This is a genomic window from Streptomyces sp. NPDC020192 (genome assembly GCF_044388685.1).
GTDB lineage: Bacteria > Actinomycetota > Actinomycetes > Streptomycetales > Streptomycetaceae > Streptomyces.
This window is the reverse complement of record NZ_JBIRXG010000036.1, coordinates 1-57,671: the sequence shown is the minus strand read 5'-3', so window position 1 is coordinate 57,671 and position 57,671 is coordinate 1. Positions and strand designations below refer to the sequence as shown.

Annotated in this window: 45 protein-coding genes (1 of these 45 running past the window's edge); 28 read left to right on the top strand and 17 right to left on the bottom strand. The window is 70.0% G+C overall.

Going from position 1 to position 57,671, the window contains the following annotated elements; all coding sequences use genetic code 11:
- The 3 genes from ACH47Z_RS40580 to ACH47Z_RS40570 all read right to left on the bottom strand — a co-directional run.
- Window positions 1-842, bottom strand: partial view of an aminoglycoside phosphotransferase family protein gene (locus ACH47Z_RS40580; RefSeq protein ID WP_399083503.1) — the 5' portion only. It extends 58 nt beyond the left edge of the window; 842 of the gene's 900 nt are visible here — the first part of the coding sequence; it begins with the start codon at window positions 840-842; its stop codon lies off the left edge, out of view.
- Window positions 843-916: 74 nt separating this feature from the next.
- On the bottom strand, window positions 917-1,432 hold the full coding sequence (locus tag ACH47Z_RS40575) for a ferritin-like domain-containing protein (protein ID WP_399083500.1): 516 nt from the start codon (window positions 1,430-1,432) through the stop codon (window positions 917-919).
- Window positions 1,429-1,938, bottom strand: a complete 510-nt coding sequence (locus ACH47Z_RS40570; protein ID WP_399083497.1) for a hypothetical protein — start codon at window positions 1,936-1,938, stop codon at window positions 1,429-1,431. The genes ACH47Z_RS40575 and ACH47Z_RS40570 overlap by 4 nt, the downstream gene beginning before the upstream one ends.
- Before the next feature lie 233 nt (window positions 1,939-2,171).
- Between ACH47Z_RS40570 and rimP the strand changes: the two genes are divergently transcribed.
- The 9 genes from rimP to ACH47Z_RS40525 all read left to right on the top strand — a co-directional run bounded on the left by rimP (window position 2,172) and on the right by ACH47Z_RS40525 (window position 14,296).
- Window positions 2,172-2,690 (top strand): ribosome maturation factor RimP, encoded by a 519-nt coding sequence (rimP, locus tag ACH47Z_RS40565; RefSeq protein WP_399083494.1) that lies wholly within the window; start codon window positions 2,172-2,174, stop codon window positions 2,688-2,690.
- A gap of 2 nt (window positions 2,691-2,692) precedes the next feature.
- Window positions 2,693-3,679, top strand: a complete 987-nt coding sequence (nusA, locus tag ACH47Z_RS40560) for a transcription termination factor NusA (protein ID WP_399083491.1) — start codon at window positions 2,693-2,695, stop codon at window positions 3,677-3,679.
- A 101-nt stretch (window positions 3,680-3,780) separates the two neighbouring features.
- Window positions 3,781-4,077 (top strand): YlxR family protein, encoded by a 297-nt coding sequence (locus tag ACH47Z_RS40555; protein WP_399083488.1) that lies wholly within the window; start codon window positions 3,781-3,783, stop codon window positions 4,075-4,077.
- A gap of 147 nt (window positions 4,078-4,224) precedes the next feature.
- A complete protein-coding gene (gene infB / locus ACH47Z_RS40550) occupies window positions 4,225-7,293 on the top strand; it encodes a translation initiation factor IF-2 (RefSeq protein WP_399083485.1) in 3,069 nt (1,022 codons plus the stop codon).
- Window positions 7,294-7,487: 194 nt separating this feature from the next.
- Window positions 7,488-7,781 (top strand): DUF503 domain-containing protein, encoded by a 294-nt coding sequence (locus ACH47Z_RS40545; protein WP_399083482.1) that lies wholly within the window; start codon window positions 7,488-7,490, stop codon window positions 7,779-7,781.
- Window positions 7,782-7,845: 64 nt separating this feature from the next.
- A complete protein-coding gene (gene rbfA, locus ACH47Z_RS40540; protein ID WP_399083479.1) occupies window positions 7,846-8,298 on the top strand; it encodes a 30S ribosome-binding factor RbfA in 453 nt (150 codons plus the stop codon).
- On the top strand, window positions 8,295-9,200 hold the full coding sequence (gene truB, locus ACH47Z_RS40535; RefSeq protein WP_399083476.1) for a tRNA pseudouridine(55) synthase TruB: 906 nt from the start codon (window positions 8,295-8,297) through the stop codon (window positions 9,198-9,200). The genes rbfA and truB overlap by 4 nt, the downstream gene beginning before the upstream one ends.
- A 255-nt stretch (window positions 9,201-9,455) precedes the next feature.
- Window positions 9,456-13,205, top strand: coding sequence for a trypsin-like peptidase domain-containing protein (locus tag ACH47Z_RS40530; protein ID WP_399083473.1), 3,750 nt, complete (start codon window positions 9,456-9,458; stop codon window positions 13,203-13,205).
- 140 nt (window positions 13,206-13,345) lie between these two features.
- Window positions 13,346-14,296 (top strand): bifunctional riboflavin kinase/FAD synthetase, encoded by a 951-nt coding sequence (locus ACH47Z_RS40525; protein WP_399083470.1) that lies wholly within the window; start codon window positions 13,346-13,348, stop codon window positions 14,294-14,296.
- Window positions 14,297-14,365: 69 nt separating this feature from the next.
- On the opposite strand, the gene ACH47Z_RS40520 is transcribed toward ACH47Z_RS40525, so the two are convergent.
- The 3 genes from ACH47Z_RS40520 to eccE form a co-directional block, all read right to left on the bottom strand.
- Complete coding sequence (locus ACH47Z_RS40520) at window positions 14,366-17,374, bottom strand: SCO5717 family growth-regulating ATPase (RefSeq protein ID WP_399083467.1); 3,009 nt, start codon at window positions 17,372-17,374, stop codon at window positions 14,366-14,368.
- 356 nt (window positions 17,375-17,730) lie between these two features.
- Window positions 17,731-18,489: a hypothetical protein gene (locus tag ACH47Z_RS40515; RefSeq protein WP_399083464.1), complete on the bottom strand. Its 759-nt coding sequence runs from the start codon at window positions 18,487-18,489 to the stop codon at window positions 17,731-17,733.
- On the bottom strand, window positions 18,489-19,859 hold the full coding sequence (gene eccE, locus ACH47Z_RS40510; protein WP_399083461.1) for a type VII secretion protein EccE: 1,371 nt from the start codon (window positions 19,857-19,859) through the stop codon (window positions 18,489-18,491). Before eccE ends, ACH47Z_RS40515 begins: the two co-directional genes overlap by 1 nt.
- A 205-nt stretch (window positions 19,860-20,064) precedes the next feature.
- On the opposite strand from eccE, the gene eccB reads away from it, so the two are divergent.
- Window positions 20,065-21,588, top strand: coding sequence for a type VII secretion protein EccB (gene eccB / locus ACH47Z_RS40505; RefSeq protein WP_399083458.1), 1,524 nt, complete (start codon window positions 20,065-20,067; stop codon window positions 21,586-21,588).
- A gap of 28 nt (window positions 21,589-21,616) precedes the next feature.
- Complete coding sequence (gene mycP / locus ACH47Z_RS40500) at window positions 21,617-22,894, top strand: type VII secretion-associated serine protease mycosin (RefSeq protein ID WP_399083455.1); 1,278 nt, start codon at window positions 21,617-21,619, stop codon at window positions 22,892-22,894.
- A 159-nt stretch (window positions 22,895-23,053) separates the two neighbouring features.
- On the opposite strand, the gene ACH47Z_RS40495 is transcribed toward mycP, so the two are convergent.
- From ACH47Z_RS40495 to ACH47Z_RS40480, 4 genes are all read right to left on the bottom strand, one after another.
- Window positions 23,054-23,623: a hypothetical protein gene (locus ACH47Z_RS40495; protein ID WP_399083452.1), complete on the bottom strand. Its 570-nt coding sequence runs from the start codon at window positions 23,621-23,623 to the stop codon at window positions 23,054-23,056.
- Between the two features lie 14 nt (window positions 23,624-23,637).
- Window positions 23,638-24,621 (bottom strand): hypothetical protein, encoded by a 984-nt coding sequence (locus tag ACH47Z_RS40490; RefSeq protein ID WP_399083449.1) that lies wholly within the window; start codon window positions 24,619-24,621, stop codon window positions 23,638-23,640.
- On the bottom strand, window positions 24,524-25,558 hold the full coding sequence (locus ACH47Z_RS40485) for a hypothetical protein (protein WP_399083446.1): 1,035 nt from the start codon (window positions 25,556-25,558) through the stop codon (window positions 24,524-24,526). The genes ACH47Z_RS40490 and ACH47Z_RS40485 overlap by 98 nt, the downstream gene beginning before the upstream one ends.
- Before the next feature lie 182 nt (window positions 25,559-25,740).
- A complete protein-coding gene (locus ACH47Z_RS40480; RefSeq protein WP_399083443.1) occupies window positions 25,741-26,241 on the bottom strand; it encodes a hypothetical protein in 501 nt (166 codons plus the stop codon).
- A gap of 756 nt (window positions 26,242-26,997) precedes the next feature.
- On the opposite strand from ACH47Z_RS40480, the gene ACH47Z_RS40475 reads away from it, so the two are divergent.
- From ACH47Z_RS40475 to ACH47Z_RS40440, 8 genes are all read left to right on the top strand, one after another.
- Entirely contained in the window at window positions 26,998-27,408 is a 411-nt protein-coding gene (locus tag ACH47Z_RS40475; RefSeq protein ID WP_399083440.1) for a hypothetical protein, read from the top strand.
- 2 nt (window positions 27,409-27,410) lie between these two features.
- Window positions 27,411-29,210, top strand: a complete 1,800-nt coding sequence (locus ACH47Z_RS40470) for a hypothetical protein (RefSeq protein ID WP_399083438.1) — start codon at window positions 27,411-27,413, stop codon at window positions 29,208-29,210.
- Between the two features lie 99 nt (window positions 29,211-29,309).
- Complete coding sequence (locus tag ACH47Z_RS40465; RefSeq protein WP_399083509.1) at window positions 29,310-30,527, top strand: S8 family serine peptidase; 1,218 nt, start codon at window positions 29,310-29,312, stop codon at window positions 30,525-30,527.
- Window positions 30,528-30,678: 151 nt separating this feature from the next.
- Window positions 30,679-31,026 carry a WXG100 family type VII secretion target gene (locus tag ACH47Z_RS40460; RefSeq protein WP_399083435.1) on the top strand — a complete coding sequence of 116 codons (348 nt, stop codon included), beginning with the start codon at window positions 30,679-30,681 and terminating at the stop codon, window positions 31,024-31,026.
- A 77-nt stretch (window positions 31,027-31,103) separates the two neighbouring features.
- On the top strand, window positions 31,104-31,403 hold the full coding sequence (locus ACH47Z_RS40455) for a WXG100 family type VII secretion target (RefSeq protein WP_399083432.1): 300 nt from the start codon (window positions 31,104-31,106) through the stop codon (window positions 31,401-31,403).
- 102 nt (window positions 31,404-31,505) lie between these two features.
- A complete protein-coding gene (locus ACH47Z_RS40450) occupies window positions 31,506-32,492 on the top strand; it encodes a serine/threonine protein kinase (protein WP_399083429.1) in 987 nt (328 codons plus the stop codon).
- A 13-nt stretch (window positions 32,493-32,505) separates the two neighbouring features.
- Window positions 32,506-34,701 (top strand): protein kinase, encoded by a 2,196-nt coding sequence (locus ACH47Z_RS40445; RefSeq protein ID WP_399083426.1) that lies wholly within the window; start codon window positions 32,506-32,508, stop codon window positions 34,699-34,701.
- 36 nt (window positions 34,702-34,737) lie between these two features.
- Window positions 34,738-36,846, top strand: a complete 2,109-nt coding sequence (locus ACH47Z_RS40440) for a PQQ-binding-like beta-propeller repeat protein (RefSeq protein ID WP_399083423.1) — start codon at window positions 34,738-34,740, stop codon at window positions 36,844-36,846.
- Window positions 36,847-36,852: 6 nt separating this feature from the next.
- Here ACH47Z_RS40440 and ACH47Z_RS40435 read toward each other — a convergent pair whose 3' ends face one another.
- The 4 genes from ACH47Z_RS40435 to eccCa form a co-directional block, all read right to left on the bottom strand.
- Window positions 36,853-37,401 carry a hypothetical protein gene (locus ACH47Z_RS40435; RefSeq protein WP_399083420.1) on the bottom strand — a complete coding sequence of 183 codons (549 nt, stop codon included), beginning with the start codon at window positions 37,399-37,401 and terminating at the stop codon, window positions 36,853-36,855.
- Between the two features lie 16 nt (window positions 37,402-37,417).
- Window positions 37,418-39,697 (bottom strand): hypothetical protein, encoded by a 2,280-nt coding sequence (locus ACH47Z_RS40430; RefSeq protein WP_399083417.1) that lies wholly within the window; start codon window positions 39,695-39,697, stop codon window positions 37,418-37,420.
- Window positions 39,698-39,725: 28 nt separating this feature from the next.
- Window positions 39,726-40,247 (bottom strand): hypothetical protein, encoded by a 522-nt coding sequence (locus tag ACH47Z_RS40425; protein WP_399083414.1) that lies wholly within the window; start codon window positions 40,245-40,247, stop codon window positions 39,726-39,728.
- 263 nt (window positions 40,248-40,510) lie between these two features.
- Complete coding sequence (gene eccCa, locus ACH47Z_RS40420) at window positions 40,511-44,476, bottom strand: type VII secretion protein EccCa (protein WP_399083411.1); 3,966 nt, start codon at window positions 44,474-44,476, stop codon at window positions 40,511-40,513.
- A 335-nt stretch (window positions 44,477-44,811) separates the two neighbouring features.
- Here eccCa and eccD point away from each other — a divergent pair, with 335 nt between their 5' ends.
- Window positions 44,812-46,320 carry a type VII secretion integral membrane protein EccD gene (eccD, locus tag ACH47Z_RS40415; protein WP_399083506.1) on the top strand — a complete coding sequence of 503 codons (1,509 nt, stop codon included), beginning with the start codon at window positions 44,812-44,814 and terminating at the stop codon, window positions 46,318-46,320.
- A gap of 59 nt (window positions 46,321-46,379) precedes the next feature.
- Here the strand turns inward: eccD and ACH47Z_RS40410 are convergent, their stop codons facing one another.
- Window positions 46,380-46,673 (bottom strand): DUF397 domain-containing protein, encoded by a 294-nt coding sequence (locus ACH47Z_RS40410; RefSeq protein WP_399083408.1) that lies wholly within the window; start codon window positions 46,671-46,673, stop codon window positions 46,380-46,382.
- Window positions 46,674-46,939: 266 nt separating this feature from the next.
- Here ACH47Z_RS40410 and rpsO point away from each other — a divergent pair, with 266 nt between their 5' ends.
- The 5 genes from rpsO (at window position 46,940) to ACH47Z_RS40385 (ending at window position 52,400) form a co-directional block, all read left to right on the top strand.
- On the top strand, window positions 46,940-47,227 hold the full coding sequence (rpsO, locus tag ACH47Z_RS40405; RefSeq protein WP_399083405.1) for a 30S ribosomal protein S15: 288 nt from the start codon (window positions 46,940-46,942) through the stop codon (window positions 47,225-47,227).
- A gap of 332 nt (window positions 47,228-47,559) precedes the next feature.
- Entirely contained in the window at window positions 47,560-49,779 is a 2,220-nt protein-coding gene (locus tag ACH47Z_RS40400) for a polyribonucleotide nucleotidyltransferase (protein ID WP_399083402.1), read from the top strand.
- Window positions 49,776-51,155, top strand: a complete 1,380-nt coding sequence (locus ACH47Z_RS40395) for a M16 family metallopeptidase (protein ID WP_399083399.1) — start codon at window positions 49,776-49,778, stop codon at window positions 51,153-51,155. Before ACH47Z_RS40400 ends, ACH47Z_RS40395 begins: the two co-directional genes overlap by 4 nt.
- 26 nt (window positions 51,156-51,181) lie before the next feature.
- Window positions 51,182-51,934 (top strand): 4-hydroxy-tetrahydrodipicolinate reductase, encoded by a 753-nt coding sequence (gene dapB, locus ACH47Z_RS40390; protein ID WP_399083396.1) that lies wholly within the window; start codon window positions 51,182-51,184, stop codon window positions 51,932-51,934.
- A 13-nt stretch (window positions 51,935-51,947) separates the two neighbouring features.
- Window positions 51,948-52,400, top strand: a complete 453-nt coding sequence (locus ACH47Z_RS40385) for a hypothetical protein (RefSeq protein ID WP_399083393.1) — start codon at window positions 51,948-51,950, stop codon at window positions 52,398-52,400.
- Between the two features lie 127 nt (window positions 52,401-52,527).
- On the opposite strand, the gene ACH47Z_RS40380 is transcribed toward ACH47Z_RS40385, so the two are convergent.
- Together ACH47Z_RS40380 and ACH47Z_RS40375 are read right to left on the bottom strand one after the other, a co-directional pair.
- A complete protein-coding gene (locus ACH47Z_RS40380; RefSeq protein WP_399083390.1) occupies window positions 52,528-53,088 on the bottom strand; it encodes a hypothetical protein in 561 nt (186 codons plus the stop codon).
- 90 nt (window positions 53,089-53,178) lie between these two features.
- On the bottom strand, window positions 53,179-53,415 hold the full coding sequence (locus ACH47Z_RS40375; RefSeq protein ID WP_399083387.1) for a hypothetical protein: 237 nt from the start codon (window positions 53,413-53,415) through the stop codon (window positions 53,179-53,181).
- A 178-nt stretch (window positions 53,416-53,593) separates the two neighbouring features.
- Here ACH47Z_RS40375 and thyX point away from each other — a divergent pair, with 178 nt between their 5' ends.
- From thyX to ACH47Z_RS40360, 3 genes are all read left to right on the top strand, one after another.
- Window positions 53,594-54,337: an FAD-dependent thymidylate synthase gene (gene thyX / locus ACH47Z_RS40370; RefSeq protein WP_399083384.1), complete on the top strand. Its 744-nt coding sequence runs from the start codon at window positions 53,594-53,596 to the stop codon at window positions 54,335-54,337.
- A gap of 240 nt (window positions 54,338-54,577) precedes the next feature.
- Window positions 54,578-55,477 (top strand): 4-hydroxy-tetrahydrodipicolinate synthase, encoded by a 900-nt coding sequence (gene dapA, locus ACH47Z_RS40365; RefSeq protein WP_399083381.1) that lies wholly within the window; start codon window positions 54,578-54,580, stop codon window positions 55,475-55,477.
- Between the two features lie 186 nt (window positions 55,478-55,663).
- On the top strand, window positions 55,664-57,349 hold the full coding sequence (locus tag ACH47Z_RS40360; protein WP_399083378.1) for a ribonuclease J: 1,686 nt from the start codon (window positions 55,664-55,666) through the stop codon (window positions 57,347-57,349).
- Window positions 57,350-57,671 lie beyond the last annotated feature (322 nt).

Below are 57,671 nucleotides of genomic sequence, written 5' to 3'. Positions count from 1 at the left end.
CGTGCACGCACCCCGGACTCCACCGCCCGGAACAGGGTCCACCCCCGCAACCGGTCCTGATCAACTTCCAGCGACTCCGCGAGCCGCTTGATCCGCCGCCGCACGGTCGCCGCGCCGGACGCCGTCGCGATCAGGTCCTCCACCCGGTCCCGCACCAGACGCGCCAGATCGAAGGCACACTCGCCGACCACCGGATCAGGCCCCACCGCGAGCCACGGCATCCGCTCCCCGGACAGCACCTTGCTCTGCCGGAACGTCCCGTGCAGCAGCCTGTGCTCGGGCGGCGCCGCCACCAGCTCCTCGCGGGCCGTGAGCGCCGCGTCGACCAGGGGCGCCACCTCGGGGTCGGCGTCCGCGCCCGCCCGCATGGCCACCGCCTGCCGCCCGGTGCGCTCGGCGACCGTCTCGAAGACGTGGTCCGCCGGCGGCTCGACCCACAGCCGGCGCAGCGTCCCCGCCGCCTCCAGCAGTGCCTTCGCCTCCGGCAGCGACCGCACCGACACATCCGGGTGCAGCCGCTCCAGCAGCAGCACGCCCTCCTCGCCACCGGCTTCCAGCAGCTGTACGGCGCCCAGGCCGCCCCAGTGCGCCAGCGCCGCCCGCTCGCTCTCCGGGCGGGCCCGGGGCGGGGCCAGCTTCAGCACGGCCGGGGTGCCGTCCGCCCGCCGCACCAGCACCACCAGGCTGCTGCGGCCACCCGGCAGCTGCACCCGCTCCACGGTCAACTCCCGCGCGGCGACGGCCCGTTCGGCGGTCGCGGGCAGTTCGGCCAGCCAGGCGTCGCCGTCCGGCGCCGTCTCACCGAGCGCCCGGATCAGGCGGGGCGGCGGTTCGAAAGCCATGCGCGAGCGTTTCCTTCCAGTTCCGGGTTCAGTCCGGGTCGTTCCTTACGGGCTAGGGGTGCCGGGTCAGCGGGTCACGGTGTCGCCGAGGCGGAGGCCGATGACGTCGTACCGGCCGTCGTACCGGCCGCGCCCGTCCCCTCGGCGGCCCGCTCGGCGAGCCCAGGGAAGGCTACGCTCTCCCCGCTCCAGCGCACCGCGCGCACCGCGGCCTCCCGAAGCGCCCCGGCGGCCGAGCCGCGCCGCGCGCCCGCCGCCGCCCGCACCAGGTCCGCGTACACCCCGGCCAGCCGCTCCTCCAACCGGGCGGCCAGCCGCACTGCGGCCGCCGAGTCCGGCACCGGGAAGGGCAGCGCGTAGGCGGCGTCCGCGGCGACCGGCTGGCCGCCCAGGTCGCGCACCTCGCGGGTCAGCGCGTCCCGCCTGGCCCGGTGGGCGTCCCAGGCCGCCCGCGCCTCGCTCCGGCGGGCCCCGGCGATCCGGCCGCCGACGACGCCGTACCCGTACACCGCCGCGTGCTCGGCCGCCAGCGCCGCCTGCAACGCGGTCAGCTCCGCCTTCTTGGCCTCGTTCTTCGCCTCGTCACTCACTTGGCCCCCTCCGTCAGCAGGTACGCGTGCGTGGCCCCCGCCGCCGCCACCGACGCCAGCAGCCGCGCAAGCTCGCCCGGCACGTCCAGCAGGGCCCTGGCCCGCTGGTCGGCGAGGGTGCGCTCGGCGGTGGCGAGACCGGCGAGGGCGTCCTTCTCGGTGGCCGGGACGGTCGGGACAGGCGCCGGGGAGGCGGAGGACTTCACGGGCGTGGGCGTCGTACCGTCCGCGAACGCCCGGACATGCGCCGCCACCTGGGCCCGCAACGGCCGCAGCCGCTCCGCGAGCCCCGGATGTGCGGCGAGCACGGCGTCGTACCGCGCCAGCAGCCCCCGGCTGTCCTGCGCCGCACGCGCGCGTGCCCGTGCCGTGACCGAGGAGGTGCCGCCGTCACCGGAGTCCGGAGCGGCCGTACAGCCCGCCAGCAGGGCGGCACCGGCGGCAGAGGCGAGCAGGGTTCTTCTGCGCGGCCCCGAGGGGGTGCGCGGCGGCGGGGGGTACGGCACTGCAGACGTCCTCGGGGGGCTCGTACGAACACACGGGCGGCAAGGGGATCCGCCGTGATCACGGTACCCGCGCACTCGTCCCGTGCCACTCACCGGCGCCGGTCGGCCCTTCGTCCACAGGGATCGTCCCGACTTGTCCACAGGCGGACGGCAACACCCCCGGCGACCGGATACCCTTTGACCAGACACGCGACCCATCCCACAACAGCACACGCGGCCGAGGAGTCACCCGGATGAGCACCACCCAGAGCGAGAGGCTGCGAGAGCTGCTGGAACCGCTCGTCACGTCCCAGGGGCTGGATCTCGAAGAGATCGCTGTGGACTCCGTCGGACGCAAGCGGGTGCTGCGTGTGGTTGTCGACTCCGACACCGGAGCGGATCTGGACGCCATCGCCGATGTGAGCCGTGCGCTCTCGGCGAAGCTGGACGAGACCAACGCGATGGGCGACGCGGCGTACGACCTGGAGGTCGGCACCCCCGGCGCGGAGCGCCTCCTCACCGAGCACCGGCACTTCGTGCGCGCCGTCGACCGGCTGGTGAAGTTCCAGCTGGCGGAGGGTGGCGAGCTGGTCGCGCGGATCCTGGACGTGGACGACGAGGGCCTGGACCTGGAGGTCCCCGGGGTCAAGGGCCGCAAGGCCACCACCCGTCGGCTCGCCTTCCCGGAGATCGCCAGGGCGCGCGTGCAGGTCGAGTTCAGCCGCAAGGACAAGACGGACGAGAAAGACATGAAGGAAGAGGAGGAGGCGTAGCCGTGGACATCGACATGAGCGCCCTGCGGGGCTTGGTCAGGGAGAAGGAGATCTCCTTCGACCTGCTGGTCGAGGCGATCGAGTCGGCCCTCCTCATCGCCTACCACCGCACCGAGGGAAGCCGCCGCCACGCGCGCGTCGTGCTCGACAGGAACAGCGGGCACGTGACCGTGTGGGCGAAGGAGGACCCCGAGGACCTGGAGGACGGGCAGGAGCCGCGCGAGTTCGACGACACCCCGTCGGACTTCGGGCGCATCGCCGCCAGCACCGCCAAGCAGGTGATCCTGCAGCGGCTGCGCGACGCGGAGGACGACGCGACCCTCGGCGAGTACGCGGGCCGCGAGGGCGACATCGTCACCGGCGTGGTCCAGCAGGGCCGCGACCCGAAGAACGTGCTGGTCGACATCGGCAAGCTGGAGGCCATCCTGCCGGTGCAGGAGCAGGTTCCGGGGGAGTCGTATCCGCACGGCATGCGGCTGCGGTCGTACGTCGTCCGCGTGGCGAAGGGCGTGCGCGGCCCGTCCGTGACCCTGTCCCGTACGCATCCCAACCTGGTGAAGAAGCTCTTCGCCCTGGAGGTGCCGGAGATCGCCGACGGGTCGGTCGAGATCGCGGCGATCGCCCGCGAGGCCGGTCACCGCACCAAGATCGCCGTACGGTCCACCCGTTCGGGTCTGAACGCCAAGGGCGCCTGCATCGGCCCGATGGGCGGCCGGGTGCGCAACGTGATGGGTGAGCTGAACGGCGAGAAGATCGACATCGTCGACTGGTCGGACGACCCGGCGGAGATGGTGGCGAACGCCCTGTCACCCGCTCGGGTGAGCAAGGTTGAGGTCGTCGACTTCGCCGCCCGCTCCGCCCGGGTGATCGTGCCCGACTACCAGCTGTCGCTGGCGATCGGCAAGGAGGGGCAGAACGCCCGCCTCGCCGCCCGCCTCACCGGCTGGCGCATCGACATCCGCCCGGACACCGAGCAGGCCGGGGAATAGATCTCGGCCGGTAGTCGTTCAGATCACGTCAGTTACAGTGCGGCAACTGTTCGAATCCTCACCCGAAAGGGTGAGGTCGCCGCGGGGAGGTAGACTTAGCTGTGTCTGGCCGGACGCACGCCCGACCATGCCCTGAACGCACCTGTGTGGGGTGCCGGGAGCGGGCGGCCAGGACGGAGCTGCTGCGCATCGTGGCGATCAAGGACGAATGTGTCCCCGATCCTCGCGGTACGCTGCCCGGCCGGGGTGCCTATGTACACCCCGTCCTGGTCTGTCTCGACCAGGCGGTACGTCGCCGGGCGTTCCCGCGGGCACTGCGCGCCCCGGGGCCGCTCGACACAAAGGCGTTGCGCCAGTACGTCGAGCAGACAACAGTTGCCGAGCAGGCAACACCGTAAGACGTGTCGTACGGAACCCCCCGTACGGACTGGTACCTCGCGAGTCGAAAGCAGGTCGAGATTGCGATGAGCACTCGATGAGTACGCGATGAGTACGCCCATGAACTAGCGACGGTCCGGCTTCAACCCGGACCTCAAAGGAGCGAAGTGGCTAAGGTCCGGGTCTACGAACTCGCCAAGGAGTTCGGTGTGGAGAGCAAGGTCGTCATGGCCAAGCTCCAGGAACTCGGTGAATTCGTCCGTTCGGCGTCTTCGACGATCGAAGCGCCGGTTGTACGCAAGCTGACCGACGCCTTCCAGGGTGGCTCCGGCAAGTCCGCCGGCAAGCCCGCCCCGCGCAAGGCTGCCCCCAAGCCCGCCGCGCCCTCCCCGGTGCAGGCGGCACGTCCGGCTGCCCCGAGGCCGGCAGCCCCCAAGCCTCCGACGGCGCCCGCTGCCCAGCAGCCGGCTGCTCCGTCGGCCCCCATGGCGCCCGCGCCGGCCCCCGGCCCGCGTCCGGTGCCGGGTCCCAAGCCCGCGCCGCGTCCGGCCCCGGCCGCCCCGGAGTTCACCGCTCCGCCGGCCGCCCCGGCCGCCCAGACCCCGCAGGCTCCGGCCGCGCAGGGTCCGCGTCCCGGCGCCCGTCCGGGTGCCCCGAAGCCCGGTGGCTCCCGTCCGGGTGGTCCCGGTCAGGGTCAGGCCCGTCCGGGGCAGGGTGCCCCGCGTCCCGGTGGCCAGGCCCCGCGTCCGGGTGCCCGTCCGGCCGGTCCGCGTCCGGGTAACAACCCCTTCACCTCCGGTGGCTCCACCGGCATGGCCCGCCCGCAGGCCCCGCGCCCGCAGGGCGGCCCGCGCCCGGGTGGTCCGGGTGCCCCCGGCGCCGGCCCCCGTCCGCAGGCGCCCGGTCAGCAGGGTGGCGGTCCGCGTCCGCAGGCTCCGGGCGGTTCCCGTCCGTCGCCCGCCGGCATGCCCCGCCCGCAGGGCGGCCCGCGTCCCGGCCCGGCCGGTCCGCGTCCGAACCCCGGCATGATGCCGCAGCGTCCCGCTGCCGGCCCGCGTCCCGGCGGCGGTGGTCCCGGTGGCCGCGGTCCTGGTGGTGGCGGTCGTCCCGGTGGCGGCGGCGGTCGTCCGGGTGGCGGCGGCTTCGCCCGTCCCGGTGGCGGCGGTGGCGGCTTCGCCGGTCGTCCCGCTGGTCCCGGTGGCGCCGGCGGTGGCGGTGGCTTCGCCGGTCGTCCGGGTGGTCCCGGCGGTGGCGGCGGTGGCCGTCCCGGCTTCGGCGGCCGTCCCGGCGGTCCCGGTGGCCGCGGTGGCACGCAGGGTGCCTTCGGCCGTCCCGGCGGTCCCGCGCGTCGCGGTCGCAAGTCGAAGCGGCAGCGTCGCCAGGAGTACGAGGCCATGCAGGCCCCGAGCGTCGGCGGCGTGATGCTGCCGCGCGGCAACGGCGAGACCATCCGTCTCTCCCGCGGCGCGTCGCTCACCGACTTCGCGGAGAAGATCAACGCCAACCCGGCGTCGCTCGTCGCGGTCATGATGAACCTCGGCGAGATGGTCACCGCGACCCAGTCCGTCTCCGACGACACCCTGCAGCTCCTCGCCGGCGAGATGAACTACACGGTTCAGATCGTCAGCCCCGAGGAGGAGGACCGCGAGCTGCTCGAGTCCTTCGACATCGAGTTCGGCGAGGACGAGGGCGACGAGGAGGACCTGGTGGTCCGTCCGCCGGTCGTCACCGTCATGGGTCACGTCGACCACGGTAAGACCCGACTGCTCGACGCCATCCGCAAGACGAACGTCATCGCGGGCGAGGCCGGCGGCATCACCCAGCACATCGGTGCCTACCAGGTCTCGACCGAGGTCAACGACGAAGAGCGCAGGATCACCTTCATCGACACCCCGGGTCACGAGGCGTTCACCGCCATGCGTGCCCGTGGTGCGAAGTCGACCGACATCGCGATCCTGGTCGTCGCGGCCAACGACGGCGTCATGCCGCAGACGGTCGAGGCGCTCAACCACGCCAAGGCGGCCGACGTCCCGATCGTCGTCGCGGTCAACAAGATCGACGTCGAGGGTGCCGACCCGACCAAGGTGCGCGGTCAGCTGACCGAGTACGGCCTGGTGGCCGAGGAGTACGGCGGCGACACGATGTTCGTCGACATCTCCGCCAAGCAGGGTCTGCACATCGACTCGCTGCTGGAGGCCGTGGTCCTCACCGCGGACGCCTCGCTCGACCTGCGGGCCAACCCGGCCCAGGACGCGCAGGGCATCTCGATCGAGTCCCGTCTCGACCGCGGCCGCGGTGCCGTGGCGACGGTCCTCGTCCAGCGAGGCACCCTGCGGGTCGGCGACACGATGGTCGTGGGCGACGCCTACGGCCGCGTGCGCGCCATGCTCGACGACAACGGCAACAACGTCGCCGAGGCGGGCCCGTCGACGCCGGTCCAGGTCCTGGGCCTGACCAACGTCCCGGGTGCGGGCGACAACTTCCTGGTGGTCGACGAGGACCGTACGGCCCGTCAGATCGCCGAGAAGCGTGCTGCCCGTGAGCGCAACGCGGCCTTCGCCAAGCGCACGCGCCGTGTGTCGCTCGAGGACCTGGACAAGGTGCTCAAGGCCGGCGAGGTCCAGCAGCTGAACCTGATCATCAAGGGTGACGCTTCTGGTTCCGTCGAGGCGCTCGAGTCGTCCCTGCTCCAGCTGGACGTCGGCGAAGAGGTCGACATCCGCGTCCTGCACCGCGGCGTCGGTGCGGTCACGGAGTCCGACATCGACCTGGCGATGGGCTCCGACGCCATCGTGATCGGCTTCAACGTCCGCGCGGCCGGCCGCGCGGCGCAGATGGCCGAGCGCGAGGGCGTGGACGTCCGGTACTACTCGGTCATCTACCAGGCGATCGAGGAGATCGAGGCGGCCCTCAAGGGCATGCTCAAGCCGGAGTACGAGGAGGTCGAGCTCGGTACGGCGGAGATCCGCGAGGTCTTCAAGTCGTCCAAGCTGGGCAACATCGCCGGTGTCCTCATCCGCTCGGGCGAGGTCAAGCGCAACACCAAGGCGCGCCTCATCCGCGACGGCAAGGTGGTCGCGGAGAACCTCAACATCGAGGGCCTGCGTCGCTTCAAGGACGACGTCACCGAGATTCGCGAAGGTTACGAGGGCGGTATCAACCTCGGTAACTACAACGACATCAAGATCGACGACGTCATCGCGACGTACGAGATGCGGGAGAAGCCGCGGGCGTAACGGCCGACGGTTTCCGAAGCTGGCCGGCGGGATCTCGGTCCCGCCGGCCAGCTTGCCGTTCCCACGGGCCGCGCGGCCCACGGCACCGAAACCCTGTCGAGCCACCGGCAGGTACGCGGTACCGTTCTTGATGTCCCCGGCCGCACGGCCAAGGGGCCATCGATCCCGTACCGGCGGGTGAACCGGCTACACACATGTACGTGGGGACTCTGTCCTTCGACCTCCTCCTCGGCGACGTCCATTCGCTGAAGGAGAAGCGCTCCGTCGTCCGCCCGATCGTCGCCGAACTCCAGCGGAAGTACGCGGTCAGCGCGGCCGAGGTGGACCACATGAACCTCCATCGCAGGGCCTGTATCGGCCTGGCGATGGTCTCCGGCGACGCGGGGCACCTGAGCGACGTACTCGACCGGTGCGAACGGCTGGTCGCCGGCCGCCCGGAGGTGGAGCTGCTGTCGGTCCGACGCCGCTTCCACGGCGAGGACGACTGAAGACGACCGACGCCGACCAGAACACAGCAACACAAGCAGAAGAACAAGAACGGGAGACGGAGCAGTGGCCGACAACGCGCGGGCGAAAAGGCTGGCGGACCTCATCCGAGAGGTGGTGGCCCAGAAGCTGCAGCGCGGGATCAAGGACCCGCGGCTCGGCACGCACGTCACCATCACGGACACCCGGGTCACGGGTGACCTGCGGGAGGCGACCGTCTTCTACACGGTCTACGGGGACGACGAGGAGCGGAAGTCCGCCGCCGCGGGCCTGGAGAGCGCCAAGGGCATCCTGCGCTCCGAGGTCGGCCGTGCGGCGGGCGTGAAGTTCACGCCGACCCTCACCTTCGTCGCGGACGCCCTGCCGGACACCGCCCGGACCATCGAGGACCTCCTCGACCGGGCCCGGCAGTCCGACGCGGCCGTGCGGGAGGCGTCCGCGGGCGCCGCGTACGCCGGCGAGGCGGACCCGTACAAGAAGCCGGGTTCCGACGAGGAGACGGACGACAGCGCCGAATGACCAGCAAGCCCACCCCGCCCGACGGCCTCGTCATCGTCGACAAGCCGTCGGGCTTCACTTCGCACGACGTGGTCGCCAAGATGCGCGGGATCGCCCGGACCCGCCGCGTCGGCCACGCCGGCACCCTCGACCCGATGGCGACCGGTGTCCTGGTCCTCGGCATCGAGCGCGCCACCAAGCTGCTCGGGCACCTCGCGCTGACCGAGAAGGAGTACCTGGGCACCGTCCGCCTGGGCCAGAACACGGTCACCGACGACGCCGAGGGCGAGATCACCTCGTCCACCGACGCCTCCAAGGTCACCCGGGACGCCATCGACGCCGGCATCGCCAAGCTGACCGGCGACATCATGCAGGTGCCGTCCAAGGTCAGCGCCATCAAGATCGACGGCGTACGGTCGTACAAGCGGGCCCGCGAGGGCGAGGACTTCGAGATCCCCGCCCGCCCGGTGACGGTCTCCTCCTTCACGGTGTACGACGTCCGGGACGCGGTCGCCGAGGACGGCACCCAGGTCCTCGACCTGGTCGTCTCGGTCGTCTGCTCCTCCGGCACCTACATCCGCGCCCTCGCCCGTGACCTGGGCGCCGGCCTCGGTGTCGGCGGCCACCTCACCGCGCTGCGCCGTACGCGCGTCGGGCCGTACAAGATCGATTCGGCGAAGACGCTGGACCAGCTCCAGCAGGAGCTGACGGTGATGCCGATCGCGGAGGCCGCAACGGCCGCGTTCCCGCGCTGGCAGGTGGACGCCCGGCGCGCCCGGCTGCTGCTGAACGGCGTCCGGCTGGAGATGCCCGACGCGTACGCGGGCGCCGGTCCCGTGGCCGTCTTCGACGGCGAGGGCCGCTTCCTGGCGCTCGTCGAGGAGCAGAAGGGCAAGGCCAAGAGCCTGGCCGTCTTCGGCTGAGACGGATGCGCGCGTGTCGCCCGTGGAGCGGCGGCCGGCCACGGGGTGGGCCCCTGCCGCCGCTCCACGGTCCCCCCTCGGTTCCCCCATCCCTAGGGTTATCCAGCGGCACCCGCCTATTCACCCGTCCGGGCAGGCGCTCGGAGTGAACCGGGGGAGCGGACGGGGGCGCGTTCGCCACGCGATCTGTCCCGCCGATCACCGCGCGCCTACCGTCGTACCCAGGGCACGGGGTAAGGGCGGGGAGGTACGGCCATGGCGGGACGGGGCCCGCACACCGGAGCGGGACGGGACCCGCGCACCGGAAGCGGTCGCCGGGAGCCGGCGGACGGTACGCGGGAACGGGACACGGCGGACGGCACCGGCCGCCCCGCCACCCCGCCCCCCACTCCCGCGCTCGTCCAGATCCGCGACCTGGCCGGCCGCCCCCGGGGCCTCGGTTTCCTCGCCGATCACGACGGCACCCTGCTCACCAGCCACGAGGCCGTCGACGGTCTGCCCCGGCTCGTACTGCACGCCGCGGACGACGCCGCGGGCGAGCGCGTGTGCGTGGTCGACGCCTCGGCCGTCACCCCGCTGCCCGCCCGTGACCTGGCCCTGGTCCGCACCGACGGGCTGGGCCTGGCCCCGCTGCCGCTGACCGTGCGGGAGCGGATCGACGCCGGGACGTACGTACGGCTCCCCGCGGGCTGCTGGCGTCAGGCGCGGGTACTGGGCGCCACCGAGGTGACGTACACCGCCACCGACCGCTTCCACCTCCTCCAGGACGCGCTGGAACTGGCCATCGGCACCGCCGGCCGGGACGCGCTGCGGCTCGGCGGCGGGGCGGCGGGCGGCCCGGTGCTGGACGCGGTGACCGGCGCGGTCCTCGGCGTCGTCGGCACGGCCCTGCACTCCGCGCACAGCGACGCGGGCTTCGCGGTCCCGCTGCGGCCCGCCGACGGCCCCCTCGGCGAGCTGCTCGCCCGCAACGCGGCGACCGTGCCCGCGTACGGCGCCGACCTCAACCCGGCCGGCATCCTGGAGCTGACGGCCACCTCGGTCGGCCAGGACGGCCCGCACACCGGCCTCGCGGGAGCCCGGGAGCCGGTCGAACGCGCGTGCGTGGCAAGGGAGTTGGCGGCCTTCACGGAAGGCGACCGGACGGTGCTGGCACTCGTCGGCGCCCCGGGCAGCGGCCGTACGACGGAACTCGCGGCCCTCGCCGCCCGCCGCACCCGGGGTGACCGGCCCGCCCCCACGCTGTGGCTGCGCGGCGCGGATCTGGCGGACACCGACGACTCGGTGGCCGACGCCGCCCGCCGCACCCTGGAGCGGGCCGCCCGGATCATCGCCGCCGCACACGGTGCCCACCCCACCGACCTCGGCGACCACACCCCCGAGCACCTGGCCCGCCTCGCCGCGACATCCGGCCGCCCCCTGCTCCTCCTCCTCGACGGCCCCGAGGAAATGCCCCCCGTCCTCGCCCACCGCCTGCCCGACTGGACCCGGGGCACCGCCGACTGGCTCCGCGAGACCGATGCCCGGCTGGTGGTGGCCTGCCGCGAGGAGTACTGGGAACGGGCAGGGGCGGGATTCCCGGCGGACCTGCTGTATGCGCCGACCGGGGGCGCGGGTCAGGCGGCCGGTCCCGCGGCTCAGACCGGTCCCGCGCCCTGGGCAGCCGCCCCTGCCGCCGGCCCCGGACCCCGGGCCGCCACCGCAGCTACGACCGGAATCGCAGCCGAATCCGCTTTCGCCGTACGGCCCGCCTCCACCGCCGCCACCGCGCCCACTCCCGCTGTCGCAGCAGCCGTCGCCGCATCCGCCCCCGCCCCGCTCCTCCCGCCCTGCGTCCGCCTCACCCCCCTCACCCCCGACGAGGCCCGCCGAGCCCGTGCCCGCTACGACATCCCCGACGGTGCCCTCATCGACCGCGACGCGGGCCACCCGCTCACCCTCCGGCTGCTGTCCGAGGTCCGTGCGGCGGTGCCGGACGCGGTGGTTGCCGGGCCTGTCGACCGGCATGAGGTGTTCGCCGCCCACCTCGACCTGATGTGCCTGCGCATCGCGGTGCGCCTCGCCGCCGAGAGCGGCGGACCGCGGGGCACCGCCGTACGGCGGCTCGCCGCGCGCGTGGCCGGTCAGGTGCACGAGGCCGCGCGGCGCAGCCTCGGGCCGGGGCAGGGCGAGCTGGACCGGGAGTCGTTCGAGGCGGTGTTCCCCTGGGGGCCCGCCCCGGCCCGGCTCGGCGGCGGTACCGGGTGGGCGTCCGCCGTCCTCACCGAGGGCCTGCTCGTCCCGGCCGGCATCGGCTACCGCTTCGCGCACGAGGAGCTGGCCGACTGGATCCAGGGCATGCACCTCGACCTGGACGAGGCCCTGCACGCCCTCGTCCACCGCCCCCGCGCCCCCCGGCAGCCGGCCCCCGTGCCCGTCCCGCACCATCGCGTCGGCCCCGTCGTGCAGGCCCTGCTGCTCCTCGCCCGCCAGCACGGATCACGCCAACTCGCCGCGCGGCTGCGGGACTTGACCGACGCCCTGGACCGGGACCCTGGCTCCTGGTGGGCCGCCCGGCTGCTCGCCCGTACTCTCCACCAGGTCCCGGACGCGACGCCATACACCGAGGTGCTGCGCCTGCTCGCCGACCGGATCGTGGCCTGGCGGCGGGCGCAGCGGCCCGTACCGGCCGAGTTCGCACCCGCCTTCTGGACCGAGCTGCCGCTCCCGGACGCCGAGCGGCTCGATCTGCTGCGCCGCCTGGTGCTGGCCGACCGGACGCCTCCTGAGCCCGGTGGACGGTACCTCGACGCCGTCGCCCGGCTGCTCGCCGCCGCACCCGGCGTCGTACAGCCGGAGCTGATCCGCTGGTTCGACGACGAACGGCCGTTGCCCGCGACCCCGCACGCCACCGTCGCGACCGCCGCGCAGGCGCTGCTGCACACCCACCGGCACGGCGCGCTGGACCACCTCACCGACCTCCTGGCGGCCGCCGCCCACCGGCGCGCCGGCGAGCTGCTCGCCACGCTCGCCGAGGACGAGCCGTCGGCCGTGTGCCGGGCCGTCGACCGCTGGGCGCACGACGAGCGTCCCGCGCGCCGGGCGGCGGCCGTGGCGCTCGCGCTGCGCGCGGCCCCGCACGCGCGCGTGGAGGCCGACCGCGAGCTGCTGCGCCACAGCGCGCTCGCCCTGCTCGCCCGCCCCGCCGACCGCACCCTGCACGGCGGCGCCCTCGCCCTGCTGGTCCACGACCCGCACACCCGGGACCGGCACCTGCCCGAGGCCCTGCGGCACTTCGCCGACGGAGACCCGCACATCCCGCCCGGCGCCCTGGCCCCCGCCCTCGCCACCCACCCGGACCCGGTCCTGGAGGCGTTCGCCGGCCGCCTGCGCGCCCCGGACGCGGGGGACGCCCTGCGCACCCTCTTCGAGGCGACCACCCCGGCCCTGGCCCGCCGGGTCGCCGACCTCACCAACGAGGCGGTACGGCAGCGCCCGGAGACCGTGGGACACCTCGCCGGCACGCTGGCCGCCCACGTCGACCGCCGGCTCGAGGCGGGCCCCACCGCCCGCCCCGTCCTGCTGCCCCTCGTCACCGGCCTGCTCGACGACGGCCACGGCCCCGAACCGCTCCGCGCCGCCCTCGCCGCCGTACTCGCCGCCGCGGGCACCCCAGCCTCCCGCCCGCTGCGCCGCGAGCTGCTGGAGGTCCTTCTGGCGCGGGAACAGGACCCGTCCGTCCTGGACGCCGTCCTGCACGCGGCGGCCGCGCCCGGCGAACGCGGGGAACGCGGAGAGGAGGAGATCCGCGGGCTCGTCCACCGCACCGGCCTGCTCCTGGTCCGCACCCCCGAGGGCGCCACCCGCTTCGACCGCGGCCTGGTCGACCTGGGCCGGCACGTGCCCGGCTTCGCCACGCTGATGGCCCGCTGGCTCACCGACACCCCGGACGACTGGGCCGCCGTGGTGGGCCCCAGCACCCGCCGCACGCTGGAGAGCCTGGCGGGCGTCCGCGTGCCGGCGTGACAGGCAGCGGAGGGTTGTCGCGGACGTGCGCCCGGTCACAGCCCCGACACCGATGCGGGCCAGGGGCACCCGGCATGGCACCCTTAGACCTGCGCAAGTCTTGAGAGTCAATACGGACACGGGTTCGAGGAGCGGTCACAGTGCAGCGCTGGCGTGGCTTGGAGGACATCCCCCAGGACTGGGGGCGCAGCGTCGTCACCATCGGTTCCTACGACGGCGTCCACCGCGGCCACCAGCTGATCATCAAGCATGCCGTGGACCGCGCCCGCGAGCTGGGTGTGCCGGCCGTCGTGGTCACCTTCGACCCGCACCCCAGCGAGGTCGTCCGCCCCGGCAGCCACCCGCCGCTGCTGGCCCCGCACCACCGCCGCGCCGAGCTGATGGCGGAGCTGGGCGTGGACGCGGTGCTCATCCTCCCCTTCACCACCGAGTTCTCGAAGCTGTCGCCCGCCGACTTCGTCGTGAAGGTCCTGGTGGACAAGCTGCACGCCAAGGCGGTCGTGGAAGGCCCCAACTTCCGCTTCGGCCACAAGGCGGCCGGCAACGTCGAGTTCCTCGCCGAGCAGGGCAAGACGTACGACTTCGAGGTCGAGGTCGTCGACCTGTACGTCACCGGTGACGCGGGCGGCGGCAAGCCGTTCTCCTCGACGCTGACCCGCTGCCTGGTCGCCGAGGGCGACGTCGAGGGCGCCCGCGAGATCCTGGGCCGCCCGCACCGCGTCGAGGGCGTGGTCGTACGCGGCGCCCAGCGGGGGAGGGAGCTGGGCTTCCCCACCGCCAACGTGGAGACCCTGCCCCACACCGCCATCCCGGCCGACGGCGTCTACGCCGGCTATCTGCACGCGCAGGGCGAGATCATGCCGGCCGCGATCTCGGTCGGCACGAACCCGCAGTTCGACGGCACCGAGCGCACGGTGGAGGCGTACGCCATCGACCGCGTCGGCCTCGACCTGTACGGCCTGCACGTCGCCGTCGACTTCCTCGCCTACGTGCGCGGCCAGGCGAAGTTCGACTCGCTGGACGCCCTGCTGGAGCAGATGGCCGTGGATGTGAAGCGGTGCCGCGAGATCGTGGCGGCGGAGCAGGAGTAGTACTCCCGTCTGTGGTCATGTGACACGAAAGGGCGGCCGGTGCTCATCGCACCGGCCGCCCTTCGCGTGCTACTGCTGCTGCGGGGGCTGGGGATAGCCGTACGGCTGGCCGGGCTGCTGCGCCGGAGCCTGCGGCGGCCCGGTGTACAGCTCCTGGCCGGGGGCCTGCGGATACGGCTGTCCTTGCTGGGGCGGGTACGGCTGCTGGCCCGGGCCCTGCGGCGGATACGGCTGACCGGGCTGTCCCTGCTGGGGCGGATACGGCTGCTGCCCCGGGGCCTGAGCCGGATACGGCTGCCCCGGCATCGGCTGGCCCGGCATCGGCGGGGCGGCCACCGGCGGCGGGTTGCCGTCGCTGGTCCACAGCCCGTGCGACTGCTGGTGGCGTACGAAGTCCTCGGCGACCAGCGCGGCGAGGTTGAAGTACGCCTCGCGCGTCCGCGGCCGCATCATGTCGAGGTCGACCTCCGCGCCGGCGGCCAGATGCTCGTCGAACGGCACGACCACGACAGCGCGGGTGCGCGTCTCGAAGTGCGCCACGATGTCCTCGACCTTGATCATCTTGCCGGTCTCGCGGACTCCGGAGATCACGGTCAGGGACCGGGAGACCAGGTCGGCGTACCCGTGCGCGGACAGCCAGTCCAGCGTCGTACTGGCGCTGCTCGCACCGTCCACGGACGGCGTCGAGATGATGATCAGCTGGTCGGCGAGGTCGAGCACACCGCGCATGGCGCTGTAGAGCAGACCGGTGCCGGAGTCGGTCAGGATGACCGGGTACTGGCGGCCGAGCACGTCGATCGCGCGCCGGTAGTCCTCGTCGTTGAACGTGGTGGACACGGCAGGGTCGACGTCGTTGGCGATGATCTCGAGCCCGGACGGCGCCTGGGACGTGAACCGCCGGATGTCCATGTACGAGTTGAGATAGGGGATCGCCTGGACGAGATCCCGGATGGTCGCTCCGGTCTCACGCCGCACGCGCCGCCCGAGCGTACCGGCGTCCGGGTTGGCGTCGATCGCGAGGATCTTGTCCTGCCGCTCGGTGGCGAGGGTGGAGCCGAGCGCGGTGGTCGTCGTGGTCTTGCCGACGCCGCCCTTGAGGCTGATGACCGCGATCCGGTAGCAGGACAGCACCGGCGTGCGGATCAGCTCCAGCTTGCGCTGCCGCTCCGCCTCCTCCTTCTTGCCGCCGATCTTGAAGCGACTTGATGCCGCGGTGGGCCGCCCGCTCTTCGCCTTCTGCTTCTTGTTGTTGAGCAGCCGGTCCGCGGACAACTCCACGGCGGCGGTGTAACCGAGCGGCGCCGCACCGGGGTTGGTCGGCTGCCGCTGGTCGTGCTGGATCGGCTGCGGCCACGCGGCCCCGGACCGCGGATCGACCGGCGCGTGCGGGGCCTGCGGGGCCTGCGGGGCCTGCGGGGCCCGGCCTTGCGGTTGCGGGAAGCCGTAACCGCCGGGCTGAGCCTGGGAGTTGGCGTCAGGCTGGGGGAAGCCGTAACCGCTGGGCGGGGTCGGCTGGGGCGCGGGCGGCGGCGGGAAAGCGTAACCGCCGGGCTGCGCCTGGGAGTCGGCGCCAGGCTGGGGTGCGGGCGGCGGGAAGCCGTAACCGCCGGGCTGTGCCGGGGGGTTGGCGTTCGGCTGGGGGAAGCCGCTGGGCGCGGCGGTCCCCGTCGGCTGGGGCTGGGGCTGCGGTCCCGGCCCTGCCGTGGGCGCGGCCGGCTGCCCGGGCTGCGGTGCGCCGGGCTGGTTCCAGGCGGCGGGCGCGGGCTGCGGGGCCTGCGGCTGGAACGGCGGCTGCTGCGGCGCGGGCTGCCCCGGCATGGGACCAGGCGGCTGCTGCGGCGCGGGCTGCCCGGGCCACTGCGCCGCCGGGGCGGGAGCAGCGGGCTGGTAGGAGGGCGGCAGCGGCGGCACCCCACTCTGCGGCATGGGCGGCGGCGCCCAGCCGGGCTGCGCGTCCTGCGGGGCCGGGGGAGCGGGGGGTACGGCGTCCTGCGGGGCCGGAGCAGCGGCCGGTACGGCGTCCTGCGGGGCGTTGGCCTGCGCGGGGGCGCCGGGCTGGGCCGTGGCGTCCTGCGCGGCGGGGCTGGGCTGAGTCGTGGCGTCCTGCGGTGCGGTGTTCGGCTGAGGCGCGGTGGCGTCCTGCGCGACCGTACCGTCCTGTGCACCGGCGCCCTGCGTCACGGCGTCCGTGGACTCCGGGGCACCGGAGTCGGACCCATCGGCAGAGCCCTGCGCACCGGCGGCCGTCTCCGCGGCCTCGGCCTCAGCATCTGGGGCAGCACCCTCGGCCTGGACGCCGGCGTCGCTCTCGCCCTGACCAGAATCGCCACCAACGCCGGACCCCTCAGAGCCGGCGCCCTCCGCGACGGCATCGTCCCCGGCCTCCTCGGCCCCCGAGGAGGCCTCGGCGCTCTCCGCACCCTCGGCGGAGCCCTCCGCATCCGAAGCCGAAGCGGAAGCCCCCTCAGCCTCCGCCGGACCCTCGGCACCCGCACCGCTGCCCTCGGCGGAACCCCCACCGACGGACTCGGCCTCCTCCTTGACGACCGCCGCACGCTCGGCGATCTCGGCCATCTCACGCTTGAGGGCCACGGCGGAGAAGCGCATGGTCGCCCCGCTCTCCAGATCCCCGTTGCTGGTCTCCGGCTCGGGCACAACGGCCGGCGCCGGTGCCGGAGCCTCCGGCTGGACCGCCGGAGCGGCCGACGGCTGCTGCGGCTCGAACCCCTGCGGCAACTGCGGCATCGGCACCGGACTCCCCACCGGCGGCGCGGGCTGCACGGCCGGCGGCGCGAAGGGCCCACCCTGCACCGGCGCGGGCGGAGGCGGCGGCGGAGCGTACGGAGTCCCCTGCGGCGGCGCATACGGGGTGCCGGCGGGCTGGGCGGTGGGGAGCGGAGGCGGCATCGGTGCAGAGGCAGTCGTGCCGGACGGGCTCGACGAGTTCTGCGTGTACCAGGCGGGCGGCGCGTAGTCGATGGTGAACTCGCCCGTCATCTCGATGGCGGACTCCGCGTCGGTCTGGTCGTCGTCGGGTGTGTCCCAGCCCCCGCGGATCCCGTCCCGATCGCTGTTCACAGTTCCTCCTGGTGTGGTCGAACACCCTCATGCCGTGCTGGGGGCGACCGTCCCTGTCGTACGATTCGCCGGGCTTCCCCCTCGGGCCACGGGCCCCTTTGTCGTGGGCGCGCACCCCCGCGCGCGGGTTTTCGCGACGTGCCCGGACCCAGCCTAATCACCAAAGCGAGGAGGCTGGCAGGCCCGGCCACCCCTTCGTGCCCGTCCGACGCGTCACACCGGGCCCGAGACTGTCACGACGCAAGCGCACGTACACCAAAACGTGACGCACAAGCACCGCGGGAAATGGTCGATAGCAGGTGAATACGGGCGACAGGCCGCCAGTTCCCTTGAAATCGGGTGAAGTTGGGTGTGTATCAGTCCATCCGCCGGGCCACGCCCAGCAGCCCGGTCTCGGCGTCGGTCGCCCGGGTCACCACGTACTGCCGGTCCCGCTCCGTGCACCAGAGCGTCACACCGTCGGGCAGCGTGGGCAGCGTGTCGAGATCCGGACGCGGGAGCCCCATCACCCGCCCTATCTCCGCCGCCTCGTCCGGCGACACCCGCTGCACGCCCACCAGCCGCGCCTGACGCATCAACCGGGGTGCCACCGGGCTCAGATACGGCAGCAGCGTGAGCACGGACTGCCACGGCGCCGACACCACACGCCCGCGCGGAGGCCGCATGCCGCAGTCCCGCACCACCAGCACGGGCGTCCCGGCCGAGGCGCCCTGTGGGGGGACGCGGCCGACGTCGTACACCGTCAGGCCGTTCTGCCCGCCACCCATGGCGTGCACCATCGGCATCCAGGCCTGCGCCCGCCCCGTCTCCACGGCCACCCGGGCACCCGTCGCCGCCGCGCGCAGCGCCATGACCTGCGCGGTCCACAGGCCGCCGATGAGCACGATGTCGTACGGCGTCGGACGGTTCACCCCGAGGACGGCGGGCTGGCCCTCGGCGTTGACGCCAACCACCACACCGTCATCGCCGATGGGCAGGGAGAGCGCATCGGCCTGCTCCACGGGCAGTGTGTGCCGCGGGTGGCGGGGGCCGAGGAGACCGAAGCCCGTGCGCAGCCGCTCGCCGAGGCCCGATGCCGAGGAGGTCCTGCCCGAGGGCGATGTCGTCATGGTCATCAGCGCGCACCTCCGAGCGGCAGGGTGGCCAGAACGCCGGGGAGTTGTTCACGGTCCAGGCGGGCGATCCCGGTGCGGGTCTGCCGCGCCGCCAGCTCGAGATCGCGCCGCGCGTTGGTGAGTTCCTGGTTGCTGCGGCCGGCGATCCGCAGATGGCCGGTGATGGACACGTCCTGCTGCGACCCCTTGGCCAGCGTCAGGCTGAAGGTCGTCGCCAGGGCCGGCACCTCTGTCAGCTTCGCCACCAGCTGCGCCAGCGAGCTGCCGGATCCGCCCAGTTGGGGCCAACGACGCACCCAGTAGGTCGTGTGCCGGCGGTTGTCGCAGCGCCAACTGCGGCTGGACTCCTCGGTGCGGCGTTGCGGCGACTCGCCCCGCCCGGCCTGGGCGGCCTGCGCCGTCACCATCGGGTTGGCGCACGCCGACGTAGCGATGGCTGCCGTCAGCTCTTCCTCGGTGAGCACGCTCGCCCGGAACCCGGCGCCCGTCAGGCGGCTGGCCAGATGCTCCGCGGAGCGGGTCAGGCACTTCTGCGACCCCAGCAGCCCGCCGCCGCGCGCGGCCACCGCCTCAGGGCACAGCTCGGGGTCGAGCTTGAGCGCGATCCAGGTGATGCGCACCGCAGGAGAGCCGGTCTCGGCCTGCAGGGGTGCGTAGTTGCTGACCACGACCGACTGCTGAGGCAGGTGCAGCGCGGGAGCGGGCTGGGTGTGCACCACGATCTGTGCCGACTCCAGCAGGATGCCGTCCACTTCGAGGACGTCCCGGACGAGGGCGACCGGCAGCGGCCGTCGGCTGCGCTCGGCGCGCAGCGCGCCCGCATCGGACTCCACCTGGAGCACGGCGGTCAGGAAGCCGCCGTCGCCCACCATGCCGATCGGCCGCTGGTCGCGGTCGTCACCGCGGCTGTAACTGTAGGTGCGCAAGCTCGGGTCGCACTCCACGGCGGGCGCGAGACCCGAGTCGGTGCCCGACGGGACCGGTGTGCTCGCCGCACGCCGCTTGCGGGCACGCAGGGCCAGTAGGGTGCTGAGCCACTCAGGCAGCGAGCGCCCCCGGCGTCGTACGACGGCGAGCACCACGAGCAGCGCGGCGAACGGGCCGGCGGCGACCAGCGCGATCGGGCCCACAAGCCACCCGCAGACCACGAGCGCGGCCGCGACCTCCAACAGCACCAGCCGCTGCAGCGCGAACGAACCGCCGCGCCCTGAGCGGGACTCCAGATGAGGTGCGATGGCGCCCTGGTAGGGCATGCGCGCCTGCTGGGCAGGCGGCCGGGAGGAGGACGAGCCACGGCTGCCCGACCGGCGCGCACCGCTCGAGCGTGACGCCGATTGCGATCGCGACCGGGTCCGCGTTGCGGAAGCCATCAATCCAAAACCCCCGAACTCTCCCGGAAAGCCTTGCGCTCCGGTCCCTGCAAGCCCTGCGCACCCTACCCGTGCCACAAGCACGTCCGCGCAACAGGCATAGTAGGGGGCGGCTCTGACAGTCGAGGCACCAGAGGCAACTGAGGCGGGGGACGGATCTTCACAGGTCCCCCACGGATCCGCAACGGGGAGAGAGCGGACACAGATGGCATCACGGCGGGACGAACTCAACGCCTACACCTTCGCGAAGCGCCGCACGCTCGCGTCATTCCTGCAGCCCTCCCCTTCCGGATCCGAGGAGGGCGCCCCCAAGCCGCTGAGCGCACTGGTGCCCGGCCTCGTCGTCGGCGCCGTGGTCCTCGCGGTGTTCGGCGCCATCGGCATGTTCAGCCCGACGGCGCCCAAGGGCTGGGACACACCGGGAGAACACGTCATCGTCGCGAGCAAGTCGACCACCAGGTACGTGGTGTTGAAGACAGGCAAGCAGACGCAGCTGCACCCGGTCCTCAACATGGCCTCGGCCAAGCTCCTGCTGGACCCCAGCAAGGACAGCGTCATCACCGTCGACGAGGAGATCCTGGACAGCGGAAAGCCCCCGCACGGCGCCACCATCGGCATCCCCTACGCTCCCGACCGTCTGCCCTCCCCGGACGAGGCATCGTCCGCCAAGCGCTGGGCGGTCTGTGAGCGCCCCGGCGACGGCGGCCGGGCCATCCAGAAGGCGGCCTTCGTCTTCGGGAAGAAGGAATGGTCCAAGACGGAGGGATCCTCCAAGCTCACCGGCGGTGACCTGATGTACGTCGTCGCCCCGGACGGCAAGACCCAGTACGTGGTCGACGCCCAGGGCACGTCGTACGAGATCGCCGACCCGGGCAACAAGGAACTGCTCAAGGCCCTCGACACCCAGGGCCGCGCCCCGCAGCGCGTCTCCCAGGATTGGCTCGACACCCTCCACAAGGGCGACCCGGTCTCGATCCCGACGATCCAGGGCACGCCGGGGACGAAGGCCGGCGCCGCCAGCCTGCTGGGGCAGTACGACAAGGTCGGCGAGGTCATCAAGGCGTACGACGGCCAGACGATGCAGTACTACGTCGTGCTGAGCGGGAAGGTGGCCCGCATCTCCGAGTTCACGGCCACCCTTCTTCTCAACAGCGGCGCCCTCGTCAGCGTGGGCCAGGCCGGTGAGGCACAGCAGGTCAGCCCCGGCGCGGTCGTCGACAGCACGACGTTCGAGGGGAACAAGAACTGGCCGACGTACAAGCCGAGGACGGTGAACGACGGTTCCCGCACCACCAGTGGCCGCAACACCGTCTGCAACGTCCTGCGCTCCGTCGGCGACCAGGGCAGCACCACCCTGTCGACCTGGGCGGGCGCCGACTTTCCCGCCCAGCTGCCCACCGGGTCCTCCAGCGCGTACGTCACCCCGGGCTCCGGCCAGCTCTACCGCCAGTTCCAGGGCACGGAGACCTCGGCCGGCGGCGTCTTCCTGGTCACCGACACAGGTCTGCGCTACGCCCTGCAGTCCAACAGCGACAGCGCCACCGACGATCAGGGCATCGGCACCTCCACCCAGCAGAAGAAGGAGGAGCTGAGCGAGGCGAAGATCGCCCAGACCCGTCTCGGCTACGAGAAGGTGACCCCCACACCCATCCCGATGGTGTGGTCGACGTTCCTGCCAACGGGCCCGCGCCTGTCCGAGGCGGCGGCACGTCAGCCGCAGGGTTCGTAGCGGCGGGGCGGCGGAGGAGAACGGACTCATGCTGAAGGCAAGGACGTCGGGGACCGGGACGCAGGGGACCGTGGGCCGAATGGCGGCCATGGCCGCCGCGGTCGCCCTCACGGCGACGACCACCGTGGTCGTCCTGCCCGCTTCCCCGGCCCGGGCGGACGACGGTCAGTGCACGTTCCCGTCGAAGAAGTACGCCGGCCGGCCGTGGGCGCTGCAACGCGTCAACCTCGACGAGCTGTGGGCGCTGTCGACGGGCAAGAACGTCCAGGTGGCCGTGATCGACACCGGAGTAGACGTGAAGAACCCGCAGCTCACCAAGGCTGTCGATGCGTCGAAGGGCAAGAACCTGCTGCCCGACAAGAACTCCAAGGGCGAGAAGATCGACCGCGGCAACAACTCGGGCACCACGGACACGGTCGGGCACGGCACCCGCGTGGCGGGCATCATCGCGGCCCGCCCGCTGAAGGGAACGGGTTTCGTCGGCCTGGCCCCGGACGCAAAGATCATCCCGATCAAGCAGAACGACGCCGAAGGCGACGGCACAGCGGACACGCTGGCTGAGGCGATTCTCGACGCGGTGCACGCCGGCGCGGACGTCATCAACATCTCCCAGGACACGGCCAACGCACTCGATCCCAAGGACTCGAAGCTGCAGAACGCCGTCGACTACGCCCTGGGCCAGAAAGTCGTGGTGGTGGCCTCGGCCGGCAACGACGGCCTGGGCGGCAACGTCAAGGTGACGTACCCGGCGTCGTACAAGGGCGTCCTGGCGGTGGCCGCATCCGACCGCAACAACGAACGCGCTCCCTTTTCACAGTCGGGAGATTTCGTGGGGGTCGCAGCTCCGGGAGTCGACATGATCTCCACAGTCCCGGGCGGCGGTCACTGCTCGGACAACGGCACGAGCTTCTCGGCGCCATATGTGGCGGGCGTGGCAGCCCTGTTGAAGTCGAAATTCCCCAACTGGACGGCCCAGCAGGTAGTCGCCCAGATCGAACAGAGCGCGGAACGCTCGATTCCCGGCCATGACCGACTGGTCGGATGGGGTGTGGTGGACCCGGTCAAGGCGTTGGCGGACGTGGATCCGGAGCACCCCGTCGAGTCCCCCGCGCCTGAGGACGGCGTGGCCAGGGGCGAGGCTCCGTCCGTCGCACCGCTGCACTTCGGCGAGACGGCGGCGGAACGCGACTCCCGCATGGCGACCTATGTGGCCGTGGGCAGCCTGGTCCTGGTGGCGGGGTTGAGCGGCACGGCGGTGGCGGTCCGGGACGCGCGGCGCAGGCGGGGGCGGCTGGAGGCGGGGTGATGAACGCTGGTACGCGCCTGGTGTGCGCGCATCAACTCCCTGGGAAGTTGATGGGCTGTCACCACGCGGGGCTCGCGCCGACCTCGTCCGGAGGCAGAAGTCTCCGCTCTGCACGAGCAGAAAGGGACCGTCAGCAACCTGACGGCCCCTAATGCAAGATCAAGGCTGGGATTTGAAGGGCAACCCCTGCTTGCAGGTGTCTGTCTTTTCGACGGCGTTTGTGTATGCGGTGATGAGCTGCTTCATCGCGTCGGTATCCTGATGGTTGGACGAGTGCATCTGGAATGCGGTGAACAAGTGATTGCCTAGGAGCTTCTCGCTCTTACAGCTACGCGTTTCTCCGAATGCTTCCCAGCCGGAATAGAGGAACCTGCCGTCCTCGGCTTGGTGACCGAGTTTGGAGTTGGCCTGTCCGCCCACGAAGTAGGCCGTGTTGGGGCCTGACAGCCACTCCTGCGAAGCCTGCACTGCGAGGCGGGAGTCAACGCGGACCTCGCAACGCGCTGCGAAGCCATCGGGTAGGTCCTGCCTGACTGAGATCTTTCGTCCAGGCGGCATGAACGGGGCCAACGTGTCGCTGTCGACTGGAATCCCGCACAGGGAGTACGGGATCGCGTACTGACGCTTTTCCTTGTGGTCGCTGCACCCGGAGAGGGTCCCCAGAAGGGCGGCAGTCACGGATACAATGACAATAGAACGCCTTCCCGCGTAGGCCCGGAGGGTGTTCAAAGATTCTCCTCTGTTCATTCCGGAACGTCCGCGGTGCTGCCCGGCGACTGGCCGTGAATAATGGCCTGGGCGTTGTAATAGCCTTGATGTCCCGCATTTGATGCGTAGCTCACAAGGTCTGGGCTCAAGTGGTAGCGTTTCACTGCCTCATCCATTGCCCGTCTCGTGTACTCGGTGTTGCGACCCAAGCCGTCCTGCCAGACCTTACCTTGGTCGTCCTGAGCGCCATTCGCCGCGCTGCCCTGGACGTCCTGGAACAGCCACTGCATCGCCGCCCCCGTCGCGGTGCCGGCGGCGCCGCCCACAATGCCACCGGCCACGGGGGAACCGATGAACGAGGTGCCCACGCCAACCGCCGTACCGACGCCGCCGGAGATCAGGTTCTGGTACTGGGCGACGGCGTGGTCGAAGGAGTCGTCCTTGCCCTTCGCCACGCTTCCGATGGCCTCCATGCGGCCCTGGCTGAGGATGCCGGAGACCTCGCCGCTCCTCTCCGCGACGGTTTGCACGAGGAGATTGTGATCGTTGGTGAAGCGGTGGTCGGCGGGCAGGTTGGGATCCAGGTGGTACTGCAGCAGGTTCGACATGTAGGCCTTCTGGCCCACTTCGACGGCGGCGTAGCCCTCGGGATTCTGGCCCACGGCGAACAGGAATTTGTTCACGCTGGGGCTGTCGAGATGGGCCGCAGAGCCATCGATGGGGTACAACAGGTCTGTGTGCGGCAAATCGCTGTTGGCACGGTTGATGTCCGGCAGGTATTCCGAGGCGATCTGGCCCATGCTGTCGGACATGTAGCCGCGGTCGGTGAGGAGTTCCTGCTTGTCCGCCGTGGCGGAGACGATCTCCTCGAACAGGTGTGACTGGGCGGCCGTGTGCGCCGGGGTGTCGATCGTCGGCATCTCACCCGCCGGGTGGCCCGTGGTCGCCGCCTCCAGGGCCTGGGCCAGGTAGTTCTGGCCGGCGATGCTGTGGACATCGTGGGTGTCGTGGATGTCCATCGGCCACTGGCGCTGCTTGAAGAGGTAGTCGAAGTTGGAGACGGCCTTCTTGTGGTCCCCGTCCTGCGGGATGAAATCCTCGTTGAAGAAGTTCGTGGCGGCTGTCGGGTTGTTCGCCAGGCCCTCCAGATATCCGTTGAGGGGATCCCAGCCGCCGTCGCTGCCCTCGTAGTTGAGCTGGGGGGCAGATGTTCGCCTGCCAGGCCACGTTCTTGCCGTCGTCCGTGTAGAAACGCTCGGTCTTCATCAGCGCGCAACCGTAGTCGTTCATGAAGGTGTCGTCGAAGTCGCCGTTGCGCATCAGGTTGCTCATCACCTGGAAGCCGAGGACGTCGCCGTGGGTCCCGACCGCCCTGTTGCCGGTAGCGATCACCTGCTGCTTCCACGCCGTCATGCCCGCGCTGTCCGACTGGCTCGCGGTGGCCAGGGTCAGGCCCAGGTTCTTCTGCAGCTCGGCGTACTTGTATCCGCGGTCGTAGGCCAGATGCCCGCCCTCGCGGTCGTCGTTGAGGCCCAGCCAGAACTTCTCCGTGCCCTGGGCGCCCAGCAGCTCGGCGAACTCCTCGGAGAACAGAGGGTCGTTGTGGTACTGCTTCAGGCCGGCGTTGATCTTGTCGAAGTCCGCAGGGGTGAGCTTCGCGGGGTCCTTCCGTGCCAGCTTTGCCAGCTCGTCGGCCTCCTGTACGGCCTTTTCCGCCTGGTCGCGGTCCTTGTAGACGGCGCCGGAGAAGCCGTACTTGCTCTCGTCGACGAGTGCCATGAGGACGTCGGTCGCGGTACTGTCGCTCTTCGCGGCGTTGTCGAGGATCTTCTGCACCTGGTCGCGCAGGTGGTCCTCGCCCGCGACGGTGTGGTCGGGCACCTTGGTTCCCTGCCCTGCGCGGTCAGGATGGACGGCCATGGTGACGATGAAGCCGCCGTCGCCTGACGGGATCACGGTGAGGTTCTTCTTGCGGCCGTCCTCGACGGCTTGGTGCAGCTGCTCCTTGCAACCCGTCCTTCGCCTGCTTCTGCAGGTCCGTCAGATTGCGGACGAGTAGCCCCCAGTCGTCGACCGCGTCGTCAAGCTGCTTGAAGTTGGCCTGATAGAGGTCTTCGAACTTCACTCGGTGGCCTCGCTCATTGCTTCTTCTTCGGGGGGGAGTAGACCGGGTTCTTCTTGCCCGGTTCTCCCACGCGGTCGTCGAATCCGGCGTCCAGGGCGTCGATACTGCTCATCGCACGTGCGATGTAGCCGTCGTCACCGGTGTGGATCTTCTGGGTGGTGTGCATGTGGTTGGAGATCTGTGCGCACGCGTCCAGCAGCGACGTCAGCTGGTCGTCCCAGCGCTGGGCCACGTGCTTCAGCCCCTTGCCCAGCGTGAACCCCTGCTTCGTGAGGTCTCCGGCGGCCGACTCGCTCGTCGATTGCGCGACCCGGGCCTTGTTCCACAACTGGTCGTAGAGCGAGTGAGCTTCTTTGCCGATCTGTGCGAGATCGCTGTTGCTGACCTTGAGGTCTCCGTAGGAGCTGCTGCTGCCGCCCCCGTCAACAGGGTCGGCGAGGTGGTTGAGCTGCATGTGTGCGGTCCCGCGAGCCTTCGCGTCGGCTTTGAGCTGATCCCACTCTTCCCATGACATCAGTACCGCTTCTCCCCGTTCCCATGGCTCGCGCCGCTAGTGAGTTCGTCGTCGAGGTTGCCAATGGTAGGTCTGTGACACAACTGTCGGGGGCCGGGTGAGGCTACGGCCACCACCCGCTGATGGGCTTCGTCAACCACGCCCGGGCGGAACCCCGAGCGTACTCAGATTGCGAGCACGCCCGTGCACGGCTCCCACACCGCAGTAGTGGTCGATTCGTCCGCGCACGGAGACTGAGAATGCGAGGGTGAACACGCCCGCGACCTAAGCGAACAACAGCACCAGCACCAGCATCCCGGCCCATTGCTCCATGCCCCCAGATTATGGCGACATGGGTGACGTGGTGAACGGAGCCTTCCGCTTGGTCGCGGACTTCTGGAGCCGTGGCCGTCGGGTCGGCCATCAGACGGTCGTCGGCGTACCGCCCAAGCTGTTGCGTGTGGAAGTTCTGCAAAGATCCAGGCGATGTCGTGAGGCCAGGGGCGGGGTGATCGCGTCAGGTCTGGTCTGCATCTCAAGGGCGCACGACCGGTGGCCCGCGCATTCAGCCGGTCACACGCTCGCAAAACAGGCAAACTGCGGCGTCTGATTCGGTCCCGTAACCGAGTCAACACATATGCCGGTTGGACCCGTTGGGCAGGTTGACTACAGTGGTCAGGCGCGGTGAGGCGCGACCTACTTTGCGATCGTGCGGCGAGTGGATGGCCGGTCTTGATCCGGTCGTGGTCGTTGGTGTACGGGGAAACGGGGAGGAACATGAGCGGGGGCTCGTCGGGAGCGGATCTGGAGGCCAGTCGTGACGCGCTGAAGAGGTTCGTCGGCAAGGTTGACGCTGTCCTCTCGACCCTTGAGAAGTCGGCAGGTAATCCGGCGCGGGTCGGGGAGCAGACGATCCGCCAGACGTCACTGAGTAGCGGGCCCGGAGGCTTCGCGGAGGCCGAGGACCTGTACTCGGCGTTCAACACCGTCCATGAGCGGCTTACGACCCTCTCCAAGACCCTGCATCTGCAGATCGAGGCAACCAACATTGCCGTTATGGGGGCGAAGGGGACGTTCGAAGGCCTCGAAGAAGAGCAGCGGCGTCGGTTCTACGAGATTCAGACGGAGATCGCGGATCTCAAGTCGTCGAGCAAGCGCGCTGGCGACGGTGAGACGGGTGGGTACTGACGATGGCCGACAAGCACCAGGCGGATCTGGACCGGGTCTCTACCCAGAACAACTTCACGGACATCGCCCGGGCTCTCGGAGATCATCCGTACGAGGGCGGTGGCCTTGTAGGGCTCGTGGACAACAGCATCCGCGCTCTGGCCAAGGCCTCCGGGTACTCACCGGCCATGGTCAGACGCACGGAATTCGACGGCTACGACCTCAACAGGATGATCGACCTGGTCGAGCAGACGGACCCGGAGGACCTGGAGTCCTCCGGCCGGGCTCTTTGGGACGCCCGCGATGCCATCAAGGCGGCGGCTGACGACCTCAAAGGCGAGTTCGATACGGTCCCGTGGGTCGGCAAGGCGGGCGATAGCTTCCGGACGTGGGGCAATGACCTCGTCACGAGCACCTACCAGCTGAGTAGCTTCGCCGGTGGTGCGGGCGACCAGATCACCGCCGCCGCCGAGGGGCTGGCGTCCGTCCGGAAGGCCATGCCCCCTCGCGATACGCGAGCGAATCCGACGCCCGCCAAGGACTTCCCCGCCCACGAGAAGGTCGCCGGCAACAAGGACTACGCCGCTGCCGTCCAGGTGGAGAAACACCGCCAAGAGGCGATCAACCAGATGAATCGGTTGGCGTCGTACTACGCGGTGTCGAATGAATCACTGCAGGACTTGCACAAGAACGCGCCTGAGTTCAAGGGGCTCCCCGATGTCGGGGTGCCCAAGCCCACCTCGTATGTCGACCCTGCTCCGCAAAGGTCCGCTTCACACAGCCCCCAAGGGACGACGGGCTCGACAGCCGTCGGAGGACACCACGCGACCGTGGCGCCGGTGCATCACGCGAGTATGCCCGACCCAAGCCACGCGCCAGCACCTGCAAACGACGCCACGGACCGAGTCAGACACCCGGACGTGCCTGTCGGTACGCACATCGACACCACCGGCACGCTGCCTCCGCCCACGACCACCGCACCTGGGCCCAGTCACACTCCGCCGGTCACGGGCACGCCTCCGACAAGTGGCAGCCAGCCTAATGTGTTCGACGGCGGTGGCCTCAGGTTCCCCATGCCCAACGCCACCTCCGGCCGGAGCTTGAGCGGCACCGGCGGGTTCCGCAACCCTCCGACCGCTCAGGGGCGCGCGGGCACGTCCGAGTTGACCAATCCGAGCTCCGGGCGCTCCGCAGGGCGAGGGCCTGTGGAACAGATGGGTCGCACCACGTCGACTGGTCAGTCTGCCGTCAAGGGCACCGGTTCAGAACCAAGGTCGTCCTCGCCGATGGGTCGAGGAGTAACGGGTGGTACGCCGCGCCTCACAGGCACGGCGGCAGAGCGTACGGCCAGTGGGCCGACCACCGGCGCCGGCCGGTCCAACGGAGTTGTCGGGGGACGTCCGTCCACGATGAATCCGTCGTCGAAGAACGGGTCGAGGATTCCTCGCGGCACGGTCATCGGTGGTGAGGAAGAGGCCAACTCCCGTCCCCCGACCGGCCGACTCGGCCAGCGTGGTGTTTTCGGAGCGCCCGAGTCTGAGGCCACGGCGCGGCCCGGCTCTGGTGCGACCGGCTCTCGTGCTCGTGCGGGAACGTCCGAGGCCGTCACCGGGAGGCCGGCCGCACGCACCTCCGCGGCGGGAGCCGAGCGCAACGGCATGACCCATGGTGGTGCCGGTCTCGCGCGCGGTGCCGGGCACAACGGAAAGCCCGGCGACGAACGGAAGACGGACGGGACGCAGCGGCCCGACTACCTGGTCGAAGATGAAGAGACGCACCTGCCGAACAGCCCGCGGCGCGATGTGCCGCCGGTCATCAACTGAACGCCAGCGAGGACATTCAACGCCATGAAGTCAGGGACCAGCCGACGAGCCGAGCAGGCTGAACTCCGCAGGGCGCACTACGGAAGACGAGCGCGCGCGGTGGGTGCGGTCGTAGGCGCCCTGGCCGTGGTAACCGTGGGCTTGGCCCCCGGCGCTGCTGCTTCCGACGAACAGTCGAAGGAGTGGTACTTGGGCCCCATGCAAGCCGAACAGATGTGGAAGGTGAGCACGGGCAAGGGCGTCAAGGTTGCGGTCATCGACACAGGGGTGAACGCGAATACGCCTTCGTTGAAGGGACAAGTCCTGACTGACGATGTCCCCAAGGCGGTTGCCTATCATGCGACCGTTGATTACGCCGGCCATGGCACGAGTATGGCTGAGTTGATCGCGGGTACGGGGGCAGGCGGTGGATTGAAGGGGCTGGCACCCGGGGCGAAGATCGTTCCCTATCGCGTGCAGCTTGAAGGGCTCAAAGATTCGACGGAGAAAGAGAAGACTCCGGAGGCCTGGCAAGCCCTCAGGGCGGCTGCTGACAGCGATGCGAAGATCATCAACATGTCGTTCGGCGGTATGACGAGCGACCAGGATGAGGCTGCGGTCAAATATGCGGCCTCCAAAGGCAAGTTGTTGATTGCGTCAGTCGGTAACAATGCGGGTCAAGGGAAGAGTGGCTACATCGATTTTCCTGCCGCTTATCCCTATGTGATCGGAGTGGCGGCGTCCGATAAGTCTGCGACTGTGTCAAAATTTTCCTCACACGGAAATTACGTCGACCTCGCAGCGCCGGGGGAGGGATTTCCCGGTTGGTGTGACGCTTCCTTCCGTTCGTACTGCGACAACCGTAATGGAACGAGTCCTGCCGCCGCGCTCACCTCGGCTGCCGCTGCCCTGATCTGGTCCGCCCATCCGGATTGGACTGTGAATCAGATTGTGCGCTCCCTGATCGACACTGCTGGGCGTAAGTGGCCGAAGGGCGACCCGAGTAAATACGCTGGCTATGGGATGATCCGTCCTCGTGTCGTTCTGGAGGATCCCCACTACAACCCCGGGGCGCCGAACGTCGACCCACTCGCCAAGGACAATGGCGGGGACCTCCTCGCCAAATCCGCAACCTCACCCTCCCCTTCTCCTTCTGCATCAGCCACGTCACAAGCCCAGGAAAAGGGTTCCACCGGCGCGACCTCGGCGGCAGGATCGAGCGCGGAGTCGAGTGGTGGCAACAGCAGCACCACCTGGATCGTGCTGGGTGCCGTCGGCGCAGTCGTCGTGATCGGCGGCGGTGCCCTGGCCGTCGCGCGCTCACGACGCGCCAGGTGACGCCCTTCGTCGTCAACAGCTGGAGCTGCCCTGCCCGGTTCGGACAGGGCCGGCACCTCTCGCTCACCCGCTGAGAGCAATAAGCACCAAGCACTAGCGGTGAGCCGAAACCACCAGATTAACAACGGACACACGAAAGGCAGAGCTGGTCATGGCCGGTAAGCAGAAGCTCGAAGATGCAGCAGTAATCGACCTGCAGAAGCGGATGGTCGAGAAGTACGAGAACATCCAGAAGCGCGTGCACACCCTCCAGGGCGTCATCGACGGTCTCGAAGGTCAGTGGCACGGTATCGGCCGTGCCGCGTTCGACAAGAAGCAGTTCGAGATCAACGAGTCGCTGCGGAACATCGGCAACATCCTCGGCGACGTCATCGAGGCGATGACCACGACGCGCAACATCAAGGACAGCAAGGAAGACGAGGTCCGCGCGGCCGTCAACAAGATCGACCTCCAGGACGGCGCTCCCACCGTTCCGACCTCTTCCCTCAGCTCCTACTGAGTCGAGCGGGACACAGGACATCCGCCGGGCAGCCGGCGCACTCATCACGTACACACCAGCGAGACGAGGTAACAGGCATGGCCAACAACGCTGAGGGGCTGTCAGTCACTTATGACGGGCTCGACCACGCGGCGACCAACATCGGTAACCAGGCGAGCCAGCTCGAGTCGGACCTGCGGGATCTGCGCAGCCTGGTGGTGAGCAGCCAGCAGTACTGGGAGGGTCAGGCCCAGGGCACCTTCCACGAGAAGCTGCACCGCTGGGACAAGGAAGCGAACGACATCCACCAGGCGCTGCAGGGCATCGGGCACGTCGTCGCGCAGTCCGGCGGTACGTACATGGAAGGCGACAAGAAGGCGGCCAGCTACTTCCAGTAGGACGAGGCTCGCAGAAGCAACTCCAGGGTGGGCGCGCGCGGGAGGCGCCCACCTTGCTGTTGTGCCGAGCCACGAAGCCGAGGCAGAGGACTGAGGGTGAACATGCGCGTGCCAGGCACCGGGACGGGGACCCGGGGTACCCGGCAGATAGGCCCGTACACGGTCGTTACCCGGCTCGACGCCGGTATCCCGGCGGGCACGCCGGTCTCGGAGCACCGCTTCATCGCCCGCAGCGCCGACGGCGACCGGACGGTACTGCTCAGCAGGCCCTTGGCAGACGTCGACCCGCAGCGCTTCATGGCCGAGGCCGAGACTTCTCGCTATCTTCTCGGGAGCTGGGTCCTTCCTGCCGTCGAACTCGCCGCCCCCGGTGAGCAGGCCTGGCATGCCTGTCCCTACCTGCCCGCGCTGCCGCTGCCTGTCGCCTTCGCCGTGCACGGCGGCCCGCTGCCCGAACCGACGGTCAGGGCACTCGCCATCGCACTGGCCGAGAACCTCGCCGTCATGCACGGGCAGAACCTGACCCACGCCGGGCTTTGCCCGTCCGCCGTACTGATCGCCGCCGACGGTCCCCGACTCACCTGCTTCGGGGCGGTACGGGCCGCAGCGCCGGACGGCGTCGCACAGCAGGAGGCGCCAGGGCTCGATCCCGGCAGCCTGCCGCCCGAGCAGGCCGCCGGTGGGCGGCCGCGCCCGCTGGGTGACGTATACGCGCTCGGTGCGACGCTGGCCTACGCCGCCACGGGGTACACGATGCCGGAGCGGGAGGAACTGCCGCCCGCGCTGCGCTCGCTGATCATCCGTTGCCTGTCCCGCGATCCGGCTCATCGGCCACAACTCTCGGAGGTCATTGACGAGTTGGCGGGAGGATCCCAGTCGGATGCCCCCGCGGGCTTCGCCGCACCCACGCGTGCGGACGCGCTGCTCCGCCCCGGCTGGCTGCCGGCCCGGCTCGTCGCCGCCATCGTCCACCAGTCGGCGTCCGTGCTGGCCGCTGAGGTGCACCTTCCACAGCAGGCGCCGGCGCATCCGGCCTGGCCGCCGGGCAGTGCACCGAACCCGACGCCCGTGCCCCACCCCAGCCACTGACGACAAGAACCCGATGCCGACTCCCCTCACCCACGATGACCCCGTCGCTCTCGGCCCCTACCGGCTCATCGCCCGGCTCGGCAGCGGAGGCATGGGCACCGTCTACGTGGCGCGTTCCGCCGGCGGACGTACCGTCGCCCTGAAGACCATGCACGCCGCCATCGCCACCGATCCGGCGGCCCGCACCCGTTTCCGGTTGGAGGTCGACGCGGCACGGGTCATCGGCGAGCAGTTCGGGGCGCGGGTGATGGACGCGGATCCGCTCGCGAAGACGCCGTGGCTGGCCACGGAGTATGTGCTCGGACCCCCGCTCGACGAGGCCGTCGAGGTCGGGGGACCGCTGCCCGAACAGTCCGTACGGGCCCTGGGCGCAGCCCTGTGCTCGGCGCTCGGTCAGCTGCACCGGTCGGACGTCGTGCACCGCGACCTCAAGCCGTCCAACATCCTTCTCACCGCCTACGGGCCGAAGGTCATCGACTTCGGCATCGCGCGCGCGATCGGCGACGACCGGCTGACCCGCGCAGGTGCCGCCGTCGGTACACCGGCCTTCATGTCGCCGGAGCAGGCGACCGGGCAGGAGCACGACGCGGCCGGTGATGTGTTCGCGCTCGCCGGAGTGCTGGTGTACGCCGCCACCGGACATGGCCCCTTCGGAAACGGGCAGGCGGCTGATCTGCTGTACCGGGTGCGGTACGCGGAGGCGGACCTCGGCGGTGTACCGGCCGCGCTCGTACCGGTGCTGGCCCACTGTCTGGCCAAGGAACCGGCGGAACGGCCTACTGCGGCGCAGCTGGCGTCCCAACTCCATGATGGGAAAGGCGAGTTCGCTGAGCATCTGCCCCCCGAGCTGCTCGCGGACATCGGGCGTCGGGCAGCCGACGTCTGGCGCGTGGTGCCGCAGCGCCTGCCCGCACCGGCGGTCGGGCCGGAGGGCGCTGCCGGCACTGCCACGGCCGGCGCTCCCCCGTCACGGCGCAGGTTCCTGGCCGTCGGCGGAGTACTGGCCGTCGGCGCGGCGGTGGGCGGGGGTGCGTGGTGGTGGCAGGAGCGCGCCGCAGCGCGGGGCGGCAGCGGTACGGCCGCGCAGGACAGCGCTCGCAAGACGCGGAACATCGAGCCGCTGTGGACGTACGCCTTCAGCCTCTCGGCCACTGATGAATTCGGCCTGGTCGTCCCCCAGGCGATCGGCGGGGTGATCGTCGTTCCCACGGGATATGTGACCGAAGGCCTCAGTCCGGCGAGCGGGGCCCGTAAGTGGGAGGCCTACCCGGGTGCGCGCGGCTGGGAGACGCTCGTGGCGGGTGGCCGGCTCTACTGGCTGCCGTTGAGGGAAGAAACCGACAGCGAGATCGGGTCCGCCGTCACCCTCCAGACCGCCGATCCGAGGAGCGGAAAGCCCGTCAAGACCCTGGCCCGGTTCACGGCCACCAATGACGAGCTCGAGACGCATCAGCTCCTCTGCGTCACAGACCGCGCCGCATACGTCGCCGTAGGCAACGGAAAGTACCGTGAAGTCGGCTACTTCTCGCCCGCGCAGACCTTCACACTTCGCGCCGTCGACATCGGCACCGGCAAGCCGCTGTGGTCGAAGCCACTGCCCACACGGCCCGACGAAAGCAAGAGGTTGCACTTCCTCGCCGCGAAGGCCATCGGCAACCTCCTGGTGACCCTCCAGGAGGTGAAGGAGCTGACCGTCCACGTCGTCGTACGGGACGCCTCGACCGGATCCGTCGTGTGGGAGCGGCCGTACGACGTCGACGACCCGGACATCCTGCGGGGCGGGATCGCCGCGGACAGCGATCATCTGTATCTCGGTGGGAGCCGGCTCTGGGCGCTGCGGCTGAGCGACGGGTCCGTGGCCTGGAAGACCTCGACAGAACGCGCATACGGTCCACCGGTGCTCAAGGCGGGTGTGCTGTACGCCGTGGGTGCCGGCGCCGGTCTGACGGCGGTGGACGCGCGCAGCGGAAAGGTGCTCTGGACCGAGCAGGGCGGGGAGGTGGCCGAGGCGTCCACCTCCTGGCCGCCCGTGCTCGGCACCCGCTGTGCGTACTACAAGAACGGGACCCTGCTGCGGGCGATCAGCCTGTCGAACCACAGGACTTCGCTGACGTACCAGACGAGTGGCAAGCAGTTCTACGCGGACGAGGACTCGAAGCTGGTCCTCAGCGTGGACAGCCAATACCTGACTGCCTATCCCCTCCAGTGACGTGAACCCGATCTCCCTCGGGCAGAAGGACCCACCATGAAACCCCTCGGTACCGGCGACCCACTCCGCCTCGGTCCGTATCGCGTGCTCGGCGTTCTCGGCGAAGGCGGCATGGGCAAGGTCTACGTCGGCCAGGACGGCACCGGCAGCCTGGCCGCCGTCAAGGTGCTCAGACCCGAGCTCACCCACGACACCAACCTCGCCCGGCGGTTCGTGCGCGAGGCGCAGGCCGCCCAGGCGGTGTGGAGCAACGGCATCGCGAACGTGCTCGGCGCGTGGACCGAGGGGGGACGGCCGTGGATCGCCACCGAGTTCCTCGCGGGGCTCACCCTGGACCAGGCTGTCGACACTTACGGTCCTCTCGACGAGCTGGCTCTGCGTGCCCTTGCCACCGCGCTTGCCCGGACCCTCGCCGACATCCATGCCGCCGGCTTCATCCACCGCGACTTGAAGCCGCCCAACATCGTGCTCACCTCGGCCGGGCCGCGCATCATCGACTTCGGTATCGCCCGGCCCGAGCACGGGTTGACCCTGACCACGACCGGGCAGGTGCCCGTCACTCCGGGGTACGGCGCCCCCGAGCAGGTTCTCGGACAGCGGGTGGCCCCTTCGGCGGACGTGTTCTCGCTCGGCGCGGTGCTGGTCTACGCGGCCACCGGCAGACGGGCGTACGAGGGCTCGCATGTCGCGGCCGTGCAGTACGCGGTGGTGCATGAGGAACCCCAATTCGCTGGCATCGATCCGAAGACGCAGGCTCTGATCGCGCCCTGCCTCGCCAAGGACGCCACTGCGCGTCCCGCCCCGCTCCAGATCGTCCAGGCCATGGCGGCGCCCAAGGGGGCCGACCGGGTGTGGCGGCGCGGACCGGTCGCCGACGCCATCAGGGAGCGGGAGGCCGCGGCCCGTCGGCTGACCGTGCCGGTCAGGATCGAGACGGCTCCGCCCGTCACTCGCAGGCGTCTGCTCACCGGGTTCGCCGCCGGAGGCGTGGTCCTGGCGGGCGGGGGTGGCACGGCGGCATGGTGGTTCGGACGGCGGGGCGGATCGAAGAGGAGCGGCCCCTTCGACATTCCTCCGGCAGTGCCTGTCCCCATGCAGAGGCTGGACACCAAGGGCGTAAAGGCCCCGTTCAGTGACGACGTCCAGCCGACGGATCTCTGGGAAGCGCACGGGGAGGCGGACGCCTACTCCCGGACTCTGCTGCCGGTCGGGGACGTCATTGTCTTCGGAGCCGCGGCCGGCGGCATCGCGGGATTCGACGTCACCAACGGCAAGCGCCGCTGGAGCGCGCCTCACCTCAGCGCGAACAACGGGTATCTGTCGCTTTCCGACCGGCTGGTCATCGGAGCCGACGACAAGGGTGTCCTGCGGACTTTTGTGCCCTCCACCGGCGAACCCAAGTGGACGTGCCCGGCAGCGGAGGCGGCGAGACTGCTCGCGGCCGACGACGACGCGGTGTATTTCGTGACGAGCGACCACCGGCTTCGCAGTGTGAACCGCTCCGATGCCAAAGTCCGCTGGACTGTGGCCGTTCCCGCCGACTTCCGAGGGAAGCTGCTCAGCCCGGCCGCCGTCGGCCAGGGCAGGCTGGTCATGTCGACCACGGACGGGACCGTGCTCGTGGTGCACACCAGCAATGGCAGCACGGCATGGACCCGTATGGACCAGGACCAGGACATCGCGGTCCGCCCGGCCGTCCACGACGACATGGTCTACATCAACGGCAAGTCCCTGGACGCCCGCCGACTCAGCGACGGGAAGAGGATATGGAACACCAAGCTCGACGACTGGTCGACCGACGGGTACAAGTGGGGCATTCCCGCGGTGTACGCGGATGCGGTCTATGCGAACGCGGGTGACACCACCAATTGCCTGGACAAGCACGACGGTAAGGTGCGGTGGTATGCGTTGCAGAACGCGAGTTACGGGAGCCTTCTGGTAGGACAGGGCCACGCTGTCTGGACGTTTGGCAACGCCAGCACGGGGGCCGGGCCCCAGCTGTCGATCAACGCCGTGCGGGCCTCGGACGGAAAGACCCCATGGAGCTACATGGTCCCCGATCCCGAATACGCCCTCTTGGCCGCCGCCGGAAATCGCGTCTTCGTCATGCACGACAGCTCGGTCATCGCTCTTTCGACGTTCTGAGCGCCGTCAGGCGCTGGATTCGGTGCACTGCTTTGACGCGGACACCGCACTGGTGAACTCGGTGATGGCCTTCTCCATGGCTGCCGTGCCGACGGTGCCGTGTTCCTTTCGGATCATGGTGAAGATCTCGTGGCCGTCCTTCTGCAGCTTGCCGCACGAGGCGTGTCCGACTGCCGTCGAGTCGGAAATGATGTAGTTCGACGTCTCCTTCTTGGCTTTGCCGGACGGCAGGCCGTAGGTGCCGTAGGCGACCTTCCCAAGGGTGGTTCCCGACTCCCATTGTTCGATGATGCCGGTGACGGCAACCTGTCCGTCGACCACCAGTCGGCAACGGGTGAGGCCGGAGGGGCCGCTCTTCACGGACGAGATCTTCTTCCCCGCCGGAAGAAGCGGTTCAAGAACCGAGGAAGGCACGGCCGTTCCGCACAGCGACGACGGAACGGCGTACTCCCGCTTGTCCTCCGGAGTTTCCGAAGAACAGCTCGCCAGGGTCAGACCAACGGCAAAGACAGCGGCGATGCGGACCATGGGGGATCGGGGGCGGATGTGCGACATCGGATTCGATTCCTCGCTAGGAGATTTCCGTCTGGAGGTCGTCGGCCATGCGTCGGCCATCCGTGGAGGCGTCGTTGAAGCCGTCCTGGGTGCCGTAACGCGCCCACTCGCCCACCTGGCCCGCATACGGGGAGTGGTGGGCTTTGGCGGCCTCGGTGGCGGCCTTCTGCGCCAGGGCGATATTGCGCTCGCGGCTGTCCTCCCAGAGCTGAGCGGAGGTGAGGCCCTTGTCCTCCAGGTTGCTGCCCTCGACGCCGTTGAACAGTTCACCGAGTACGACACCGCTGACGGTGCCGGCGATGCCACCGGCAGCGGCACCAGCGACGGGGCTCGCGATAAAACTCGTCCCCACTCCGATACCCGTGCCGATGACGCCGTTCGCCACGTTCTGCCACTGGGAGACGGCGTGGTTGTAGTCTTCGTCCGCTTCCTTTGCGGGACCCAGCACGGCCTCCTGGCGGCCGATGGCCAGGCAGCCTCCGACTTCTGCGGACCGCCGGGAGATCTCCTTGACGGTGTTCTCCATGCTCTGCCCGTACCGCTGCTCCTCGGGCAGGTCCGGATTCATGTGGTAGTCCATGAGGTTCGCCATGTAGTTCTTCTGGCCGACCTCCACGGCGGAGTAACCCTCGGGGTTCTGGCCGACGGCGATCAGGAACCGGGACACGTCGGCGTGGTTCATGTCCGCCGACGCGCCAGCGACGGGGAAGAGCTTCTCGATCTGCTGCCACTGCTCGGAGTCCGCATCCGGCTTCACGTCGGTCGTGGCCCGGTTGATGTCGGGAAGGTATTCCGACGCCATCTGCCCGATGCTGTCGGACATGTAGCCGTTCTTGGTCAGGCGGTCGGGGTCGTCGCTGACGGACGCGACGACGCTCGCCATGAGCTTGGCCTGCTGATCGTTGTGCGCCGGGGTGTCCGCCGTCGGCAGTTCGCCCGCCGGGTGCCCGGTCGTGGCTGCCTCGAGGGCCATGGCCAGGTTGTTCTGCCCGGGGTGGATGTCGTCGCCCTTGAGGTCCGTCTCCTTGGGCCACTCGCGGTCCTCGAAGAGGTACGTGAAGTTGGAGACGGCCTCCTTGTGGTCCCCTCCCTTGGGCAGGTACTCCTCGTTGAAGAAGTCCGTCGCCGCGTCCGGGCTGTTGGACAGTGCCTTCAGGTAACCGGTCAACGGGTCGTCGCCGCTGTCGTCGCCCATGCGGTTGAGCCACGGGTCCACGCCCATGTGCTGCCAGGCCAGGTTGGGGTGCTCACCATTGCCGCTGAGCTTGCGCTCAGTGGTCATGAGAGCGGTGCCGTAGCTCTTGAGGAACTGGTCGTCGTAGTCACCGGCCCGCATGAGGTTGCTCATGACCTGGAAGCCCATGGGCCCTATCTGCCCGCCGATCGGCTGGTCACCGAGGGCGATCATCCTGCCCTTCCACTCGGTCATGGCGATCGAGTCGCTCTGCGAGGCGGCGGCGAGCGTCAAGCTCAGGTTGCGCTGCAGGTCGCCGTACTTGTCGACCCGCTCATGCCCCAACTGGGCCGCCTTGTGGGGATCGTTGATGCCCGCCCAGAACTCGAGGGTCTTCTGCGGCCCGAGATCGGTGGCGAAACGCTCCGCGAACAGCGGGTCGCCGGCGTGCTCCTGCAGCCCGGCGCTGAGCTTGTCGAACTCCTCGGGCGTCAGCTTCTCGGGGTCCTTCTTGGCGAGGGCGGCCAGCTCGTCCGCTGCCTTGAGGGCGTCGGCGGCGGCGTCGCGGTCCTTGTAGGTCGCGTCCGAGAAGCCGTAGTCGGTCTGGTCGACGAGGGCCGTGAGTACCGCCTTCGCCGAGTTGTCGCTCTCGGTGGCCTTGCTGAGGATCTTCTCGACCTCGTCACGGAGGGCGGTGACGTCGTGCTCGTCGTGCTCGGGTGGGGTGTACCCGGACGCGGCACGGTCGGGGTGGACGTTCATGGTCACGGTGAAGGTGCCCTTGCCGGTGTCCATCACCGTCAGGTTCTTCTTCAGCCCGCGTTCGATCGCCCCGGTGAGCTCTTTCTGATAGCCCTTCAGTTCTCCGGCGGTGTCGTTCAGGATGTCGTGGATGGTCTGGGCCTGGGTGTGGGCATCCTGGAACTCCCCGGCCGTCTTGCCTATGAACTCCTTGGTCACCTGGCGGTTCATACCGGCCCAGTCGGCCTTGTTCGCGGCTTGATGCAGGCCTTTCTCGGCGTCCTCCGCCAATTCCTTGAGGTTCCGGACGATATGTCCCCAGTCCTCGACGGCGTCGTCGAGCAGCTTGAAGTTGGCGAAGCGCAGAGCGTTGAGATCCATGAGTGGGCGTCCCCGTTGTGCGTCGTGATCAGTGCTTCTTCTGCGAGCCCGAGGACCCGTAGACCGGGTTGTGGTCCCCCGGCTTCCCGACGCGCTCGTCGAAGCCGGCGTCGAGGGTGTCGATGCTGCTCATCTGCCGCTGGAAGTACGCATCGTCGCCCGCGTGGATCTTCTTGGTGACCTGCATGTGGTTGGAGATCTGGGCGCACGCGTCCATCAGGGAGTTGAGCTGTGTGTCCCACTGGTTCGACACGTGCTGGAGCCCCGCGCCGAGGGCGAAGCCCTGGGTCGTCAGGTCGCTCGCCGCCGAGTCCACGCTGGTGTTGGACAGCCGGGCCTTGTCCCACAGGTGGTTGTAGAGGGTGTGCGCCTCACTGCCGATCTTCGCCAGGTCGTGCTGGGTGACCTTGAGGTCACCGGTCTGGCTCGGGAGCGCTGCGGAACCCCCTCCGGGACCGTCCGGCAACTGGTTGAGCCGCATGTGCGTCGCCCCGCCCTGCTGACGCGACTGGGCGTCCGCCTTGAGCTGCTCCCACTCGTCCCATGCCATGAGTGATCATCCCCCGCGCAGTGCCTGCTCGGTCATCGATTTCCATCTGGACCGTCTAGCGCTTCCATCCAGATCGTCTAGCGACGGTAAAAATAGCAGCACGTGAGAAGGGGGAGAGCGGCAATCCCGATTACCTACAAGGCCTCCACTTCAAGTCCTTTCAAAAACTGTTCAAAACGGCAAGATGCCGCGGACCGACATGGTCCGCGGCATCCGGGTGGGCGGGAGCCGTTCCAGGAACGGCCCTCCGGGAAACAGGTCGTCTACGACTCCACGAGTCCGACCTGCACCATCGGTTTGCCCCGCTTCCGGGACACGAAGATGCCCCGTCCCGCGGGCATCGGCCGCGGCCGCACTCCGCCCAGCAGCTCACCCTCGGCCGGATCGCCCGCGAGCACCAAACCCTGGGCGCCGAGTTCCTTGATGCGCTGCATGAAGGACTCGTAGCCGGCACGTCCCGCGCCCGCCGTGGAGCGCGCGATGATGAACCGGACACCGACGTCGCGGGCGAACGGCAGCAGTTCCGTCAGACCCGCGAGCGGATTGCCGCTCGATGTGGACACCAGGTCGTAGTCGTCGATGACGACGTACACCGTGGGGCCCCGCCACCAGCTGCGGTTGCGCAACTGTTCCGGGGTCACGTCGGCCGTCGGTGTACGGCGCTGCATCAGGTCGGCCAGCGCGTCCATGTGGTGCTGCATCTGGTTCGACATGGGGATGTACTCGGCCAGGTGCGAGTCCGGCGTCACGCCGAGCAGCGAGCGGCGGTTGTCGACGACGAACAGCTTGCACGCCTGGCCGTCGTACCGCTCGGTGAGGCGCTTGATCAGCAGCCTCAGCAGGTTCGACTTGCCGGACTCGCTCTCGCCGAACACCAAGAAGAACGGGTCCTGTTCGAAGTCCACGAATACCGGCTCGAGGTTGTCCTCGTCCAGGGCGAAGGAGATGCCCCTGTCCGGGAAACGGTCGCCCGGCGGCAGCTGAGCCGCGGGAAACTCGCGGGGCAGCAGCCGTACCTTCGGCGCGCCCGGCTCCTGCCAGTGGCGGGTGACCTCGGCCGCGAGGGCGGTCGTCGCCTCGGCGAGGTCGGTGTCGGAGGAGAGGCCGTCGATGCGCGGAACCGCTGCCATGAGGTGCTGCTTCTGCGGGGTCAGACCGCGGCCCGGTACCCCGGTGGGGACGTTGGCCGCGACCCTGCGGTCGATCTCCGAGTCCATGGGATCGCCCAGCCGCAGCTCGAGGCGGTTCATCAGGTGGTCCTTGAGGTTCGCGCGGACCTCCATCGAGCGCGAGGCCGTGAGGATGAGGTGGATGCCGTAACCCAGGCCGCGCGCGGCGATGTCCAGAACCAGCGGCTCCAGGGCCTCGTAGTCCGTCTTGAAGTTGCCCCAGCCGTCGATGACCAGGAAGACGTCGCCCCACGGCTGGTCGGTCACCGAGATCTCGCCACGCGCGCGACGCGAGCGGAACTCGGCGATGGAGGAGATGCCCGACGAGCGGAAGTACTCCTCGCGACGGGTCATCACGCCGTACACCTCGGCCGCCGTACGCCGGACCTTCTCGGGGTCCAGACGCGAGGCGACCCCGCCCACGTGCGGCAGGCCGGCCACCGCGGCCATACCGCCACCACCGAAGTCCAGGCCGTAGAACTGCACTTCCCACGGGGTGTGAGTGAGCGCGAACGACGCGATGATCGAGCGCACCAGCGTCGACTTGCCGGACTGCGGACCGCCGATGATCTGCATGTGGCCGGCCGCGCCGCCGAAGTCGATCCACAGCGGATCGCGTCGCTGCTCGTACGGCTTGTCGATGAGGCCGGCCGGGATGACGAGCCGGCCTGCGCCCTCGTAGCCGGGCTGGGTCATACCGCGGCCGGGTACCGGGGCGAGCCCCGACAGCAGCGCGTCGAGCGACGGCGGGCTGTCCAGTGGGGGCAGCCACACCTGGTGGGCGGCCGGGCCCTGTGCCTCCAGACGCCGCACGATGACGTCGAGCACGGTGTCGGCGAGCGCGTCGTCCTGCTGCGCCTCGGCCGCCGTTTGGCGCTGCTGCGGGACCGGCGCGTACTGGACCGGCACCTCGGCCGCAGTGAAGAGGACCGGCCTGCGGTCGACGGGCAGCGGGCCGCCGAGCGCAGCGGCCTGCTGCGAGCTCGTGCGATACACCCCGGAGACGTAGGCCGCCTTGAAGCGCACCATCTCGTCCGTGCCGTACTTCAGGAAGCCGGAACCGGGGACGTTCGGGAGTTCATAGGCGTCCGGGACGCCGAGTGCGGCTCGGGACTCGGCCGCCGAGAAGGTGCGCAGACCGATGCGGTACGACAGATATGTCTCGAGGCCGCGCAGTCGGCCCTCCTCCAGGCGCTGCGAGGCCAGCAGCAGGTGCACGCCCAGCGAACGGCCGATGCGGCCGATCTGCACGAACATCTCGATGAAGTCCGGCTTGGCGGTGAGCAGTTCGCTGAACTCGTCGATCACCAGGACGAGGGACGGGATCGGCTGGAGCGGGGCGCCTGCCGCGCGCGCCTTCTCGTAGTCGTGGATGTTGGCGTAGTTGCCCGCGTCGCGCAGCATCTCCTGGCGGCGGTTCAGCTCACCACGGATCGAGTCGCCCATGCGGTCGACCAGGGTGAGGTCGTCGGCCAGGTTGGTGATGACCGCCGCCACGTGCGGCATCTGGGCCATGCCGGCGAAGGTCGCGCCGCCCTTGAAGTCCGCGAGGACGAAGTTCAGGGTCTCGGAGGAGTGCGTGACCGCGAGGCCCAGCACCAGGGTGCGCAGCAGCTCCGACTTGCCGGAACCGGTCGCGCCGACGCACAGACCGTGCGGGCCCATTCCCTCCTGCGCGGCCTCCTTGAGGTCGAGCATCACGGGCCGGCCGTCTTCACCGAGACCGATCGCCACCCGCAGCCGCTCCGACTGCGAACGCGGCCGCCATGTCCGCTTCGGGTCGACCGAGGCCGCGTCGCCCAGGTTCAGCAGATCAGTGAACTCCAGGTTGGCGAGCAGTGGTTCGTCGTCATCTCCGCCCGAGGCCATCCGCAACGGTGCCAGCTGGCGCGAAAGAGCCTCCGCGGCCTCGTACGACAGGACGTCCGGCGTCCCCTCGTAGACCATGCCGTGCGCCGACTCCAGGCGCAGTTCCATGGGTTGGACGACGACGGACAGGTCACCGCGACCGATGGTGAGGTCGCCGGGCACGACCTCCAGCACGGTCACGCCCTGCAGACCCTCGGGGCTGGCCAGCAGTGACGTGGGCGGCAGGGATACGCCGTCGAGCACGACCACCAGGTGCGGCTGCTCAGGAACGGGGGGTCCGGCGGGGTGGAAGCGCGGGCGGCCCTGAAGACGGGAGGAGAGCCGGTCCTCCAGCTCCGTCGGGTCCGTGGTGATCAGGCGCATGCTGCCGGCGCCGTCGGCGAGGCCCGGGGCCTGCACGTGCGGGAGCCACTTGGCCCACTCCCACTCGGGCGCCGACTCGCGCCCGGTGACGACGGCGATGACCAGGTCTTCGGGGGACTGCAGGGAGGCGAGGGAAGCGGCGACGGCGCGGGCGGTGCCCCGAACGGTGCCCGGCTCGCCGCTGATCGTCACGTGGTAGAAGGCCCGCAGCGAGACCGCCATCGGCAGGTCGTCAAGGGTGCTGTGCGTGGCCAGGAAGCGCTGCATGGCGCCTGCGGTCAGCGGCTCCAACTCGTCGACCGGGGCGGTCTGCGGCGGGATCAGGGGAGTGGCCAGGGCCTGCGGGCCGAGACCCACACGCACCTGTCCGAAGTCCTCGTCGCCGGAGCGCCGCTCCCACACCCGGCTGCCCTCGGCGACCAGCGCCCACAGTTGCTCCGGCGAAGGGTGCAGATAGAACTGGGCGTCGCGCTGGGCCTTCGCGGTGTCCATGGCGCCGCGCCGGGTCTGCGACAGATAGCGGAGGTAGTCACGCCGCAGGTCGGCCATCTGCCCCTGGTTGCCGCGGCGGTAGCGGACGAGCATCGAGATGCCCATGGCGATCGTCGAGGCCACCATGAGCAGCCCCATGATCTTCATGAAGGGCTGGGCCTGCGGGTTGAAGAAGAACACCACGGATCCGCCCATTCCGAGCATGGGCAGGAGCTGCATCCAAGCGCCTTCCTGCTGGCCGCGCGGAAGTTCCGGCGGAGTCTGCAGTACGACCTCGTCTGTGGGCACTTCCTTCGGCAGTGCCCGTGGTGGGCGCTTGACGACGATGTGGCTCACTACGCACCAATTCCCTTGCCGGACCGAGATGTTTCGTCCGCCGCCCCGTGTCAGGCGAACGTCGATCGCGAAGCGCGATCCTACTGACAAGCACCGGCAACGGCGGGCGGTAGGGTGCCGGTGAGACGCGTGAGCAGTTGCGAATCGTTCCGGGAAAACCCGGGCAATATGCAACGGTTCGCGGGAAGCGTCTCCCCGCAAACCCCGGATGCGACCGCTCGGTCCACCGGCTGGGCGTGCGGCGCCGCACAACCTACACAGGATTTTTACGGGCGGAAGGTGCGCGGCAACACCGTGGACCGCCCATCACCGATGAGGGGGAACAGCAGGTGAGCATGACGGCCTCCGCGCCTGCCGGCGCGACCGGTGGACCGGGCACCGGAGCCCCTTCCGGGGCAGGCATGGGATTCGGCTTCTGCCGGGTCACCATCGTGGCGCCGGACAGCCGTATCGACGTGGCGCTGCCCGACGACGTGCCGGTCGCCGACCTGTACCCGGAGATCCTGCGCCTGTCCCAGCAGAGCCCCGCCGAGGGTGCTCCGGTCGGCTACCACCTCGTACGCCGTGACGGCACGGTCCTCGACGGCGCCCGGTCCTTCACGGCGCAGCGCATTCTTGACGGCGAGTTGCTCACTCTGCGCCCGTTCGCGGAGTCGCTGCCGCCCGCCGTCCTCGACGACGTCTCCGAGGCGGTGGCTTCCGCCGTCACCCGCGACCGCACCCTGTGGAGCGGTGACCTCACCCGTGCCGCCGGCCTCGTCGCGGGCGGCATCCTGCCCGCGCTGCTCGCGTTCGTGGCCTGGAGCTCCCAGGTCCGCCACGACATGCACAGCCTGCAGGGCATCATCGCGGGTGTCACCGGCGTCCTGCTGATCACCCTCGCCTGCGTACGCGCGCGTGTGTACGACGACCGAGGCTCCGCCGTCGCGCTGGGACTCGGCGCCCTGCCGAACGTCGCCGTGGCCGGCTCGGGGCTGCTGTCGCTCTCCAGCGGCGAGGGCATCGGCCGGCTGCAGTTCCTGCTCGCCTGCACGGCGGTCCTCGTCGCCGCCCTGGCGCTCACCCTGGTGTCACCGGGCGGTGACGGACCCTTCGTGGCCTTCCTCTTCGCCTCCGTCATCGGTGTGATCACCACCTTCGTCGCGACCCTCACCGATCTGAAGCCCATCGAAACGGCTGCCGTCTGCGCCCCGCTGTCCGTCGTGGCACTGGCCTTCCTGCCGGGCCTGTCGATGCGCTTCGCACGGCTGCCCATCGGCTTCGAACCGCCCAACCCGGCCCGCGGCGGTTACGACACCGGCGAGCCCGCGCCCCAGGAGCCCGTGGACATCGAGCGTGTGGCCGCCCAGGCCCGGCGCGGCCACGAACTGCTCGTCGGCCTCGTCGGGGGCTGTGCCCTGGTCGCCGTGGGCGCGTCGATCGTCCTCGGCTTCTCCAGCAACATGTGGGCTCAGCTGCTCGCCCTCGCGACCGGCGTGGCGATGCTCATGCGGGCGCACCTGTTCCGTTACACGGCCCAGGTCGGGGCCACCCTGGCCGCGGGCCTCGCCGCGATCGTCTTCCTCGGGCTCGGGCTCGCCCTGAACCCGCCCAAGGGCTACCTGCTCGATGCCTTCCGGGGCGACACCACCTCCCTGGACATCCGCAGCATCTGGCTCGCCGCGGCGGTCGGCGCGGCCACTGCCCTGGTCACCGCGATCGGTCTGATCACCCCGCGGCGCGGTGTCACCCCCTTCTGGGGGCGCTTCCTGGAGATCGCCGAGAGCTTCGTTCTGCTCACGCTGATCCCGCTGGCGCTGGCCGTGTTCGACGTGTACGCCCGGGCGCGCGCGATGACCAGCTAGGGAACCCGCGTTGCAGAAAAGGGCGGCACACACGCGTGCCGCCCTTTGTCACGTTCCGCTCACTGCCCCGAGAGCCCCCCGTTCCCCTCCGCAGGCTCCAGGTCGAACTCCCCGTCCCGGGCCCCCAGCACGAACGCGCGCCACTCCGCCTCGGTGTAGCGCAGCACGGTGTCGTGGTCGAGGGAGGAGCGCATGGCCACCGCCCCGTCGGGCAGGTACGCGATCTCGACGCGCTCCTCGTGTTCCTCGGTGCCCGGGGCGCAGTGCCACTCGACGCCCGAGATGTCGAGCGCGTACAGCTCGTCCCGCTCCCGCTCCTTGCGCGCCTTGATCTCCGCTTCCGTCTCCGCCATCGTGCAGCGACCCCTTCCCGGCGTACGGTTCGTTCCGGCGTTCACCCTAGTGGTGGGGGGCGGCTGACCGGGGTGGTTCGCCGGCCGGGGGAAGAGTGCCCGCCACCTCCTGGTACTCTGGCTGACGGCCGTTTGTGTACGCACCCCCGGAACCGCAGGTTCTGGTGGCCGCGCCCAGCGGATCCCCGCCTCCCGAGTAACGGAAGCTCCCCCGAGACGTAGACCAGGGGCACTCGGTGGCACTCAACAGACTATGAGGAGTACGCGTGTCGCTCGACGCCGCTACGAAGAAGCAGATCATCGCCGAGTTCGGTACCAAGGAGGGTGACACCGGCTCCCCCGAGGTCCAGGTCGCCATGCTCTCCCGTCGGATCTCCGACCTGACCGAGCACCTCAAGGCGCACAAGCACGACCACCACTCCCGTCGTGGCCTGCTGATCCTCGTCGGTCAGCGCCGCCGCCTTCTCCAGTACCTGGCGAAGAAGGACATCCAGCGCTTCCGTACGCTGGTCGACCGCCTCGGCATCCGCCGTGGTGCGGCGGGCGCCAAGTAAGACGCCGTGAAGGGAGCGGTTCCCGAAGGACTCGGGGACCGCTCCCTTTGCCGTATGCGGGCTGCCGTATGCGGGAAACGTGCGGAGTGTCACACCCGCTTTGTAGTGTGGTAGCACTACGCACGACACGGAACGCAGGACAGAGAAACAGAGAACGAGGAGAAGCGCTCCTCGCCGCCGCCGGTCCTCGGTAGTGGCCCCCGGGGGGAAGCGAGCCCCGGGTGCTTCGATCGAAGACCGGCCCGCACCAGACGGCGCGCTTCTCCGCCACCGTCCCCCTGCCACACGGGCAGCCAAGGGACGAAAGACGATACGTAACGGAGAAAACGCTAGTGGAGAACGAGACCCACTACGCCGAGGCCGTCATCGACAACGGCGCCTTCGGCACCCGCACCATCCGCTTCGAGACGGGCCGCCTGGCCAAGCAGGCCGCCGGCTCCGCCGTGGCGTACCTGGACGACGACACCATGGTGCTGTCGGCCACCACCGCCTCCAAGAACCCCAAGGACCAGCTCGACTTCTTCCCGCTGACGGTGGACGTCGAGGAGCGGATGTACGCCGCCGGCAAGATCCCCGGCAGCTTCTTCCGCCGTGAGGGCCGTCCCTCCGAGGACGCCATCCTCACCTGCCGTCTCATCGACCGCCCGCTGCGCCCGTCCTTCAAGAAGGGCCTGCGCAACGAGATCCAGGTCGTCGCCACGATCATGGCGCTCAACCCCGACCACCTGTACGACGTCGTGGCGATCAACGCCGCCTCCGCGTCCACGCAGCTGGCCGGTCTGCCCTTCTCCGGCCCGATCGGCGGCGTCCGCGTCGCGCTGATCCGCGGCCAGTGGGTCGCCTTCCCGACGCACACCGAGCTCGAGGACGCCGTCTTCGACATGGTCGTCGCCGGTCGCGTCCTGGAGGACGGCGACGTCGCGATCATGATGGTCGAGGCCGAGGCCACCGACGGCACCATCAAGCTCGTCGAGGGCGGCGCCGAGGCGCCGACCGAGGAGGTCGTCGCCGCCGGTCTGGACGCCGCGAAGCCCTTCATCAAGGTGCTCTGCCGCGCCCAGGCCGACCTCGCCGCCAAGGCCGCGAAGCCGACCGCCGAGTTCCCGATCTTCCTGGACTACCAGGACGACGTCTTCGAGGCCCTGACGGCCGCCGTCCGCCCCGAGCTGGCCCAGGCGCTCACCATCGCCGGCAAGCAGGAGCGCGAGGCCGAGCTGGACCGCGTCAAGGGTCTGGCCGCCGAGAAGCTCCTGCCGGAGTTCGAGGGCCGCGAGAAGGAGATCTCCGCCGCGTACCGCTCGCTCACCAAGCAGCTGGTCCGCGAGCGCGTGATCAAGGAGAAGAAGCGCATCGACGGCCGTGGGGTCACGGACATCCGTACCCTCGCCGCCGAGGTCGAGGCCATCCCGCGGGTGCACGGTTCCGCGCTGTTCGAGCGTGGCGAGACCCAGATCCTGGGCGTCACCACCCTCAACATGCTCCGCATGGAGCAGCAGCTGGACACCCTCTCCCCGGTGACCCGCAAGCGCTACATGCACAACTACAACTTCCCGCCGTACTCCACCGGTGAGACCGGCCGCGTCGGCTCCCCGAAGCGCCGGGAGATCGGCCACGGCGCCCTCGCCGAGCGCGCGCTCGTGCCGGTGCTGCCGACGCGCGAGGAGTTCCCGTACGCGATCCGCCAGGTGTCCGAGGCCCTCGGCTCCAACGGCTCGACGTCCATGGGCTCGGTCTGCGCCTCCACCATGTCGCTGCTGAACGCCGGTGTGCCGCTGAAGGCCCCGGTCGCCGGTATCGCCATGGGCCTGATCTCCCAGGAGATCGACGGCGAGACGCACTACGTCACCCTCACCGACATCCTCGGTGCGGAGGACGCCTTCGGCGACATGGACTTCAAGGTCGCCGGCACCAAGGAGTTCGTGACCGCCCTCCAGCTCGACACCAAGCTGGACGGCATCCCGGCCTCCGTCCTGGCCGCGGCCCTCAAGCAGGCCCGCGACGCCCGCCTGCACATCCTCGACGTGATGATGGAGGCCATCGACCGGCCCGACGAGATGAGCCCGCACGCTCCGCGGATCATCACCGTCAAGATCCCGGTCGACAAGATCGGTGAGGTCATCGGCCCCAAGGGCAAGATGATCAACCAGATCCAGGAGGACACGGGCGCCGAGATCACCATCGAGGACGACGGCACGATCTACATCGGTGCCGCCGACGGCCCCTCCGCCGAGGCCGCCCGCGCCACGATCAACGGCATCGCCAACCCGACGATGCCCGAGGTCGGCGAGCGCTACCTCGGTACGGTCGTGAAGACGACCACCTTCGGTGCGTTCGTCTCCCTGCTGCCCGGCAAGGACGGTCTGCTGCACATCTCGCAGATCCGCAAGCTCGCCGGCGGCAAGCGCGTGGAGAACGTCGAGGACGTCCTCGGCGTGGGCCAGAAGGTCCAGGTCGAGATCGCCGAGATCGACTCCCGCGGCAAGCTCTCCCTCGTTCCGGTGATCGAGGGCGAGGAAGGCAACGACGAGAACAAGGACGACGCCGAGCAGTGACGTCCCGTAGCTCCAAGGTGACGGCCCGCCCCTCTTCGGAGGCGCGGGCCGTCGCCCGTACCCAAACCCTCATCAAGGGCACGGGCGGCATCGGTACGGTCCGCAAGACCACCCTCCCGGGCGGCCTGCGCATCGTCACCGAGACCCTGCCCTCGGTCCGCTCCGCGACCTTCGGTATCTGGGCGCACGTCGGCTCCCGCGACGAGACCCCGGCCCTGAACGGCGCCACGCACTACCTGGAACACCTGCTCTTCAAGGGCACCGAGCGGCGCAGCGCGCTGGACATCTCCGCCGCCCTCGACGCCGTCGGCGGCGAGATGAACGCGTTCACGGCGAAGGAGTACACGTGCTACTACGCGCGCGTGCTCGACACCGACCTGCCGCTCGCCATCGACGTCGTCTGCGACATGCTGACCGGCTCGCTGATCCTCGAGGAGGACGTCGACGTCGAGCGCGGCGCGATCCTCGAGGAGATCGCCATGACCGAGGACGATCCGGGCGACTGTGTGCACGACCTGTTCGCGCACACCATGTTCGGCGACAACGCCCTCGGCCGCCCGGTCCTCGGCACGGTCGACACGGTCAACGCCCTCAGCGCCGACCGCATCCGCCGCTTCTACAAGAAGCACTACGACCCGACCCACCTCGTGGTCGCCTGCGCCGGCAACATCGACCACAACAAGGTCGTACGACAGGTCCGCGCGGCCTTCGAGAAGGCGGGCGCCCTCAGGGACACGGGCGCACGGCCCATCGCCCCGCGCGACGGCCGCCGTACGATCCGCACCTCCGGCAAGGTCGAGCTGCTCGGCCGCAAGACCGAGCAGGCGCATGTCGTCCTCGGGATGCCGGGCCTCGCCCGTACCGACGACCGCCGCTGGGCCATGGGCGTGCTCAACACCGCCCTCGGCGGTGGCATGTCCTCCCGCCTCTTCCAGGAGGTCCGGGAGAAGCGCGGCCTCGCCTACAGCGTGTACTCGTACACGTCCGGCTTCGCCGACTGCGGCCTGTTCGGGGTGTACGCCGGCTGCCGGCCGAGCCAGGTGCACGACGTGCTGAAGATCTGCCGGGACGAACTCGACCACGTCGCCGCCAATGGCCTCACCGACGACGAGATCGCCCGCGCCGTCGGCCAGCTCCGCGGCTCCACCGTCCTCGGCCTGGAGGACACCGGCGCGCTGATGAACCGTATCGGCAAGAGCGAGCTGTGCTGGGGCGAGCAGATGTCCGTCGACGACATGCTGGACCGGATAGCGGCGGTCACCCCGGACGAGGTCCGCTCGGTCGCCCGCGACATCCTGGGACAGCGCCCGTCGCTGTCGGTCATCGGCCCGCTCAAGGACAAACAGGCCGCACGCCTGCACGACGCCGTCGCCTGACACACCTCCCGTAAGGAACGAAGAAGATGAGCAAGCTGCGTGTGGCGGTCCTCGGTGCCAGGGGCCGGATCGGGTCCGAGGCGGTCCGGGCGGTCGAGGCCGCCGAGGACATGGAGCTGGTCGCCGCCCTCGGCCGGGGCGACAAGCTGGAGACGCTGGCGGAGACCGGCGCCCAGGTCGCCGTGGAGCTGACCACCCCCGACTCCGTCATGGACAACCTCGACTACTGCGTGCGCCACGGCATCCACGCGGTCGTCGGTACGACGGGCTGGACCGAGGAGCGCCTCACGCGGCTGACGGGGTGGCTGGCCGAGTCCCCGCAGACCGGTGTGCTCATCGCGCCGAACTTCTCCATCGGCGCCGTCCTGACCATGAAGTTCGCGCAGATCGCCGCGCCGTACTTCGAGTCGGTCGAGGTGGTCGAGCTGCACCACCCGAAGAAGGTGGACGCGCCGAGCGGTACGGCCACCCGCACGGCTCAGCTGATCGCCGAGGCCCGCCGGGCGGCCGGTACGGCCCCGGCGCCGGACGCCACGGAGACGGCCCTGGAGGGCGCGAGGGGCGCGAACGTCGACGGCATCCCGGTCCACGCGGTCCGCCTGCGCGGCCTGCTGGCCCACCAGGAGGTGCTGCTCGGCGGCGAGGGCGAGACCCTCACCATCCGCCACGACTCCCTGCACCACAGCAGCTTCATGCCGGGCATCCTGCTCGGCGCCCGCCGCGTGGTGACCACTCCGGGCCTGACCTTCGGCCTGGAGCACTTCCTGGACCTGAGCTGAGACTGACTCCCCGATGCGCGCGAAGATCACCTACCTCGTCACGGCCGCCGTCCTGGTCTTCTACTTCGTCCTGGTCGGCAGCCGCGGCGTCATGCTCATCCAGACCGGCACGGTCCTGACCGTCACCTTCGGGGTCGCGGTCCTGATCCTGCCGGGCATCGGCCTGTGGTTCCTGTGGCAGAACACCCAGTTCGTCCGCAAGGCCAACGCCCTCGCCGCCCTGCTCGAAGCCGAGGGCGGCCTGCCCGTGGACGAGCTGAAGCGCCTGCCCAGCGGCCGGATCGACCGCGACTCGGCCGACGAGGTCTTCGCCAAGCGCAAGGCCGAGACCGAGGCGTCCCCCGACGACTGGCGCTGCTGGTTCCGCCTGGCCATCGCCTACCACGACGCCCGCGACACCCCCCGCGCCCGCAAGGCGATGCAACGGGCGATCGCCCTGCAGGACGGACGGTCTGTCGAGGCCTGAGCCGACCCTGTGCAGCTGAGGGCAGTCGTGCCGCCGGGGCGGCTCCCGACCCGAAGCAAGGCGGCACCTCCCGGTGAGCCGCGCCCGACCCCACCCCCGGCCGGCACCAGCACAGGGCACCGTTCAGTCAGCCGCGCCCGGGACCACACTCCGCAGCCCACGCCTCCACCATGTCCGCGGCCCGGTCGAACGCGGCCGGGCGGCCCAGGAAGTCCAGTGTGTGCGTGGTCAGCAGCGGCGTCGTCTCCTCGGCGGGCCGGTCCGCCCGCACCAGGGCCAGCGCCTGCCCCTGCACCGTCCGGGGCAGTCCCAGCCAGCGCACCGGCCGCTGCACCGTCCGCACCGAGACCACCCGCGCCCACGGCACCGTACGCGTCACCAGGAAGCCGACCTGGCGCAGCCCGTGCTCGCTGACCCACACGCCCATGCGCAGCAGCCGCAGCGCACCCGCGATGACCACGAGCGCCGCGCCGAGGACCGCCCCGGCGGAGGTCACCGAGCCGGTCAGGGCGACGGCGACCGCGGCGAACAGCACGAAGGAGGCCGCCAGCAGCACCAGTGCGGCCACGCCCACCCGCCAGGGCCCGGGGCGGTAGGGGCGCCGCCAGCGCTCCCGGTCGTCGTAGGGCAACGCGCTCTCGGCGGCGGCCTCGAAGGTGCGGTCGGCCGTCAGGAAGGGCAGGGGCACGGCTGGTCCTCACTCAGTCCTTGCGTGGGCTGTGCCCGGTGAGGCTATCCGGCCGTGTTCTCGCCCACCACCCTTGGACCGCCGGAAGGGTCAGTGCCCGTCGGAGGCCTGCGACTGCTGCACGGGCGTACTGGGCGGAGTGGACAGCGCCGGCATGCCGAGCACCAGCGAGCCCACGAGCCCGGCGACGATGGTGAGGCCCAGCAGCCAGCGCCCGGCTATCTGCCCGGCGGACGCACGCCGGCGCGGTGGGGGAGCGACATTGCTGCGGAACCTGTCCGCCTCGGCCAGGAAGGCGAAGGGCACGGGCTCACGCCGACGGAACATGGGAGGTACCTCTCCTCTCGAATCTCTCGAAGCCGAACTCTCAGGCCTCACTGATACAGACGCTCGAGTAACGGAAAAGGTGCCCATGTCCGAAAAAATCATCGACAAGGTCACGGCACGGTCACCGTTCGGCGCTGTCAGAGGCGCCCCGTACAGTGGGCGCGAACCTGAAGAAGTGATGGGAAGGACCCCCGTGACCACCCCCGAGTCGCTCACCCTGCGCAGTGACGTCACCGTCGAGCTCGTGAAGTCCAGCGCGTCGGATGCCGACGTCCTCTTCGCCGCCCGCGTCTCCACGCTCGGCGAGCAGTCCCTGGACGAGCTGAAGAAGGACCCCGAGCGCTCCAAGGGCCTGATCAACTACCTGATGCGCGACCGGCACGGCAGCCCGTTCGAGCACAACTCGATGACCTTCTTCATCAGCGCCCCGATCTTCGTCTTCCGCGAGTTCATGCGGCACCGCGTCGGCTGGTCGTACAACGAGGAGTCCGGCCGCTACCGCGAGCTCGAGCCGGTCTTCTACGTCCCCGGCACCTCCCGCAAGCTCGTCCAGGAGGGCCGCCCCGGCAAGTACGTCTTCGTCGAGGGCACCCCGGCCCAGCACGAGACGGTGAGCAGCACCCTGGCGGAGTCCTACGAGCAGGCGTACACGGCGTACCAGAAGCTCCTCGCCGAGGGCGTCGCCCGCGAGGTCGCCCGCTCGGTGCTCCCCGTCGGCCTGTTCTCCTCGATGTACGCCACCTGCAACGCCCGCTCCCTGATGCACTTCCTCGGCCTGCGCACCCAGCACGAGCTGGCCAAGGTGCCGTCCTTCCCGCAGCGGGAGATCGAGATGGTCGGCGAGAAGATGGAGGCGGAGTGGGCCAGGCTCATGCCGCTGACGTACGCCGCCTTCAACGCGAACGGGCGTGTGGCCCCGTAACCGGCCTGCGAAGGTCGACGACGGGTCTACGAAGCCTTGTTCCCCCACTCGGAACGGATGTACGGATCAGCCTGGCGAAGTGTCCGTATTGCGGCATTTAGAGAAGTTCATCTAGCCTGATCAAACGGACCCGGCACTGCTTGAACCCCCGAGCAGGCAGTGCCGGGATCCGCATTTGTCCTGACCTTCCCGGCACCCCACGGGCAGACCCCGCACGGAGCACCGAGTAGCGTGTTACCCATGGCTCCGACCTCGACTCCGCAGACCCCCTTCGGGCGGGTCCTCACCGCCATGGTCACGCCCTTCACGGCGGACGGCGCACTCGACCTCGACGGCGCGCAGCGGCTCGCCGCCCACCTGGTGGACGCAGGCAACGACGGCCTGATCATCAACGGCACCACCGGCGAGTCCCCCACCACCACGGACGCGGAGAAATCGGACCTGGTACGAGCCGTACTGGAGGCGGTCGGCGACCGCGCCCACGTCGTCGCCGGCGTCGGCACCAACGACACCCACCACAGCCTCGAGCTGGCCCGCGAGGCCGAGCGCGTCGGCGCCCACGGCCTCCTCGTCGTCACGCCGTACTACAACAAGCCCCCGCAGGAGGGCCTGTACCGCCACTTCACTGCCGTCGCGGACGCCACCGGCCTGCCGGTCATGCTCTACGACATCCCCGGCCGCAGCGGCGTCCCGATCAACACCGAGACGCTCGTCCGGCTCGCCGAGCACCCCCGGATCGTCGCCAACAAGGACGCCAAGGGCGACCTCGGCCGAGCGAGCTGGGCCATCGCCCAGTCCGGCCTCGCCTGGTACTCCGGCGACGACATGCTGAACCTCCCCCTGCTCTCCGTGGGCGCGGTCGGCTTCGTCTCGGTCGTCGGCCACCTCGTCACCCCCGACCTGCGCGCCCTCGTCGACGCGTACGTCTCCGGTGACGTCGTCAAGGCCACCGAGATCCACCAGAAGCTGCTCCCGGTCTACACCGGCATGTTCCGCACCCAGGGCGTCATGACCACCAAGGCCGCCCTCGCCCTCCAGGGCCTGCCCGCCGGGCCGCTGCGCTCGCCCATGGTCGAGTGCTCGCCCGAGGAGATCGCCCAACTCAAGATCGATCTTGCCGCCGGCGGGGTACATCTCTGACAACAGACTTGGCACCACCCGCGCTTCACAAGCTTCATAACTGAAGAGACAACCAAAGAGACAACAGAAGAGCGAACGAACCAGCGGGCCACCGGTGCCCGCACCCACAACGACAACTGCTCATGCACGAACGTCTCACGCGCCACGTGCCGACCGGTACGTGGCGCGTGTGGTGAGGAGAGTCTTTTGAGTCATCCGCATCCCGAACTCGGCCCACCCCCGCCGCTCCCCGAGGGTGGCCTGCGGGTCACCCCGCTCGGCGGTCTCGGCGAGATCGGCCGAAACATGACGGTCTTCGAGTACGGCGGCCGCCTTCTGATCGTCGACTGCGGAGTGCTCTTCCCCGAGGAGGAGCAGCCCGGAATCGACCTGATCCTGCCGGACTTCACGTCCGTCCGGGACCGCCTCGACGACATCGAGGGCATCGTCCTGACCCATGGCCACGAGGACCACATCGGCGGTGTCCCGTTCCTGCTCCGCGAGAAGCCGGACATCCCGCTGATCGGCTCCAAGCTGACCCTCGCCCTGATCGAGGCCAAGCTCCAGGAGCACCGGATCCGCCCGTACACCCTGGAGGTGGCCGAGGGGAACCGCGAGCGCATCGGCCCCTTCGACTGCGAGTTCGTCGCCGTCAACCACTCCATCCCGGACGCCCTGGCCGTCGCCATCCGCACGCCCGCCGGCATGGCCGTGCACACCGGCGACTTCAAGATGGACCAGCTCCCGCTGGACAACCGCCTCACCGACCTGCACGCCTTCGCGCGGCTGAGCCAGGAGGGCATCGACCTCCTGCTCACCGACTCCACGAACGCCGAGGTCCCGGGCTTCACCCCGCACGAGCGGGACATCTCCAACGTCCTGCGCCAGGTCTTCGCGAGCGCCCGCAAGCGGATCATCGTGGCGAGCTTCGCCAGCCATGTCCACCGCATCCAGCAGATTCTGGACGCCGCCCACGAGTACGGCCGCCGGGTCGCCTTCGTCGGCCGCTCCATGGTCCGCAACATGGGCATCGCCCGCGACCTCGGCTATCTGAAGGTCCCGCCCGGCCTGGTGGTCGACGTCAAGACGCTGGACGACCTCCCCGACGACGAGGTGGTCCTGGTCTGCACGGGCTCCCAGGGCGAGCCGATGGCGGCCCTGTCGCGCATGGCCAACAGGGACCACCAGATCCGCATCGTCGACGGCGACACGGTGATCCTGGCGTCCTCCCTCATCCCCGGCAACGAGAACGCGGTCTACCGCGTGATCAACGGCCTGACCCGCTGGGGCGCCAACGTCGTCCACAAGGGCAACGCCAAGGTGCACGTTTCCGGCCACGCCTCGGCGGGCGAGCTGCTGTACTTCTACAACATCTGCCGCCCGAAGAACCTGATGCCGGTGCACGGCGAATGGCGCCATCTGCGGGCGAACGCCGAACTGGGCGCACTGACGGGCGTGCCGCACGACCGGATCGTCATCGCCGAGGACGGCGTGGTGGTCGACCTGATCGAGGGCAAGGCCAAGATCTCCGGCAAGGTCCAGGCGGGTTACGTCTACGTCGACGGCCTCTCCGTCGGCGACGTCGGCGAGCCGGCCCTGAAGGACCGCAAGATCCTCGGTGACGAGGGCATCATCTCGGTCTTCGTGGTCGTGGACGCCTCCACCGGCAAGATCACGGGCGGCCCGCACGTCCAGGCCCGCGGCTCCGGCATCGACGACTCGGTCTTCGCTGACGTGATCCCGAAGATCACCGAGGTGCTGGAGAGGTCCGCCCAGGACGGCGTCGTGGAGCCCCACCAGCTCCAGCAGCTCATCCGGCGCACCCTCGGCAAGTGGGTCTCGGACACCTATCGCCGCAGGCCGATGATCCTCCCGGTGGTCGTGGAGGTCTGACGCCCCGTCGGCTCCTGGCCGACGCGAACCCGGAGCGGGGCGCCTCGATTTGCATCGAGGCGCCCCGCTCCAGTAGGTTTACGGCTCTGCCCAACCGGGAACCCCAGCACTTCATGCGCTGGACACGGGTGCCCCGGACCGGGTGGGAAAACCGACTCAGAACTTCTGATAAAGTCGGAACCGCCGGAAAGGAAAACCGCGAAAGAACGCGGGGAACCCGGAAAGCACCGAGGAAATCGGATCGAGAAAAGGTCTGATAGAGTCGGAAACGCAAGATCGAAGGGAAGCGCCCGGAGGAAAGCCCGAGAGGGTGAGTACAAAG

What these genes read in the sequence shown, in the direction of transcription:
- ACH47Z_RS40425 (WP_399083414.1), bottom strand. Translation starts at nt 40,247, where the DNA reads ATGGCATGGGACGAGTGGGAGCAGCTCAAGGCGGACGCCCAGTCGCGT.
- ACH47Z_RS40480 (WP_399083443.1), bottom strand. Translation starts at nt 26,241, where the DNA reads ATGTCATGGGAAGAGTGGGATCAGCTCAAAGCCGACGCGAAGGCTCGC.
- eccD (WP_399083506.1), top strand. Translation starts at nt 44,812, where the DNA reads ATGACGGCCTCCGCGCCTGCCGGCGCGACCGGTGGACCGGGCACCGGA.
- mycP (WP_399083455.1), top strand. Translation starts at nt 21,617, where the DNA reads ATGCTGAAGGCAAGGACGTCGGGGACCGGGACGCAGGGGACCGTGGGC.
- ACH47Z_RS40385 (WP_399083393.1), top strand. Translation starts at nt 51,948, where the DNA reads ATGCGCGCGAAGATCACCTACCTCGTCACGGCCGCCGTCCTGGTCTTC.
- dapA (WP_399083381.1), top strand. Translation starts at nt 54,578, where the DNA reads ATGGCTCCGACCTCGACTCCGCAGACCCCCTTCGGGCGGGTCCTCACC.
- eccB (WP_399083458.1), top strand. Translation starts at nt 20,065, where the DNA reads ATGGCATCACGGCGGGACGAACTCAACGCCTACACCTTCGCGAAGCGC.
- ACH47Z_RS40460 (WP_399083435.1), top strand. Translation starts at nt 30,679, where the DNA reads ATGGCCGGTAAGCAGAAGCTCGAAGATGCAGCAGTAATCGACCTGCAG.
- ACH47Z_RS40375 (WP_399083387.1), bottom strand. Translation starts at nt 53,415, where the DNA reads ATGTTCCGTCGGCGTGAGCCCGTGCCCTTCGCCTTCCTGGCCGAGGCG.
- ACH47Z_RS40430 (WP_399083417.1), bottom strand. Translation starts at nt 39,697, where the DNA reads ATGGATCTCAACGCTCTGCGCTTCGCCAACTTCAAGCTGCTCGACGAC.
- thyX (WP_399083384.1), top strand. Translation starts at nt 53,594, where the DNA reads ATGGGAAGGACCCCCGTGACCACCCCCGAGTCGCTCACCCTGCGCAGT.
- ACH47Z_RS40450 (WP_399083429.1), top strand. Translation starts at nt 31,506, where the DNA reads ATGCGCGTGCCAGGCACCGGGACGGGGACCCGGGGTACCCGGCAGATA.
- eccE (WP_399083461.1), bottom strand. Translation starts at nt 19,859, where the DNA reads ATGGCTTCCGCAACGCGGACCCGGTCGCGATCGCAATCGGCGTCACGC.
- ACH47Z_RS40530 (WP_399083473.1), top strand. Translation starts at nt 9,456, where the DNA reads ATGGCGGGACGGGGCCCGCACACCGGAGCGGGACGGGACCCGCGCACC.
- rimP (WP_399083494.1), top strand. Translation starts at nt 2,172, where the DNA reads ATGAGCACCACCCAGAGCGAGAGGCTGCGAGAGCTGCTGGAACCGCTC.
- ACH47Z_RS40455 (WP_399083432.1), top strand. Translation starts at nt 31,104, where the DNA reads ATGGCCAACAACGCTGAGGGGCTGTCAGTCACTTATGACGGGCTCGAC.
- ACH47Z_RS40440 (WP_399083423.1), top strand. Translation starts at nt 34,738, where the DNA reads ATGAAACCCCTCGGTACCGGCGACCCACTCCGCCTCGGTCCGTATCGC.
- ACH47Z_RS40470 (WP_399083438.1), top strand. Translation starts at nt 27,411, where the DNA reads ATGGCCGACAAGCACCAGGCGGATCTGGACCGGGTCTCTACCCAGAAC.
- truB (WP_399083476.1), top strand. Translation starts at nt 8,295, where the DNA reads ATGACCAGCAAGCCCACCCCGCCCGACGGCCTCGTCATCGTCGACAAG.
- ACH47Z_RS40515 (WP_399083464.1), bottom strand. Translation starts at nt 18,489, where the DNA reads ATGACCATGACGACATCGCCCTCGGGCAGGACCTCCTCGGCATCGGGC.
- ACH47Z_RS40435 (WP_399083420.1), bottom strand. Translation starts at nt 37,401, where the DNA reads ATGTCGCACATCCGCCCCCGATCCCCCATGGTCCGCATCGCCGCTGTC.
- ACH47Z_RS40545 (WP_399083482.1), top strand. Translation starts at nt 7,488, where the DNA reads ATGTACGTGGGGACTCTGTCCTTCGACCTCCTCCTCGGCGACGTCCAT.
- ACH47Z_RS40475 (WP_399083440.1), top strand. Translation starts at nt 26,998, where the DNA reads ATGAGCGGGGGCTCGTCGGGAGCGGATCTGGAGGCCAGTCGTGACGCG.
- dapB (WP_399083396.1), top strand. Translation starts at nt 51,182, where the DNA reads ATGAGCAAGCTGCGTGTGGCGGTCCTCGGTGCCAGGGGCCGGATCGGG.
- ACH47Z_RS40445 (WP_399083426.1), top strand. Translation starts at nt 32,506, where the DNA reads ATGCCGACTCCCCTCACCCACGATGACCCCGTCGCTCTCGGCCCCTAC.
- ACH47Z_RS40490 (WP_399083449.1), bottom strand. Translation starts at nt 24,621, where the DNA reads ATGGACATCCACGACACCCACGATGTCCACAGCATCGCCGGCCAGAAC.
- ACH47Z_RS40410 (WP_399083408.1), bottom strand. Translation starts at nt 46,673, where the DNA reads ATGGCGGAGACGGAAGCGGAGATCAAGGCGCGCAAGGAGCGGGAGCGG.